Genomic DNA, 54,608 nt, shown 5'->3' on the forward strand with positions numbered 1-54,608 from the left:
GGCCGGTTATCTCCAAAGTGCCTAGTTCGTCGCCCTGGTGGAAGCTTCGACCAGCACCACGCCGTCCGGCGTCGAGCGCAGCGGCACCACCGTGCGGGCAAGGGCGCCGAGATATTTGGTGTATTCGGTGAACAGCACGCGCACAGCCTCAGGCTTGGTCATCCAGGTGCCATTGTCCAGCCGCGTGTTGACGACCGGATAGGGTTTCAGGTTAGCCTTGTCGATGAACCGCCCCATTTCGAGCAGGCTGCGCGGCATGTGGTAATTGTTGGTGACGAGGATGACGCTGCCATATTCATGGCTCTCGACCCATTTGGCGCTTTCCTCGGCATTGCCGATCGTGTCCATGGCCGCATAATCAATGTCGACGCAGCAGGAAAACAGCGTCTTGTCGCCACCTGTTGCCGCCTGGAGCGACTTGCGCCCCGCCGCCGGATTGACGCCGCTGATGAGCAGGCGCTGGCCCTTGCCCGACTTGAGCAGGTCGAGTGCTGCATCGATGCGCGACTGCCCGCCGGTGAGCACGATGATGGCGTCCGCGCTGGGTGGGTTCGCAGGCGTGCTCAGGCGGCTTACATAGTCGGCGAACCAGCCAAAACCGGCGGCAAAGACGACACCGGCGGCAACGGTTGCGAAGGCTGCGGCACGCAGAAATCTGGCAAAACGGCTCGACGGCTTGCGCCGGGGCGCAGGCATGAATGCCGGCGGAGTGCCGCCAACCGTCCGATCCGTTCCGAATCCGTCCATGCCGCTATGGTCAGCTTTCATTAGCGTCTGTGCAAATGCCGCATTTGCACATTGCGTTACATCGCGTTGCCAATCGTGATTGCCAGATCCGGAGGTCGCAATCGCTACGTTTCTGCGCATTCTAGCCTCCATCCGGATGGCTGACGTCGATGTCATTGAGATAGGCCACGACCGTCACATGTGAAGTGGCGGCGGTGAGCGCCCCGATGATGAGGACGACCAGCGCCACGCCGCCATAACCGGCGGCCCCTATGGAAAAATTGCCGAACAGGGCGGTCGCCTGGTCGGCCTGGGGGGTGGCCAGATTGCGCGACGACCAGAACCAGAAAAAGATGAAGACGATCATTGCCGCTATTCCTCCGGCAGCCGCCCCCTTCATGCCGGTCAGCAGGAAGTGCGTGCGGAACTGGCTGGCGATGAAGCCGGCCTCCGCGCCGACGAAATGAAGGACCTCGATGATGTGTCCGTTGCCGGCCATGGCGCCGCGCGTGGCGAAGACCACCGTCAGCACCGTCGCCGACAGCATCAGCACCAGCACGGCCATGCCGAGCGTCACCGTGGTGCGGGCCATGGCGACCAGCCGGTCGACCCAGGTGCGGTGATCGTCCAGCGTCGCGCTCGGCACGTCCGGCTGCAGCATCTGGCGCATGGCGGCGAAATCGGGCGGATTGTTCTCGTCGATGGTGACGATCACCAGCCGCGGGACCGGCAGTTCGTCGATGTTCAAGCCGGAGCCGAGCCACGGCTCGAGAAGCCGCGCGGTTGCCTCGCGGTCGACGATCTTGGTGCTGCGCACGCCGGCAAAGCCGCTGGCGATGCGGGCGGCGTTGGCAAGGGCGGCGTCCATGTCCAGCCCATCGACCGGCTTGATCTGGATCGTCGCTTCGCGCGCGATCTGGTTTTCCCAGATCGACGCCGTGTCGCGAACCAGCGTGACCGCACCGAGCGTCAGGCAGGACAGGAAGGTCATGATGGCGATGACGAAGACAAGCGCACGCCCGGCGATGTTCTGCGGCGGCACGATCGGCGCTGTCTTGCGCTGGGCGCGGACCGGGCGGGCGATCGTCTCCTCTTCGTAGTTGCCGTCGGTGGCCTGATGCAGCTCAGTCATAGATATCGAGCCTTCCATTGGCCAGAATCATGCGCCGCGCGTCGACCTGCTCCATCAGGCCGAGATCATGGGTTGCGATGACCACGGCCGTTCCCAGCCGGTTCAATTCGATGAAAAGCCGAAGCAGCCGCCGCGCCAGCGGCGGGTCGACATTGCCGGTCGGCTCGTCGGCCAGCAGGATTTCCGGCTGCTCGATCAGCGCGCGGGCAATCGCGGCGCGCTGTTTCTCGCCGCCCGACAGGACCGGCGGCAGCACATGCATGCGCTCGCCGAGCCCGACCCATTTCAACAGCTCGGTCACGTCGTTGCGGTAGCTTGCCTCCTCGCGGCCGCGCACGCGCAGGGGCAGGGCGACATTCTCATAGGTCGTCATGTGGTCGAGCAGGCGGAAATCCTGGAACACCACGCCGATGCGCCGGCGCAGCAGCGGCAGTTCCTGGCGCGAGATGCGCGAACGATCCTTGCCGAAGACCGAGATCAGCCCGCGCGTCGGCTTCAGCGACAGGAACAGCAGGCGAAGCAGCGTCGTCTTGCCGGCACCCGAAGGCCCGCTCAGGAACTGGAACGAGCGCTCCGGGAGCTGGAAGGTGATGTCGCGGAGAATCTCCGGACCCATCCCGTATCGCAGGCCGACATTCTCGAAGCGGATCAAGTGTAAAAACCTTGGGTGTTGCGGGCCGTCATCGCGGCCAGTTCATCAAAAAGACCATCGGCTTGTATGGTTAACCCTTGGTTAATTTTCACGTCAAATCCGGCCCTGATTCGCCCACGGTTGCGAAGCATTAACCAATTCCGTTTACCTCCGGAATCGGGGAAGTTCGAAAGGATAGCCCATCCGCTATGGCAGAGGGTCGCACCGCACGCCCGGTTTCCGGCGAAATCATGACGGGCGCCTCAGTCGAGGCAGCCATTGCATGGCCTGTGCAGGACGCTGCCGACGTGGTCGATGCCGACTACGAGCTTGTTTCACCACCACGCCACGCACCCGTTGCGCCTGAAGCCGAGCCTGCAGTCTTCGCGCCCGCATCTGCGCCGGTCGATGGCATGGGAATGCTGCTGCGCGATCCGGCGCAGCCGACAGCCGGCCGGCTGGCATCGCGCGGCGGACCGATCTTCTGGGTTTTTGGCCTCGGTCTCGCGGCTGGAGCCTTCTGGGTTTCCGGCGGGCATGAGCTGGTGCGGCAGGCATCGTTCCTCAGCACTGCGCAGGCTGCCCCCGGCTTCACCATTTCCGGCGTCACCTCGCGGATCGACACGATCGGCGCGCGGCCTGTTCTGTTCGTCGATGGCCAGGCCTCGAACAGCGGCAATATGGCAGCGCCCTTGCCGCCGCTGGAGATCCACGTCACCGGCACCGACGGCCAAATCGCGCGTTACAAGCTGGGGACAGCGGACAAGCCGTTGGCTCCCGGTGGCAGATTTACCTTTTCGAGCCGGCTCGAGGTGCCTAAGAACGGGGTAAGGACCGTTTCGGTCGCCTTCGGAGATTAAACATGCCGGTTGTCCGCGACAAGGAAATCGAAGTGCTGTTCAGCGCCTCGACCATCGCCCGACGCAATCTCGAACTTGCCAAGGAGATTGCCGCGCACGACTACACCGATCTGCTCGTCATTTCGGTGCTGAAGGGCTCGTTCATTTTCGCGGCGGACCTGATCCGCGCCATGCACGATGTCGGCCTGTCGCCGGAAGTCGAGTTCATTTTCATTTCCAGCTATGGCGCGGGCACGACCAGCGGCGAGGTGCGGGTGCTGCGCGACATCGACAATGAGGTGAAGGGCCGCGACGTTCTCCTCATCGACGATATTCTGGAATCGGGCAAGACGCTGTCCTTCACCCGCGAGCTGATGCTGTCGCGCGGCGCGAAAAGCTGCTCCATCGCCGTGCTGCTGGACAAGCGCATGCGCCGCAAGACTGCGCTCGATGCGGATTATGTCGGCTTCGACTGCCCCGATTACTTCGTCGTCGGCTATGGCATGGACGTCGCCCACGCCTTCCGCGAACTGCCCTTCGTCGGCGTCGTCAAGGGCGACGCCTGAGGCCGTGGCCTCCGTCACGCTCTACGGCTACCAGTACAGCGTCTACCTGCGCATCGTGCGCATGGCGCTCCTGGAGAAGGGCGTTTCCTGGACGCATGTCGAGATCGACCCCTTCGCCGAAACGATCGCGCCGGACTATCTCGCGCTGCATCCCTTCGGCCGTGTGCCAACGCTGAAGCATGGCGATTTCGTGCTCTACGAGACCACCGCGATTACCCGTTACGTCGACGAGGTCTTTGCCGGGAAGCCGCTTCAGCCTTCCGACGTCAGAGCCCGGGCGAGGATGAACCAGATCATCGCCATCGCCGATTCCTATGGCTACTGGCCGATGGTTCGGCAGGTGTTTTCGCAGCGGGTCTTCAACGCAGCGCTTGGCCGAACGCCGGACGAGACGGCGATTGCCGATGGGCTCGCCGCTTCGCGCAAGGTGCTGGCCGCGCTTGAACCGCTGGCCGAGTGCGAGCGTTTTCTGGTCGGTAGCGCCTTGAGCCTTGCCGACCTGCATCTTGGTGCGATGGTCGCCTATTTTGCCGCTGCGCCGGAAGGCGATGCCGCCTTGGCGGATTTCCCGCGGTTCAGCGCGTGGTGGGCCGTCATGAAGGACCGGCGTTCGATGGCCGAGACGGATCCCGGCCTTCCCCGAGCCTGACGCTTATTTCCGCTTCGGCACAAACACCGAGAGCGCCTTCGGCCTGATGCGGAAATGTGCCGGCGTGGTCGTGCACAATTCGCCGTCGGTGTTGACCGGGCGCGGGCTGCTGGTGAGGATCGTCACTTCCGTCGTCTGGAAGGCGCGCACATCGTCCCAGCGCCCTTGCGTGCCGCGCCTCAGGCTCGGCAGCAGCCTCAGCAGCCGCCACCAATGGTCGACTTCGAGGCTGTAGAAATCGAGCTTGCCGTCGTCGGCGGTCGCGGTTTCCTCCACCGTCATGCCGCCGCCATAGTGCTTTCCGTTGCCGACGGAAATCTGCAAGGTCCTGATCTTCTCGGTCGTGCCGTCATGGTCGAGATGGGCGCTGAACAGTCTCGACCGGGCGAGCAGCCGCGCCGCCACGATGCCGTAGCCGAGCTTGCCCCAGCGCTTCTTGGCCTCTTCGCTTAGATCGGCCGCAAGCTCGGCGCTGAAGCCGATGCTGGCGACATTGAAGAACAGGTGGCCATTGACCTCGCCGAGATCGATCGGCGCGAGCAGGCCCTGCGCGATCACTTCGGCCGCCTTGACCGGATCGGGCGGAATGCCGACGGTGCGCGCAAAATCGTTCGCGGTGCCGAGCGGCAGCACGCCAAGCGGCAGCTTGAGGTCGACCAGGGCGGGGGCTGCGGCGTTCAGCGTGCCGTCGCCGCCACCGACGATGACCAGGTCGCATCCCGGTGCCTGCTTGCGGATGAGTTCGTCTATCGGCTGGCCCTTGCCGGCGGTCATGTCGACGACCTCGATGCCGGACGCCTTGAACACGTCGAGCGCGGGCGCGATGGTTTCCCCGCCGCGCCTGGCCTTGGGATTGACGACAAGCAGGGCGCGCTTCGTCGCTTTGGTTTTTTTCGGCAAGGGGTTCGGCCTCATCTGGTCGAGTGCGGTTCACGCCAGATAGGGCGGCGACAAGGCTAATTAAAGTCTCGACCCCGCGCGATGGCCGCTTTTCCTGTGCCGAGCCATCCGGCGATCAGGCGGGTGCCCGCGCTCCCAGTCGTGCATTGAGCGCGAAAAGACCGGCGCCGATGATCAATGCCGCGCCCATTATGGTCGCAGCCTGCGGCACCTCGGCGAAGAAGACAAAACCCCACAAGGGCGCCCAGAGGATGCCGGTATATTCGAAGGTCGCGACGATGTTGGCCGGCGCCAGCCTGTAGGCCTGCGACAGCAGGATCATGCCAGCCGAAGCAATGAAGCCGCAGGATGCCATCAGCAGGAAATCACTGAGCGTCGGCCATATCCAAGGGCGCACGAGAAACTTGAGGCTCGGATGGGTGACGTTTTCCACGCCGATGGTCTGGAACAGGAAACCGAGGACGGCGGCGCCGATGAGGTAGGCGCCATTCTGGTAAAAGCTCATGACGGTCGAGGATTCCGCCGAGCCGAGCTTTCGCGCCATCAGCTGCGAAAAACCGTAGAGCCCGGCCGAAAGCAGCGAAAGCATCGCCGCCCATTCGAACACGCCCTGTCCGGGGCGGACCATTACCAGCACGCCGATCAGTCCGACGACGGCAGTAACCGCGCTCGGCCACGAAATGTGCTCGCCGAGATAGGGGCGGGCCAGCATGATGATGAACAGCGGTGCCATGAAATAGAGCGCGACCGCGTCGGCCAGCGGCAGCGCCGCCAGTGCCAGATAATAGGCGGTGTAGGAGGTGAACAGGATCGCCGCGCGCAGGCCGAGCAGACGATAGTTCGGCGAGATCAGCGCCCTCAGCCCGACATCCTTGTGGACGATGATGAGCAGGATCGGCAGCGAGACGATGGACCGGATCGCCATCACTTCCATCAGCGGATAGCGGCCGGAAACGGCCTTGATGACCGGGTCCTGCAGCGAAAACACCATTACGCCGAGGCAGAGTGAGATGATGCCGAGTAGGATACGGTTCTGCATGGCGTTCACGGCTTTCGATGCGACGTTAAAACCGTTCGGCATCCGGACAAAAAGAACCCGCGGCCCCTGTTTTGGGACTACGGGTGAGTGAGGACTTTTTGCCCGGCCGGGTCGATTGTTGCCGACTCGGCTCATGCATTTCGGTTTCGTCTGTGATTATCGCCGTCCGATTGACATGTTTCAAACGAATTGGAATGATGCCAGCCATGAGAAATGCTTATGGCTGGCAGTCATGACGATCCATCTTGACAGTGACCTTCTGCGCACCTTCGTCGCGGTGGCCGAAACCGGCAATTTCACCAAGGCCGCCGACACCGTCAGCCGCACGCAGTCGGCCGTGTCGATGCAGATCAAGAAGCTTGAAGCGATGATCGGCGAGGTGCTGTTCGAGCGCGGCTCGCGTGGCGTGGCGCTGACGCGCAAGGGCCAGGACCTGATCGTCAACGCCCGCCGCATCGTCTCGCTGCTCGATGAGACGGCAGCGTCGATGCGGTCGGAAGCGCTCGACGGTCCGGTCCGCATCGGCATCCCCGAGGAATACAGCTATTCGATCCTGTCGCGGGCGCTGAGCGCGTTTGCCAAGATGCATCCCAAGGTCGAGATTACGGTCAAATATGCGCATTCCGCCTCGCAGATGGTGGCGCTCGAAGCGGGCGAACTCGACCTTGCCGTCGTGTTCGAATGGCAGGATTTTTCCGACGGCGAGGTGCTGATGCGCGACCCGACGGTGTGGGTGACGTCGAACCTGCATCTGCTGCACGAGGAAACGCCGCTGCCGGTAGCACTCTACAGCCGCGCCGGGTGGTGCAAGGATTTCGCGCTCAGGTCGCTGGAGGATCGCGGGCTGCCCTACCGCGTCGCCTATACCAGCGACACGACAAGCGGGTTGAAGCTCGCCGTGGCGTCCGGGCTGGCGATTGCACCGGTGTCGCGTTCCAACATTCCGCCTGATTGCCGCGAACTGACGGCTGCCGACGGTTTCGGCGATATCGATGCCTCGAACGTGGTGCTCCACCGCGCACCGGGAGCAACCAGCGAGGCGATAAACGGCATGGCCGACGCCATTCGCGAGGCGTTCTTCTCGCAACTGACGATCACCGTGCCGCCGCCCGGCGCGTGATATGCTGACATGGCTCCTGACAAGAAGCTGTCAGGAGAGGGATGCTAGAAACCCCTCATTCAACGAGATGAGGAGGAAACGATGCTGAAATTCTACCACGCGCCCTGGTCGCGCTCCTCGGGCGTTCATTGGCTTCTAGAGGAACTCGGCGTGCCCTACGAGACGGAGATCATCGATATCCGCGCTCCCGGCGGCGTGCCCGAAAGTTACCGCGCCATACAGCCCAACAAGAAGGTGCCGGCGATCGATCATGACGGCACGATCGTCACCGAGCGTGCTGCCATCTGCATCTATCTCAGCGATACCTTTCCGCAGGCCGGGCTCGCGCCCGCGATTGGTGACAAGGCGCGGGCGACGTGGCTGACCTGGCTTGTCTATTCCGATTCGGTTTTCGACCCGGCAATCGCCGCGAAGGCACAAGGATGGACATATAACAGCAACAGCTTCTCCTTCGGGGCCTATGACGACATGGTCCGGCATCTGGAAAAGACGCTGTCGTCGCGGCCTTACATTGCCGGAGACAGGTTCACGGCTGCCGACACCCAGATCGGCAGCGGAATCTATTTCGTCACGAACATTCTCAAGGCTTTTCCCGACAAGCCGGTTTTCCGCGACTATCTGGCGAGGCTGCAGGAAAGGCCGGCCTATCAGCGCTACCTCGCGAAGGATGCTGCGGCTACGCCACGCGGCGCATCTTGAAGCGCTCGGTTTAAGGGATGCGGACCGCGTCTCAGCGCATTTCGAGCAGGCGCTCGAGATAGTTCCGTTCCAGCTCGGGGCTGAGCGCGTTGCCGAGCCGCTTGCGGATGGCATCGAGAATCTGGCGCGCGCGCTGCACGTCGATCTCGTCCGGCACCTTGACCGAATTGCCGAAATCCGGGCCGGTGGTGGCGCGCGGCCGGCCGAGCGGGTCGCGGTCGGCATTCTGCTGGCGCCCGCCTTCCTCGCTGCCGCCTTCGTCGCCCTGCATGGCCTGCTGCATCTGCTGCATCATGTCCTGCGCGCCCTTGCGCAGCGCTTCGAGCGCACGGCCCTGTTCGCCGACGGCGCGTTCGCCTTCGCCCTTGCCAAGCGCGCCTTCGGCCTCGCCCATAGCATCGCCGGCCTCGCCAAAACCTTCGCCCGGCTGGATACCGAGGCCTTCGAGCCCCTTGGTCAGACCCTGAAGGTCCTTCTGCAACTGGCCTTGGCCTTCCTGCAACTGCTTCAGCGCATCGGCAAATTCTTCCGGCGTCATCGGACGGCCCTGATTGCCTTGACCCTGCCCCTGCTGGCCCTGACCTTGCTGGCCCGGTTCGCCCTGCTGGCCTTGCTGACCCTGTCCCTGTTGACCTTGCTGGCCCTGCTGCTCGCCGGATTGCTCTCCGCGCTGCATCTGGTCCATGCGGAAGGTCTCGTTCATCATCTCTTGCTGGCGCCGCATGATCTCGCCCAGCTTGTCCATCTGCTGGCGCATCTCGCTCTGGTCGCCTTGCTGGCCGGGCTGCTGCTGGCGGCCCGCCTGCAGGTTGTTCATCATGTTCTCAAGCTGGGACAGAAGCTCCTGCGCCTGATCGCGGTTGCCTGATTTGGCCAGATTCTCGATCTGGTCCATCATGCGCTCCAGGTCGCTCTGGCGCAGTTCCTGCCCGTTCTGCGGCATCTGCTGCTGGGCCATGTTCGGATCGCGCTTGGCCCGCTCAGCGAATTCGCGCAGGAAGTCGTTCATCGCCTGGCGCAGCTCTTTCATGAGCTTGTCGATCTCTTCGTCGCTGGCGCCGTTCTGAAGCGCCTGCTTCAAGGCCTCCTGCGCCTGGCGCAGGCGTTTTTCAGCCGACGAAAGCGCGCCGTCCTCGATCGCCAGCGCCATCTCCCAGAAATAGTCGGCGGCTGCGCGCAGCTGGTCGTCGTTCTCTGCCAGCTTCAACTGCGTGCTGCCGACCATCAGGCCGAGGAAGTTGGCCATGTTCCGGATCGTGTCTTCGGGCCGCAGCGTAATGGCGTCGATCAGCTCCAGCACATAGGGCTTCTTGTTCGTGTCGAGCGAGAAGATGCGCCGCTGTTCGACAACGGCCTTGGCGAGCGGGTTGGAGAAGGGCCGCTCCGGCAGCACCAGCGTCTTGGTTTCGCTGACGGCTTCCTGCCCGGCGTCGTCCGTCGCCTTCAGCGTCAGCTTGACCGTGCTGCCGGCCCAGACATGGTCGGTCAGGTCGCGCGATACCTTGGCGGCAGCCGTGCCGCTGCCGCGGCGAGGCACCGTCAGCGGCATTTCGGGGGCCTTGTAGAGCGGATGCGCATCCTTGGCCTGCTCGTCGGCCAGCGCGAATTCGGCCTTGGCGGAGGCCGCGCCATAGTCGTCGACGATCTCGTAATTGAGTTCCAGCGCGCCATTGACCGCGCGCTTGGGCTCGCCGACGAAACGGATCACCGGCGGCTTGTCGGGGATGACGGCGAAGGTCCAGCTTTGCAGCTCCTTCTCGCCCGATTTCAGGCTGAGCACGCCGTCCTGGTCGAGCTTGCCGGCAAATTGGCGTGCCACTGCCGGCGCGCCGGCGGCAATCGGCTTGGCCGGCGCGGGTGCTGCACCGGCCTTCGGCTCGATGTCGCGGGTGGTACCGCCGGAATCGGCGTAGGAAAGCGCCTCGTCGCCGGCACCGCCGGTCACGCGCAGCGAAACTTCACTGCCCTGCGGCACGGTGAAGGTGGGGTTCTGCCGGTTTGCGTCGGCGGTCAGGAACACCGGCGCCTTGCCGGTGTAGGCAGGCGGCGTCACCCAGGCATCGACGCGTGGCGGGATGGTCTCGGCTATCGCGCCGGCTTGAAAGGCATCGCCCAGGTGTCCGCCGAGCGGGCCATAGGAGAAGGCGAAGGCGGTGACGAACAGCAGCGCGGCTGCCGCGCGCAGGCCCCACGGGTCGCGCTCCGGCACGCGGGTGCGCGGCAGGTCGCTGCCAACATCGCCAAGGCTTTCGGCCATGCGCTTCTGGTGCTCGCGCCACAGCGCCTGCGAAAACTCGCTGACCTTGCCGCTCGGCCGGTCGGTCTGCACCAGCACCGGCGTATGCGGCAGCTCATTCGCCGCTTCGATGCGACGGTCGATCTCGGCGGCGGAAGGACGGCGGAAGAAGCGCAGCGGATAGAGCGCTGCCACGCCTGCAATGGCGAACAAAGCCAGCAGGCCGAAGCGCGGCACATCAGGCAGGAGACGGAAGACGCCGAACCAGGAAAGGCTGAGGAACAGGCTGACGACGACAAGCAGCGGCAATGCCAGGGGCCAGCCGCGTTCCACCATCATCGCGGCCAGCGTGGTGAACCGGGCGCGGCCAAGGCGCCGGGCGAAACTCTGTGCGCTGTTCGTTGCCGGTGTTTCCGCCATCAACCTTTCCAAACGAGACTCGCGCCGCATGCGCGATCTCCATGAAAAGAATAGCAGCAAACACGGCAAAGACGAGGCATGGTACGAAATCGTGATCGGCGGGCTTTTCCGCGCCGATCACAGCGCGATCGCGTCAGAGCCAGTCCGGCACCGAATCGAGGCCGATCAGCTCGTCATAGCTCTGGCGCGGGCGGATGACATGGAAAGCATCGCCATTGACCAGCACTTCCGGCACCAGAAGCCTGGTGTTGTAGGTGCCTGCCTGCACCGCGCCATAGGCGCCGGCCGTGCCGACGGCGATCAGGTCGCCGGCCTTCATGCGCGGCAGATCGCGGTCGAGGCCGAGAAAATCGCCGGTTTCGCAGACCGGGCCGACGATATCGACGTTCATGCGCGGCGTGTCTGCGGGTGGCTGCACCACCGGGCGGATGTCGTGGAAGGCATCGTAGAGTGTGGGGCGAATCAGGTCGTTCATCGCCGCATCGACGATCAGGAAGTTCTTGGCGTCGCCTTCCTTCACGTAGATCACTTCGGAGACGAGGATGCCGGCATTGCCGACGATCAGCCGTCCCGGCTCGAACATCACCTTCAGCCCGAGCTTGGTGACGTGCTTCTTGACGATCGCCGCATAGGCGTCCGGAAGCGGCGGCGGTGAGTTGTCGGTCTTGTAGGGAATGCCGAGGCCGCCGCCGAGATCGACATGCTCGATGGCGTGGCCGTCGGCCTTCAGCATGCCGACCAGCTCGACCAGCAGCGCGAAGGCATCGTCGAAAGGCTGCAGCTCGGTGATCTGGCTGCCGATATGCATATCGATGCCGACGACCTTCAAGCCGGGCAGTTGGGCGGCGCGGGCATAGACCTCGCGCGCCCGCTGGCGCGGTATGCCGAACTTGTTTTCGGCCAGGCCGGTCGAGATCTTCTTGTGGGTCTTGGCATCGACGTCCGGGTTGATGCGCAGCGAGATCGGCGCGACCTTGCCGGCAGCGACGGCGCGCGCCGAAAGCAGCTCCAGTTCCGGCTCGGACTCGACGTTGAAGCAGAGGATGTCGGCTGCCAGCGCGAAATCCATTTCCCGCGCCGTCTTGCCGACGCCGGAGAACAGGATCTTCCTGCCGGGAATGCCCGCAGCCAAGGCGCGGCGCAACTCGCCTTCCGAAACCACGTCGGCTCCTGCGCCAAGCTTCGCCAGCGTCGTCAGTACGGCCTGGTTGGAATTGGCCTTCAGCGCGTAGCAGACGAGGCTGTCGAGGCTGGCAAAGGCCTCGCTGAACACGCGGTAGTGACGGGTCAGCGTCGCGGTGGAATAGCAATAGAACGGCGTACCAACGGCAGCGGCGATAGCAGGCAGGGACACGTCCTCGGCATGGAGCACGCCGTCGCGATAGTCGAAATGGTTCACTGGTTTGGTCCGGTCAGAGCAGCTTGTCGAGGAGGAAGGGCTTGTCCGCCACCGGTTTCTGCGGCTCCGGCGGCAGCGGCTGCTCATTGGCCTTCTGCGCGTCCTTGCGGGCCTGCACGGCAGCTTCATAAGGCGTGTCGAGCCCCGACTTGCGCCCGCAGGCCGAAACTGCGCCGATCGCGGCCAGAAGCACGAGCGTGGTGAGAAGTCTGCTGCCGGTCATCCTGTCATCCGTCCGTGAGAAATACGTTGCCTGCTTCTAGCGAAATTCTTTGGGCTTTGCACCCCGGCAAATCAAGCGGCTAAAAGTTCACCAGGGCTGAAACAGGATATTCTAGACCTGGGCCACAGCCACGATTACGTGAGCCTGAATTTTGGCGGCAACCGCGCCGCTGCCATGCCTGTCGGCAATCGCGGATGCGGCGTAGTCGGTTGCAGCTTCCAGTTTTCCCGCGTCCCTGGCCTCGATTTCGCTGCGAAGGACAGTTCCCTGGCAATAGGCAACGGCCGGAATGCGTGGTGAGGATGCACGGCTTAGTTCGGCTCTCGTCTCGATCACCACGTTGGAGAAACCTGCGTCCTCCAGTTCGCTGCGGATGAGTGCCGTATCGTGGTAGCCATGCGGCGTGCGTGCCAGAAAGCGCGGCGGATCGTTCGGAAAAATCTCTGCCAGAGCATTGGTCACCTCATCGGCAAATACATTCTCCTCGATGCGATCCCATACGTTGAACAGGAAATGTCCGCCGGGCTTTAGGACGCGCCTGGCTTCGCGGTAGGCAGATGCGCGGTCGGGAAAGAACATCGCGCCGAACTGGCAACAAACGAGATCGAAGGCCGCATTTTCAAACGGCAGCGCCAAGGCATCCGCCTGGCGCCATTCGATGCGGCTGTCGGGGCCTTGTCGCGAAGCGGCGTGGTCGAGCATCGGCTGATTGAGGTCGGTAACGACATAGCTTGCCCCGGGCGACAGTTTTGGCGCCAATGCGCGGGTGACGACCCCGGTGCCCGCAGCGGTTTCCAGAACCGCGCTCGGCGACAAGGACGCTGCCCGCCGTGCAAGATCTGCGGCGAACGGCTCGAAAATCAACGGCACCATATAGCGGTCGTAGTTTTCCGGAATCGAGCCGGCGAATACCTTGTCGGTTTCCAACATAGCTATCACCCGCCGTCCGTTTGATGGCTCGCGAGACCAGCTTGAAATCCATCATACCAGTCGTGGCGGGTTGATAATAGCGCCCGGGCGCATGATCGAAGCTCCCAAACGGGAGCCTCGAACCACGCGCTACGTCCTCACGCCTTGGCGATGCGCTTCTTCCAGTAGCGGATCTGGCGGCGCACCTCGGCGGGCGCGGTGCCGCCGAAGGAGGTGCGGCTCTTCACCGAGTTCTGCACCGAAAGCACCGAGAAGATATCGTCGGTGATGCCGTCGTGGATCGACTGAAGGTCTTCCAGCGTCAGCTTCTCCAACCCGACCTTCTTGCCTTCCGCCAGCGCCACGGCGCGGCCGGTCACGTGATGGGCCTCGCGGAAGGGCAGGTTAAGCGTGCGCACCAACCAGTCGGCAAGGTCGGTCGCGGTCGAATAGCCGGAACCGGCGGCCTTCTTCATCGCGGCCTCGTTCACCTGCATGTCGCCGACCATGCCGGTCATCGCAGCCAGCATCAGGTCGAGCGTTTCGGCGGCGTCGAAGACGGCTTCCTTGTCTTCCTGCATGTCCTTCGAATAGGTCAGCGGCAGGCCCTTCATCACCGTCAGAAGGCCGATCAGGTGGCCGTTGACGCGGCCGGTCTTGGCCCGCACCAGTTCGGCGGCATCGGGGTTCTTCTTCTGCGGCATGATCGAGGAGCCGGTCGAAAAGCTGTCGGACAGCCGAACGAAGCCGAATTGCGGCGTCGACCAGATGACGATCTCTTCGGCCAGACGCGACAGATGGGTCGCCGAGATCGCGGCGATGGCCAAAAACTCCAGCGCGTAGTCGCGGTCGGAAACGCTATCCAGCGAGTTCCGTGTCGGCTCGCGGAAGCCGAGCGCCTTTGCGGTGCGGAAGCGGTCGATCGGGAAGCCTGTGCCAGCAAGGGCTGCTGCACCGAGCGGGCTCTCGTCCATGCGCTCGATGGCATCGCGAACGCGCGACAGATCGCGGGCAAACATCTCGACATAGGCCATGCAGTGATGGCCGAAGGTCACCGGCTGCGCCGTCTGCAGGTGGGTGAAGCCGGGCATGACGGTGGCTGCATGTTCCTCGGCGCGCTTGAGGAAAGCTTCGATCAGCCCCTTCAGCGCTTCGGCTACACGATGGAACTCGTCCTTGACCCACAGCCGGAAGTCCACCGCCACCTGATCGTTGCGCGAACGCGCCGTATGCAGGCGGCCGGCGGCAGGGCCGATCAGCTCGGAAAGACGCGCCTCGACATTCATGTGAATGTCTTCCAGACGGGTCGAGAACTCGAACTTGCCGCTCTCGATTTCTTTCAAAATCGTGTTCAGGCCGTGAGCGATTTTTTCTTGATCTTTCTCCTCAATGATGCCCGTTTCCGCGAGCATTTCGGAGTGGGCGATCGAGCCGCGGATGTCCTGCGCGTAGAGCTTTTTGTCGAAGCCGATGGAGGCGTTGATCGCCTCCATGATCGCCGCGGGCCCCGAGGCAAATCGTCCGCCCCACATCGCGTTGCTGGCCTTCTTGTCGCTCATCGTGATAACCGGGCTCCGGAGAAAAAAGTGAATGGCTGACGGAAAGAAACTCATACCGACTGCGCGCCTGCTGGTCATGGCAGCGATTGCAGGCGCATTTGCCGGCGCGGTGGTGGTATATGCCAGCGTTACCTTGTCTGGCAACAAGGCTCCGGCATCAGCGCCTCAGCAGGTGGCCGTTACCCCTGCCGCTCCCGAAAACACCGCCGACAACGCCGTCTGCGCGGCAAAGTCTGACAAGGTCAAGGCGGTCGGTGCGGCAGCGAAAGGCGAGGTCGCAGCCATGCTGCCGGCCGATCCGCCGCAATCACTGAAGGGCCTCGCCTTCAAGTCTCCGGACGGCAAGCCGATGACGCTGGCCGATCATGCCGGCAAGACGCTGCTCATCAATCTGTGGGCGACATGGTGCGCGCCCTGCCGCGCTGAAATGCCGGCGCTCAATGCGCTGCAAAAGGAAAAAGGCAGCGAGAAGTTCGAGGTCGTCGCCATCAATGTCGATACCGGCGATGACGAGAAGCCGAAGAAGTTCCTCTCCGAGATCGGCGTCGATACGCTCGCGCTCTACCGCGACAACACGCTCGACCTGTTCAACGATCTCAAGAAGCGCGGCCTGGCGCTCGGCCTGCCGGTGACGCTGCTGGTCGATGGCGAAGGCTGCCTGCTCGCCAACATGAACGGCCCGGCCGAATGGTCGAGCCCGGATGCGGCAGCGCTGATCGAGGCCGCCGCGAGCGGATCAGACTGACCGCAACACGATCGGCTGAAGGACGGGGACACGGGCCTTGCGGCTGGCCGTGGCGGTTTGGCCCGGGGCTGTGACCGATACGCCGGTCAGCTCGCTGAACATTTCGATCGGCCCCGGCTTGCCGAGATAGTAGCCCTGGCCGATCTGGCAGTCCTCGTCATCCAGGAATTTCAGTTCGCCGAGCGTTTCGACGCCTTCAGCCAGCACCGGCAGGCCGAGGCCTCGCCCAAGGCCGAGAACGGCGCGCACGATCGCTGCGACCTGGCCGTTGGTGTCCACCGACTTGATGAAGGAGCCGTCGATCTTGATCTTGTCGAAGGGGAAGGCGCGCAGGTTCGAAAGCGAGGAATAGCCCGTTCCGAAATCGTCCATGGCCACCCGCACGCCCAGCGCCTTGATCTTTCTAAGGGTCGCCAGCGCGCGCGGCATGTCCTTCACGAGGGCCGTTTCGGTGATCTCCAGTTCCAGCCTGCCCGGCGCGAGGCCTGTGTGAACGAGCACCTCGTGAACCTTGCGGCTGAAATGCGGATTGTGAAGCTGCACCGCCGAGACATTGACCGCAACCGAAAGCGGGTTCTTCCAGCTGGCAGCCTCCTGGCAAGCCGTCGCCAGCACCCATTCGCCGATCTGGACGATGACGCCGCTGTCTTCCGCAACGGGGATGAACATTGCTGGCGAAACCTCGCCCCGTTCCGGGTGCTGCCAGCGGATAAGGGCTTCGAAACCGAGCATCTTGCCGCCGCTGATTTCCTTCTGGGGCTGGTAGACCAGATAGAATTCGTCGCGGGCGATTGCCTGGCGCAGTTCGTGTTCCATCACGCGCTTGTCGCGCGCTTCGGCACCCATCGACGCCTCGAAATAGCGATACGTATCCTTGCCTTCGGCTTTGGCACGGTAGAGCGCGGTGTCGGCATGGCTGATAAGGGCGGTCTGGTCGTCGGCATCCCGGGGATAAAGCGCAATGCCGATGCTGGTCGAAACCAGCCCGCCACCGATGGAGCGCCTGTTTTCCTCGCGCATCGCTGCCAGCACGTCGTCGGCAATGCGGCCGGCGGCGAGAGGGTCCGAGAGGTTGGGCGCTATAATGGCGAACTCGTCGCCGCCGAGGCGCGCCAGCATCTGCCCGCTACGCAGAACGCCTGAGACACAGCGAGCGACAGTCTGCAGCATTGCGTCACCCGCGCCATGCCCGAACAGGTCGTTCACTTCCTTGAACCGGTCGAGATCGAGCAGCAGAAGCGCCAGATAGTCGCCTTTCCCGCTCAGTTTCATCGCTGCAATCTCGGCATCGAGCCGGCCGGAAAAATTCCGGCGATTGGCAAGTCCGGTGAGCGGATCGAAATGGGCGAGGCGCAGGATTTCCTGCTCAGCCGTCTTGCGTTCGCGGATGTCGCGGACGGCGACCACGGTATGTGGCTTGCCGCAATAATCGATGCTCCGGGCGATGAGTTCGACCGGGATGCTTTCGCCGTCGCGGCTTTTCAGTTCGGCTTCCTGCGCCTGCTCGCCGAATTCCGGCAGGTTGGAGGCGGTGCGCTCGCCGAAGAGGTTGGAGAGCTGCATGGCGTTGAGCGTTTCGACCGGCTGACCGGTCAGCGTCGCAATGCTGTTATTGGCGCTGACGATGCGCGCGCCGTCACAGACGATCAACCCCTCGACCGCGGCATTGGCCAGCCCGTGCATGCGCTCCGCTTCGATTTTCTGGCGGCGAAAGCGCAGGTCGATCGACAGCGCGATGCCGGAGAGAATGAGGATCACCAGGCTTGCGGCGGCAACCGCGAATGCCTGGGACAGGGGCTCGATCGTGGATTCGGAAATCTCGACCGAAGAATCCGGAATGATCGAGACTGCGGCCATCGCGACGAAATGCAGGGTGCAGATGGCAAGCGTCAGAAGCACGGCGCCGCCGAGTGTCGCCAGCGTGGACGGCCGACGGAGCACGACAAGGAGCGACAGCGCTGCCAGCGTTATTCCGCCCAGCAATGAAATGGCAACAAGAAGCTGATCCCAGACGATCCGCCCCTGCACCTCGAACGCGGCCATGCCGACAAAATGCATCGACGCGATGCCCGCACCAAGCAGGGCGCCGCCAACGAGATAATAATCGATACCGCCCCGCAGCGTGGCCACCCACATGCCGGCAGCCGTCAGGAATACGGCGGCGGCAAGCGAAAGGGCGGAAAGCTCGACATTGTAGGCGTTCGGGATGCCGGGCGAAAAAGCAAGCATTGCGATGAAATGGGTCGCCCAGATGCCGAAGCCGGTCGCTGTCGCGGAAATCATTAGCCAGGCAAGCCGGTTGCCATTTCTGGACTGACCTACGTGATGGAGCAACTTGACTGCAGAAAACGAAGATATGGCGCAAATGAGCGCGGCGAGCGCGACAAGTCTCAGATCGTGCTCGTTCACGATACAGTTGTAGACGGTCAGCATTTCCAATTCCACCCAATCTATTGGAAATAAACAAGCTAATGTTGAATATTAGCCGTATATAATTGAAGGATCGGTTAAATTTGCTTTCAACCTGTGGGCGTTACTTTTGCCGAATTCAAGCGTTTTCTGGCGAGGTGCGGATCAATTCGAAAGCCGGCTTACGAAAACGTCCGGAGCGAACAACGCTGGGAAACGAAATCCACACGAAACTGAGGCGAAATTCATCGGAGTGTAACAAAACGGTTGTCGCACTGTCACAATCGACCGATACTCCCCGTTGCGAGACTAACCCTTTCGCCAAGTAAAAACGGGAGAGAAACATGAAATTTCAAGGCGTTGCGGCCGGTATAGCCGCGTCTTTCACCCTGCTTTCGACATCGTCCGCATTCGCCGTGACCGAGATTTCCTGGTGGCATGCCATGACCGGCGCCAACAATGAGGTCGTTGAGACGCTGTCCAAGGAATTCAACGAGAGCCAGAGCGAGTACAAGGTTGTTCCCGTCTTCAAGGGAACCTATCCGGAGACGCTGAACGCCGGCATCGCCGCCTACCGCGCCAAGCAGCCGCCGGCGATCATGCAGGTGTTCGACGCCGGCACGGGCGTGATGATGGCCGCCGAAGGCGCGATCAAGCCGGTCGCCGACATCCTCTCCATGGGCGGCAAGCCTTTCGACAAGAGCCAGTATCTTCCGGGCATCGTCGCCTATTATTCGAAGCCCGACGGCACCATGCTGTCCTTCCCATACAACTCTTCCTCGCCGATCCTCTACTACAACAAGGATATCTTCCAGAAGGCCGGTCTCGACGTCGATAATCCGCCCAAGACCTGGCCGGAAGTCTGGGATGCGGCCAAGAAGATCAAGACCAGCGGTGCCGCACCCTGCGGCTACACCTCGACCTGGCTGACCTGGATTCACACCGAGAATTTCGCTGCCTGGAACAATCTGTCCTTCGGCACCAATGAGAACGGCATCGCCGGTCCGGACGTCCAGCTGAAGATCAACGCGCCGCTGTTCGTGAAGCATTTCCAGGAACTGGCCGATCTCGCCAAGGACGGCACGTTCAAATATGGCGGCCGCACATCGGAAGCCAAGCAGATCTTCCTCGCCGGCGAATGCGGCATCTTCACCGAATCCTCGGGCGGGCTCGGCGACATCGCCAAATCCGGCATGAACTACGGCACCGGCCAGCTTCCTTACGAGCCGGAAGCGCAGGGCGCACCGCAGAACACCACGCCCGGCGGCGCCAGCCTCTGGGTCTTCGCCGGCAAGTCAGACGATGAATACAAGGGCGTTGCCGCCTTCTTCAACTTCCTGTCCACGACCGAAATCCAGGCCCGCCTGCATCAGGTTTCCGGCTATTTGCCGGTAACGCTCGCCGCTTATGAGAAGACCAAGGCAGACGGTTTCTATGACAAGAACCCGGCCCGCGAAATCCCGATCAAGCAGATGATGGGCAAGGCACCGACCGAAAACTCGAAGGGCGTGCGCCTGGCCAACCTTCCGCAGGTTCGCGATATCGAGAACGAGGAGTTCGAGAAGATGCTGGCCGGCGACCAGACCGCCCAGCAGGCGCTCGACAAGGCCGTCGAACGCGGCAACGCCGCGATCCAGCAGGCCATCGGCAACTAACGACAAGACCTCGACGAAAGCCATCCGCGCGATATCTCGTGCGGATGGCTTGACTATCAAGCGGAGGAAGCCCTGTCCCCACGCGTCACTTTCCCCAACAAGTTCCTGCCCTATCTCCTGGTCGCGCCACAACTCGCCATCACGGCGATCTTCTTCTATTGGCCGGCCGGGCAGGCGCTCTATCAGTCGATGCTGCGCGAGGACCCGTTCGGGCTGAATTCGAAATTCGTCTGGTTCGACAATTTTGCGCGCGTTCTTTCCGATCCCAACTACGTCAATTCGCTCAAAGTCACGGTGGTCTTCTCGCTGGCCACGGCCTTCGTTTCCATGGCGGTGGCGCTGCTGCTTGCGGTGATGGCCGACAAGGTGATCCGCGGGCGCGGCATCTACCGCACGCTGATGATCTGGCCCTATGCGGTGGCACCGGCGATTGCCGGCATGCTGTGGCTGTTCCTGTTCAACCCGTCGATCGGCACGCTTGCCTACGGACTGCGCTGGCTGGGTTTCGACTGGAACCCGTTGCTCGACGGCACTGACGCCATGGTGCTTGTCGTGACGGCCGCTTCGTGGAAGCAGATCAGCTACAATTTCCTGTTCTTCGTCGCCGGTCTTCAGGCCATACCGAAAACCCTGATCGAGGCGGCGGCCATCGACGGCGCCGGCGAGACGAAACGCTTCTGGACGATCGTCTTTCCGCTGCTGGCGCCGACGACCTTCTTCCTCCTCGTCGTCAACACCGTCTACGCCTTCTTCGACACCTTCGGCATCATCCACGCCGTAACCGGCGGCGGGCCGGGCAAGGCCACCGAGACGTTGGTCTACAAGGTCTACAATGACGGCTTCGTCAATCTGATCCTCGGCGATTCAGCGGCGCAATCGGTGATCCTGATGGTCATCGTGATCGCGCTCACCGCCTTCCAGTTCCGCTTCGTGGAGAAGAAGGTGCATTATGGTTGATCCTTCGAGGCTCTCCTTCGACAAGCTCAGGATCGCACCTCAGGATGAGGGAAGTTTGCGCGACGTTTCCCTCCCCCTTGAGGGGAGGGTGGCCGCGAAGCGGTCGGGTGGGGTCGTTGCGGCAGGGCGCCATCGCTTTGCCTGCTCGACCGTATGGGCGGTGCCTTCTGTGGTGACCCTCTCCGCCCCCTTCGGCGGCACCTCCCCCTCAAGGGGGGAGGAGGGCGCATGATCGGCTCATCCCCCATCCGCACCTTCATCGCCCATGCCGTGCTGATCCTCGGCATCCTGATCGTCGCATTCCCGATCTACTACACATTCGTCGCGTCGACCCATTCGCTGCAGACGATCCTGCGCCCGCCGCTGCCGCTGCTGCCCGGCGACCGTTTCTGGGAGAATTATTCGACGGCATTGTTCGGCGGCATCGGCCGTATCGGCGGTGTGTCGGTCGGCACGCTGCTGTTCAACACGACGGTGGTGGCGCTGGCGATCGCCATCGGCAAGATCGTCATCTCGATCCTGTCGGCCTATGCGATCGTGTTCTTCCGCTTTCCCTTCCGCATGACCTTCTTCTGGCTGATCTTCATCACGCTGATGCTGCCGGTCGAAGTGCGCATCCTGCCGACCTACAAGGTGATGGTCGATTTCGGCCTGATCGACACCTATACCGGCCTGACGCTGCCGCTGATGGCCTCGGCCACCGCGACTTTGCTGTTCCGCCAGTTCTTCCTGACAATCCCGGGCGAACTGGTCGAGGCCGCGCGCGTCGATGGTGCGGGACCGTGGCGCTTCTTCAAGGATATCCTGCTGCCGCTGTCGAAGACCAATATCGCGGCGCTGTTCGTCATCCTCTTCATCTACGGCTGGACGCAGTATCTGTGGCCGCTGCTCGTCACCAACCGCAACGATATGAACACGATCGTCATTGCGCTTCGCAAGATGATTTCCTTTGCCGACGCCGACACGGAATGGCACCTCGTCATGGTCACCTGCATGCTGGCCATCGCCCCGCCGATCCTCGTCGTCGTCCTGATGCAGCGCTGGTTCGTGCGCGGCCTCGTCGATACGGAGAAATAATGGCAACCGTCGATCTGAACGATGTGAAGAAGGTCTATGCCGGTGGCGTGGAAGCGGTGAAGGGCGTCTCCATCGCCATTCCCGACAAGGCGCTGTGCGTGCTGGTCGGCCCGTCGGGTTGCGGCAAGTCCACGCTTTTGCGCATGATTGCCGGGCTGGAGACGATCTCGTCGGGCGACGTCTCGATAGACGGCAAGGTGGTCAACACGATCGGCCCCGCCGAGCGCGACATCGCCATGGTGTTCCAGAACTACGCGCTCTATCCGCATATGAAGGTCTACGACAACATGGCCTACGGCCTGCGCAACCGCGGCATGCCGAAGGACGAGATCGACCGGCGCGTGCGCGAGACGGCCAAGACGCTCGAACTCGCCGCCCTGCTCGACCGTCGCCCGCGCGAGCTTTCCGGGGGCCAGCGCCAGCGCGTCGCCATGGGCCGCGCCATCGTGCGCAGCCCGAAGGTGTTCCTGTTCGACGAGCCGTTGTCGAACCTTGATGCCAAGCTGCGCGGCCAGATGCGGGTCGAGATCAAGAACCTGCAACGCTCTCTCGGTGTCACCTCGGTCTATGTCACGCATGACCAGCTCGAGGCGATGACGCTGGCGGACGTGCTGGTGGTCATGAATGGCGGTCTGGTCGAACAGTCCGGCAATCCGCTCGACATCTACGAGAAGCCGGCCTCGACCTTCGTCGCGAGCTTCATCGGCGCGCCGCCGATGAACCTGCTTGCGGTGCAGGCAGGCGGCAAGGGGCTTTCCTTTGGCGACGGTTCGCCTGTCGGCATCTCAGGCCCGGCCGGTGCCGTCACGCTCGGCGTTCGCCCGGAAGATGCCGACGTCGCCTTCGGACCGGACGTGCCGAAAGGTGCGGTCGTGCTCCCGGCAAAGGTCGAAGCCGTCGAGCCGGTCGGTTCGGAAAGTTTTCTATACTGCGCCGCCGGCGGTCAGCGGATCGTGGTGCGTGTTTCAGGCCGCGCCACCGCCAAGCCGGGCGACGAATTGCGTGTCGTCGCCAAGGCCGAAAAGCTGCACTGGTTCGATGGAGTGGGCAAGCGGGTGGAGTAGATCGCCCCTCACCCTCCGCGTGAAGGACGGGGAGAGGGAGGCGTCAGCGTTGGAGCTTCGTCCTTCTCCCCGTTTACGGGAGAAGTGCCGGCAGGCGGATGAGGGGCAGCTACAATAGGGATCGTATTACCGCGTCGGCACCGGGTGTTCGCCGCGATAATCGTAGAACCCGCGTCCGGTCTTGCGGCCGAGCCAGCCGGCCTCGACATATTTCACCAGCAGCGGGCAGGGGCGGTACTTCGAGTCCGACAGCCCGTCATGCAGCACCTGCATGATCGACAGGCAGGTGTCCAGGCCGATGAAATCGGCAAGCTGCAGCGGGCCCATCGGATGGTTGGCGCCGAGCTTCATCGCCGTGTCGATCGCGTCGACCGAACCGACGCCTTCGTACAGCGTGTAGATCGCCTCGTTGATCATCGGCAGCAGGATGCGGTTGACGATGAAGGCCGGGAAATCCTCCGAGACCGTGGTCGTCTTGTCGAGCTTGTGGACGAATTCCTTGGCGGCTTCGAACGTCTCGTTCTCGGTGGCGATGCCGCGCACCAGTTCCACCAGCTTCATCACCGGCACCGGGTTCATGAAGTGGATGCCGATGAAGCGTTCCGGCCGGTCGGTCTGGGCGGCCAGCCTCGTGATCGAGATCGAGGAGGTGTTGGTGGCGAGGATCGCTTCCGGGTTCAGCTGCGGGCAAAGCTGCGCATAGATCTTGCGCTTGACGGTCTCGTCCTCGGTCGCCGCCTCGATGACGAGGTCTGCGCCTGCGAGGTCGGCCATGGTGGGGGCTGCTTCGATGCGCCCCAGCGCTTCCTGCCGGGCCTTGTCCTCGAGCTTTCCGCCGGCGACCTGACGGGCCAGGTTACCGCTGATCGTGGCGATGCCCTTCTGGATGTTGTCGCCGGAAATATCGTAGAGCAGCACCTTGTAGCCCGAAAGGGCCGAGACATGGGCTATGCCGCTGCCCATCTGGCCTGCGCCGATGATGCCGATCGTCTCGATGGTAGCACTCATTACACTGATCCCGTCATGGAGCCTTTTTGGCTCGTCTTTTGTGCAGTGCAAACTAAAAGAGCGGGGAGACTTCGTCTACCCCGCTCCCATGATTTTGTGCGCTACCTGTTCTAAAGTCAAAGCGCCTTTTCAAGCTCCGGCAGGATGGTGAAGAGGTCGCCGACGAGGCCGTAGTCTGCGACCTGGAAGATCGGTGCTTCCTCGTCCTTGTTGATGGCGACGATGACCTTCGAGTCCTTCATGCCGGCCAGATGCTGGATCGCGCCGGAGATGCCGACCGCGATGTAGAGGTCGGGGGCGACCACCTTGCCGGTCTGGCCGACCTGCCAGTCGTTGGGGGCGTAGCCGGCATCGACGGCAGCGCGCGAAGCGCCGACGGCAGCACCGAGCTTGTCGGCAACAGGCAGGATCACTTCCTGGAACTTCTCCGAGGAGCCGAGCGCGCGGCCGCCCGAGATGATGATCTTGGCAGAGGTCAGTTCCGGGCGGTCATTGTCGGACAGCCTGTTCTCGATGAAGGTCGACAGGCCCGGATTGGCCGCTGCATTTGCCGTCTCCACCGCAGCCGAGCCGCCTTCGCCCGCTGCCTGGAACGAGGCCGTGCGCACGGTGATGACCTTCTTGGCGTCGGTCGACTGCACCGTCTGGATGGCGTTGCCGGCATAGATCGGACGCTTGAAGGTGTCGGCCGAGACGACCTCGATGATTTCCGAGATCTGGGCGACGTCGAGGAGTGCGGCGATGCGCGGCGACACGTTCTTGCCCGAGGCGGTGGCCGGGGCGATGATCGTGTCATAAGAGCCTGCGAGCGCAACGACGGTCGCCGCCAGCGGCTCGGCGAGGCGCTGCTCGAGTTCGTCGGCCTCGACCAGCAGGACCTTGCGCACGCCCTTCAGCTTGGCGGCGGCATCTGCCGCTGCCTTGGCGCCCTTGCCGGCGACCAGGACGTCGACATCCGAGCCGATCTTCAGGGCTGCCGACAGCGCCTTGGCCGTCTGGTCCGACAGCGATGCATTGTCATGTTCGGCGATGAGGAGAATTGCCATTTTTGTTTCCCTTTCCTTCCGAACTCAGATCACGCCGGCGGACTTGAGGCTGGAAACGAGTTCCGCCACGTCCTTGACCTTGACGCCCGCCTTGCGGCCACCTGGCTCCTCGGTCTTGACGACCTTGAGGCGCGGCGTGACATCGGCGCCGAAATCGGCAGCGGTCTTTTCGTCCAGCGGCTTCTTCTTGGCCTTCATGATGTTGGGCAGCGAGGCATAGCGCGGCTGGTTGAGGCGCAGGTCCGTCGTCACGATCGCCGGAAGCTTGAGCTCCACCGTCTGCAAGCCGCCATCGACTTCGCGCGTCACCTTGGCCTTGTCGCCGGCAATCTCGACCTTGGAAGCGAACGTGCCCTGGCTCCAGCCGAGCAGTGCCGAAAGCATCTGGCCGGTCTGGTTGGCGTCGTCATCGATCGCCTGCTTGCCGAGAATGACCAGACCCGGCTGTTCCGCCTCGACAACACCCTTCAGCACCTTGGCAACGCCCAGCGGCTCGACTTCGCCGTCGACCTTGACCAGGATGGCGCGGTCGGCTCCCATGGCGAGTGCGGTGCGCAGCGTTTCCTGGGCCTGCTGGGGTCCAATCGAGACCACGATGATCTCCTCGACCTTGCCGGCTTCCTTCAGGCGGATCGCCTCTTCAACCGCGATCTCGTCGAACGGGTTCATCGACATCTTCACATTCGCAAGCTCGACACCCGAGCCGTCCGACTTCACACGGATCTTCACGTTGTAGTCGACAACCCGCTTAACGGGCACGAGAACTTTCATGTGCTTCTCACCTCTCTGATGACTTTGGAGCGCTCACTAGCAGAGCGAGGCCCCGTCCATTTGTCGAATGGCGACATATTGGACCAGAAAACGGAAATCCCTATGCGCACTTCCGGTGGCAACTAGGCTTCCGCAAGCGGGCGGACCCTAGTTAGCCGCCGAATGCACGTCAATATCCGCAACGAACCCAAATCGGTTGAATTCGAGCGATTACTGTCTTCCCCAACGCGTCGTCGGCTGTGCCTCTACGGGGGCGACCGCGCTTGGCTGTTCGACCTTGACCGCACGCGGCGTCACGATCTCCCGGTCGAGGATCGGCACGTCGCGCCGGCGCAGGATCAGAACCAGGATCGCGCCGGCGATGATGCCGCCGGCATGGCAGGCCCAGGAAATCTGGTCTTCTCCGCCGAGCGCCAGCATCGAGAACTGGAAAATGATCCACAGTCCAAGGGTGATATAAGCCGGAATGCGCAGCGGTATGCGGGCGAAGGCCAGGATCCACACCTTCACGCGCGGGTGCAGAATGAGATAGGCGGCGACGATGCCGGCAATCGCGCCCGACGCGCCGATCAGCGGCATCTGAGACTCCGGCGCTATCAAGCCATGCACAACGGCACCCGAGATTGCGCACAGCAGATAGAAGATCAGATATTTGATGTGGCCGAGCGCATCCTCGACATTGTCGCCGAACACCCAGAGGAACAGCATATTGCCGCCGAGGTGGAAGATGTCGCCATGCAGGAAGGCATAGGTGACATAGGTCAGCGGCTCGGGCACCAGCGCATAGCCCGGCGGCAGTTCGGCCAGGCCGAAGGACACGGAGGGAATGTAGCCGAGGCCAAGCACCGTGGCCTGCGCTGCCTGCTCGCTTTCAAAGGCAGTGAACAGGTAGATGATGACGTTGGCTGCGATCAGCCCGATCGTCACATATTGATGCTTGATGTATTTGAGGCTGTTGGCGTCGTGCAGCGGAATGAACATCGCGGTTTCTTCCGCCCCCTCAGCGCAGCTTTCCGCTCATGATCCTATCCGAAAACCGGTTCCCACTTTTCGGGATCATGAGTTACCTGTTCTTGCCCGGCACCCATAGCACATCGGCATTTCCGTTGTCATTGACGACACGGGCGGCAACGAACAGGAAATCCGAGACGCGGTTGATGTATTTGATGCCGTCGCGGTTGACGTGCTCGGCCGGATCCTGCGCCAGCGCCACCATGATGCGCTCGGCCCGCCGCGCCACGGTGCGGGCAAGGTGAAGTGCGGCAGCCGCCGGCGATCCGCCGGAGAGCACGAAGGAGCGCAGCGGCTGCAGATCCTTGTTCAGGAGGTCGATGTCGGCCTCCACCCGTTCCACTTGCGTGGGGATGATGCGCAGCGGCTCATAGCCGAGCGGCTTGCCGTCGTCGGGCGTTGCGAGATCGGCACCAAGATCGAACAGGTCGTTCTGGATGCGGGCGAGCATGGCGTCGATTTCGGGGTGCCCGGTGCCTGTGTGCACGCGCGCCAGTCCGATGCAGGCATTGGCCTCGTCGACCGTGCCATAGGCGTCGACACGCGTGTCCGATTTCAGCCGGCGCTCGCCGGTGCCGAGGCCGGTGGTGCCGTCATCGCCGGTGCGGGTGTAGATCTTGTTGAGCTTGACCATCTGGCTCCCCCCGTCGGTCGAAAAATCAGCTGCGGTTGAAGTAGACCGCCAGCAGGATGAGAACCAGCGCAATGAACTGCAGGAGAACGCGCGCCTGCATCAGCTTGTTCGAGGTGGTGCTGGAGCCGCCGCGCATCATGTTGGCGAGGCCGCGGATCAGCACGATCACCACGATGACCATGACCATGACGGCAAGGATGTTGAAGACGGTTGCCATTGGATTTCCAGCTTCGTTTTTCAGGCCTGCGACGCGAGCACGCGGTAAAACAGCGAAGCGGGCAGGATACGTTTCAGGATAACGCCGATTTTAGCCGGCGTCGTCACCACATAATGCGGTCTCGGTTTGGGCGATAGGAGGGCGTGGCGCAATACCGCATAAACCGCGTCCGGCTTGAGCTTCAGCCGCGACTTCGATCCACCCGCCCGCAGGCGCGCCAGCTGGCCCTCATAATCCTTCCGGTGCACCGAGTTCTCGTGATCGATGTTCTTCACGAACCATGCCAGCCCATTCGAGGCGATCTTCGATTCGATCGGGCCGGGTTCGATCAGCGACACTTCGATGCCGGAGCCCTGCAGTTCGGCCCGCATGCACAGCATCAGGCCTTCGAGCGCATGCTTCGATGCCGCATAGGCGCCGCGCCATTTGACGGGCGTCAGGCCGAGGATCGACGAGCAATGGACGATGCGGCCGTGACCTTGCGCTCGCATGACCGGCACGATGCGCCGGGTCAGATCGTGCCAGCCGAAGAAATTCGCCTCGAACTGCTCGCGCAGCGCCTCCACCGGCAAATCCTCGACGGCACCTGCCTGAGCATGGGCGCCGTTGTTGAAAAGCGCGTCTAGCGTGCCACCGGTGCGCGCCATGACTGCCTCGACGAGTGCGGCGATCGAATCAGCTTCGCGATAGTCGAGATAGAAGGTCTCGAAACCTTCCGCGGTCAGTGTCGCGATGTCTTCGGGTTTTCGCGCCGTGGCGAAAACCCGCCACCCGTCGGCCTTCAAGGCGCGTGCGCAATGAGCGCCGATGCCCGAGGAGGCGCCGGTCACGATAATCGTGCGCAACTTTTGCGTTGGCGCGGTCGTTGTTCCACCATCACTTGCCATTTGCGGCAAACCCTTCCCATATTCGCGGCCGGGACACAATCGAGGGAAAAGCGCGGATGCAGGCACGTTGAGGAAGATCGTTGCGATCAAGCGCGTGCTTTATGACGCGCTCGGCCATTTCAACTATGACGACGGCTGGTCTATGGCCAGTCATCTGGCGATCTCGGCGCTGATGGCGCTGTTTCCTTTCCTCATCTTCGCCACCACGCTGGCAAGCTTTCTCGGCGCGCAGGCGTTTTCGGAAACCGCCGTGCATCTGGTCTTCGACACCTGGCCGGAACAGATCGCAGCCCCTATCGCCCGCGAGGTGGTCAACGTGCTGACAGTCCAGCGCACCGACCTTCTCACCTACGGTGTGGTGCTGGCCGCCTTCTTCGCTTCCAACGGCATCGAGGCGCTGCGCACCTCGCTCAACCGCGCCTATCGCGTCACCGAAACGCGCACCTTCATCTATCGCCGTCTCCAGAGCCTGCTCTTCGTACTCATCGCCACGATCGGCTTTGTTGCCATCAGCGTGCTGCTCGTCTTTGCACCGTTGCTGGCGCGGCTGGCAGAGGCCAATTTCGAGTGGATCAAGCCCTATATGGGCACGATCACGCTGTGGCGTTTCGTGATTGCTTCAACGGTGATCGTGCTTGGCCTTGTGGCGGTGCATTTCTGGCTGCCGGCGGGCAAACGCCGCTTCGTCACCATCGTGCCGGGCATCATCTTCACGCTCGTGGCCTGGCTGGTCGGCTCGACGGTTTTCGCGACCTATCTCGACAATTTCTCGTCCTATGTGACGACCTACGCCGGCCTCGCCTCGATCATGATCGCGGTGGTGTTCCTCTATATCGTCTCGGCGATTTTTATCCTTGGCGGCGAACTCAACGCGTCGATCACACGCTATTTGGAAGCGCGGGCCCGCGTTGGAGCCTGAGCCTTCGGGTTCGCCGCCGTGGCCAGCCCCACACCAAAAGTCGCCAGCGCCATGCCTGCGAGTTGCACCAGCGTCAGTTGCTCGCCGAACAGCGCCCAGGCCATGATCGCGGTGACCGCGGGCACAAGATAGAACAGCGATGAGACCTTCGACATCTCGCCGTCGCGGATCATCGCCATCAGCAGGAACACCGCGCCTATCGACAGCACCAGCACCAGCCATGCCATGGCGAAGATCAGTTCGCCGTTTATCGTCACCGTGTGCGTCTCGAAGGCGAGCGAGGCGAGCAGCATCACGGCTGCGCCGCCGACATATTGATAGAACGTACCCGTCACCAGATCACCGCCGGTGACGAAGCGCTTCTGCCAGATGGTGCCGGCAGTGATTGCGGCCATGCCGATGGTGGCGGCCGTCAGCGTCTGCCAGGTCACGCCGCCGCCAAGCGTGCCGAGTTTCGGCGACAGCACGACGATCACACCGACAAAGCCGACCGCCAGGCCGATCCAGTGGCGCGGGCGGATTTCCTCGCCGAGAAGCTTTCCGGCAAACAGCGCGGTGACCAGCGGCTGCAGGCTGGCGATGAGGGCGGCAAGCCCCGCCGGCAGGCCCTGGTGGATGGCCCAGAAGACGCCGCCGAGATAGACGCCATGTATCAGCGCGCCGGCGGTTGCCGCATGCAGCGCTGCGCGGCGGTCCATTCCGCGCGCACCAAGGATTGCCATCAGGGCGCCGAGGATGACGAAGGCGATCACGAAGCGCGCAGCCAGGAACGTGAAAGGCTCCGCCCAGGGCATGGCATAGCGCGCGCCGATGAAACCGGTCGACCAAAGCAGGACGAAAGTGGCGGGTATGAACCGCTTGAGCAGAGGCATTTCGTCGGGCTGGGTCCGTTTGTCGGTGAGATCGCTCTAATGCGAATCATTCGGGCAAGCAAAGTTAAACGGTTGATCCATAGTTTCAGGAGCGTTGAACCGGGTGGGGTTCAAGGGACATGCACGGTCGCCTTCGGGAGGGGCGCTGCATGCTTTGGAATCTCGAGTCGGGCTGGCTGATGATGGCCGTTGCCGCCGTTACCGTCATGGCCCTTTTCTTTGGAAGCGCCCTTCACGCCATCATGCGCGATGACGGCTTTGGCCCTGTCGGTAACATGGTTATCTTCACCGCCGGTTTCTTCGCAGCGATCGTGCTGGTCAATTCCTGGGGCGTCAGGCTGGGCGACCTGACGCAGGCCATGGCGACGGGCCTGGGCGGCGCCTTCATCGGGATTGCCGTGCTGGCGCTGCTGAAGGCCGGCATTTCCCGCATCTGACCGCTTCAGTCAAAGCTCGACGAGACGCCTCACCTCGGCGGGCGTCGCGCCGCTTTCGCGTAACGCCGCCAGCCCGGTGTCGCCAAAACTCTTCGATAGCTTTCGCCCGTCCGGCCCGGCGATCAGGCGGTGATGGAAATAGACGGGCGCGGGCAGGCCAAGCAGGTGCTGCAACAACCGCTGGATGCCGGTCGCGGCATAGAGGTCACAGCCGCGCACGACGTGGCTGACGCCCTGCAGCGCGTCGTCCGCCACGACCGACAGATGATAGCTGGTCGGTATTTCCTTGCGTGCGACGATGACGTCGCCCCAGTCCTGAGGACGGGCTTCGATGTCGTTCGTGGCGCTCAGCGTCTCGTCGGTGAATTCGGTCCACGACAGGGGTTTGGCCAGACGGGCGATTGCCGCCTCGGTGTCGAGCCGCCAGGCGAAAGGCGCGCCATCGTCGATGCGTCGCCTGCGCTCGGATGGCGAAAGGGCCTTGTCGGTGGCCGGATAGAGCGGCGCGCCGTCCGGGTCGCGTGGCCAGTCGCGTCCGCGCTTCTCGCTCTCGGCGATATGGGCGCGGATTTCGCCCCGGCTCATGAAAGCCGGATAGACGAGTTCCTCGCGGATCAGCCTTTGCAGCATGGCCTCGTATTCCGCGAAATGGTCTGACTGGCGGCGAACGGGTTCCTCCCATGTCAGACCAAGCCACGCCAGATCGCGAAAAATGCCGGCCTCGAATTCCGGCGTGCAGCGGATCGTGTCGATGTCCTCTATGCGCAACAGCAGGCGCCCGCCTTGGGCCCGGGCGAGCTTCGCATTGAGCAGTGCCGAATAGGCATGGCCGAGATGAAGCTCGCCATTCGGGCTCGGCGCAAAGCGAAAGACCGGTATGGCAGGAGTGTTGGTCACGGCAGCCGAATTCGGATTGAACGGTTCATCGCCCGATTGCTACTTTGCCGCGCCATAAGGAACAAGAAAAACCATGCGCCGCATCACCTCGCTTGACGACATTGCCGACGGGCTCGACGCGCTTTGCATCATCGACCCACGTCTGACGGCGGTGCGCGCGATGGCCGGAGAGGTGCCGTTGCGGCTGTCGGAGCCGGGCTTCGTCAGCCTCGCGTCGATCATCGTTTCGCAGCAGGTGTCCCGGGCAAGCGCCGACGCCATCTTCGGGCGGCTGGTGAAGCTGGTCGATCCGCTGACGCCGCAGGCGCTGCTCGATGCCGGCGAGGACATGTTTCGCGAGGCCGGCCTGTCGCGGCCAAAGCAGCGCACGCTGCTCGCGGTCTCGCAGGCCGTGCGCGACGGGCTCGACCTGCACCACCTCTGCGGGCTCGACGCAGAGGTGGCGATCGGCCACATGACGGCAGTGTCCGGCATCGGCCCCTGGACGGCGGAAGTCTATCTCCTGTTCTCGGCCGGGCACCCCGACATCTTCCCGGCGCGCGACGTCGCGCTGCAGACGGCAGTGGGGCAGGCGCTAGGCGTCGACCCCCGTCCGGGCGAGAAAGCGCTCATCGCGCTGGCCGAATCATGGGCGCCCTGGAGAGGGGTCGCGGCACGGCTTTTTTGGTCCTACTACCGCGAAACACGAGGTCGTGACGCCGCACCGCCGGTCGATATGCCAAAAAAAGCCTGAAATATATGGTTTTTTGGCCCCTCGGATGATGGTGAAACCGCTTCACATCCCTGTCATCTCGGGCTTACAGTATCCGCGCCGAACGGTTCGATGAGCAAGGAGGTTTAGAAGTGACGGTTGCCGTATCTCCGGATGGGCTTCCAGCGCTGGTGCTGAACGCGGATTACCGCCCGCTCAGCTATTACCCCCTGTCGCTCTGGTCGTGGCAGGACGCCATCAAGGCCGTCTTCCTCGACCGGGTGAACATCGTTGCCGAATACGAACATTCGGTGTCCTCGCCATCCTTCTCGATGAAACTGCCGAGCGTCGTCAGCCTAAAAAGCTACGTCAAGCCGTCGCGCCACCCGGCGTTCACGCGCTTCAACGTTTTCCTGCGCGACCGCTTCCAGTGCCAGTATTGCGGCACGCCCGAGGACCTGACCTTCGACCACGTCATCCCCCGCCATCGCGGCGGCGCCACGACCTGGGAGAACGTCGTTGCGGCCTGCTCGCCCTGCAATCTGCGCAAGGGCGGCATGATGCCGGCCCACGCCAAGATGTGGCCGATGCAGAAGCCATACCACCCGACCGTGCACGACCTGCACAACAATGGCCGGATGTTCCCACCCAACTATCTGCACGAAAGCTGGATGGATTATCTGTACTGGGATGTCGAGCTGGAGCCGTAAGAGGTCGCTCGCTAACTCACCCTGCCGGCCATCTGACGCGGTTTTCTGCGCTTCCGGCGATCTCACGCTTTCCCGGTCGCGCCGCGAAACGCGATGATCGTCAGGATCAGGCTGGCGATGGCGTTCCAGCCGGCGAGCGACAGGCCGAGGATGCGCAGCGCAGCCTTGTCGCAGGATGGCGGGATGACGGTGTTGAGCGAATCGAGCACGCCGCCGGTTCCTCCGGTAGCGGGCGCCGAAACCGCGCCGCAATCGGTCGGGCCGGCCCACCAGGCCCATTCGACGCCGGAATGAAACACGCCGAGGTAGAGCCCATAGGCCATCAGCAAGCCGCCGATGAGCAGCAGGCCGCGCGTGATCACCGCCGGCAGATGCAGCGCGGAAGACAGCGCCGCAATCGCCATCAGCGGCACGCCGACATAATAGGGCGTGCGCTGTTCGAGGCAGAGCTTGCAGGGCATGTAGCCGCCGAGATGCTCGAAGCCGAGTGCCGAGCCGACAACCGCAGCCATGCCGACGAGAAGGATGAGCGCGGTCGCTGTCTGGACGCTGCTGGTTGGCTGGGTGAGGGTGCGCGACATGAGGGTCTGTGTCCGTTTCGGCGTCAGAGAACGTATTTGATCACGATATAGAGCAGGATGACGGCGCCGGCACCAGCACCGGCGATGAGCCCCAGCCGCTTTTCGATGAACTCGCGGATCGGCTCGCCATAGCGGCGCAGCAGCCAAGCGAGGAAGAAGAAGCGCGCGCCGCGCGCGATGATCGCCGAGACGATGAACAGCCAGATGTCGACATGCATCACGCCGGCGAGGATCGTAACCACCTTGATCGGCGGCAGGTGGGCCAATCCCGAAGTGACCAGCATGAGCAGGATGAAGCCCATGCCCGAACCGGTGCGCAGCGCCTCGAACTCATCGAACTTGCCGTAGAATTCCAGCACCGGCTTGGCGATGCTTTCATAGGCGAAGTAGCCGATGAACCATCCAGCGATACCGCCAAGCACCGATGCGACGGTGGCGATCATGGCATAGCGGTAGGCGCGTTCGGGCCGCGAAAGCGCCATCGGCAAATAAAGCACGTCTGCCGGAACCAGGAAGATCGAGCTTTCGACGAAGGCGATGAAGGCGAGCCACCATTCGGCGGATTTGCGCGCGGCCAGCGACAGGGTCCAGTCGTAGAGTCTGCGAAGCATGAAAAATTCCGTTGGTGGGTGGCTCTGTCTAGAAAGATTTGTATGGCCGCACAATGGCGGTTCCTTCACGAAATCGACAGGGGGCAGTTGACGACACGGGGTCGCACCGTATAGTCCGCAGCCGTCCGCCCGAAAGGGCCGGGCCCCCTTGGCGGAATTGGTAGACGCGCCTGACTCAAAATCAGGTTCCGAGAGGAGTGCTGGTTCGATCCCGGCAGGGGGCACCAAATTTATTGGCCGACGCCGCTCGCCAACCCATCACGCAGCTTTGACTTCGCTCCGCTGCCGTCGCCGCATCCTCCTAAAGCGGTAGTCTTTCATACTCCGATTTCAACCTGAGCTGGTGCCGGCGTCCACCCCATTTGGGAGTATCGGGCACCTGCGCCTTGCGGCATTCTCGGCATATGCAAGCGCGGGGAGCGTCTGCCTGAAACACTGAGAAGGATTGCGACGTCGTTCGCCGGCGGCGCCTTCCCTCGCGGCCTTACTGGCGGAATGGACTTCCCACGTTGGTGGCACAGCGCGGGAGATTTTTATGGCGACGTTGACGGTGAGTTTTCCAGGCGGGATCTATCCGCTGGGCCTCGACTACAATCCCAGCATAGGCGAGCTGGTCAATCTGAATAACGCCACGGTCGTGTCATCATCGGCCACGCAGCGCGTGCTGCAAATGGAAAACGGCCTCAAGCTGAAGCTCATCGGCACCGGCTTCACTTACGATGCCAAGGGCTATGTCACCGGCGGCACGCTGGCTTCGGTGCAGTTGCTGCAGAGCAATGGCACGACGGTCCTCCAGACACTGGCCGGGATCAACCGTCCATTTACGGACGTCTCGGACGCCGCCGACACTTTCAGCGGCTGGGATCTCAATGCCTGGTTGATGAGCGGCAACGACACGATCAACGGCTCGTCCGGGGCCGACGATCTTTACGGTCATGCCGGAAACGACACGCTGAATGGCGGCGATGGCGACGACTTTCTCGTTGGCGGTGCCGGCAAGGATACGTACAACGGCGGCAACGGCTACGATCAGATCAGCTTCGCCGAATACGAGCCGACGGCACTGCGTGGGGTCAATATCAACGCGGTGACGCGTATTGCGATTGACCAATGGGGCAATAGCGAGAGCTTCACCAGCATCGAGTCCTTCCGCGGAAGCCAGTTCGCCGACGTCATGCTCGGCTCGGCGGCCAATGAACAGTTCATGGGCATGAACGGGCGCGACCGCATCGATGGCGGCGCTGGCATCGATGAGGTCCGTTACCATCGCGACGCCAATTGGGGCGGCAATGCCGGCGTGAATGTCAATCTGACGACCGGCGTTGCCATCGATGGCTTCGGCAAGCAGGACACGCTTCTCAACATCGAGAACGTTCGGGGTACCGCCTCCAACGACGTGCTCGTTGGCAGTGCGGTCAGCAATGTGCTTCGGGGCGAGGCCGGCAACGATTCGCTCAACGGCATGGCGGGTGCCGACACGATGAAGGGCGGAACGGGCAACGACACCTATTATGTCGACAATGCCGGCGATATCGTCGACGAACTTTCCGACGGCGGCAGCGGCACCGATACGGTGGTGTCGGCGATCAGTTTCAACCTCGCGAACACTACACAGGTGAAAGGCACTGTCGAAAACCTGAACTTGTCGGGGACGGGTGCGATCTCCGGCACCGGCAACGCCGGCAACAACACCATCAACGGCAATGGCGGCAACAACGCGCTGAACGGCGCTGCCGGCAACGACCTGATCAATGGCGGCCTCGGCAACGACACGCTGACCGGCGGTGCCGGCAACGATACATTCTTCTTCAACACTGCGCTGAACGCGTCGACCAACAAGGACACGATCACCGACTTCAACGTGGTGGCAGACACGATCCGGCTGGAAAATGCTATCTTCACCGGCCTGGCTGCCGGTACGCTGACGGCTGCTGCCTTCCATACCGGTTCTGCGGCGGCCGATGCCAGTGACCGGATCATCTACAACAAGACGACCGGCGCCTTGCTGTTCGACAAGGATGGGCTGGGCGGTGCCGCTGCGGTTCAGTTCGCGACCGTCTCTGCCAACCTTACGCTCACGAACGCCGACTTCTTCATCGTCTGATGCGGGCGGGGGCCTGCCGGAGCCGTTGTTGCAGTTCCTGCAGCGGCGGCTCCGCGTCCGCCCCGCGCGACGCATTGGTTCGATCACTGCAAGGGGCGCCAATGCCCGAGAGCCGTTGCGGATTGCGGCGGCAATCACCCTATGTTAGGCGACACGCGTTGAACGAGATAACGAGCTGCCACATATTGCAGCAATTCGCGTCGTTAACCCAACATCTGGCTGATTTCTGTGGCGAAGAAGAAACTCTTTATTGTCGGTAATGGTCCACTGCTCTCCGACATGTCGGAGCAGGTCGATGCGGCGGATCATGTGATCCGCTTCAACGAGCCGAAAGCATCGATCGGCATGAGCGGCACGAAGACCAACTGGCTTTTCGTCTGCAATACGGGCAAGCCCATGGAGCGGCGGCTCAAGGATCCAAAGTATCCGACATCGCCGATCGTCCAGGCTGCGGAGTTCGTGTTTCTCGTCTCGCATCCGACGGCCGTTCAGAAATATTCCCTGAAACCGAGCCTTTGGGCCCGGATCAAAGGACGGCGAGCGGAGTGGACTTGGGCTTCGCTGACGATGTATGGCGATGCCGGCAAGACCGTCGCGATCCTGCCCCCCGACAATTACGAGGCCGGTTGCCTTGAACTGGGGCTGGACCTTTCAGTCCTGCTCGACGATCGCACCTTCCCCACGACCGGATATTTCGGGATCCGCTACGCGCTGGAGCGCATGCCTGCGGAGACATGGGATGTGGAAATAGCCGGGTTCGGCTGGCAGGGCTGGAAAAACCACACCTGGGACCAGGAGCGGGAATGGGTTCAGCGCAAGGCTAGGGAACGCAACATCAAGATCTGGCCGGCCGGGGAAGACTGGAAACCGAAATACGCGAAAAAAGACAGGTACAGTCGAAAGAAATAACGTGATTTCGACGAACGGCAGCAGGCGCGGCAGATACATGAAATCGTTCGTTATCAATCTGGATCGCAGGCCGGACCGGCTGGCTCGCATGTCGGCGATTTTCGACAAACTGGGGCTCCAGTTCGATCGCGTCAGCGCCGTGGATGGCACGCAATTGTCGCGTGACGACCTGATCAGGCTGCGCGGCAACGACCAGGCGCGTGCCGGCGAAACGGCCTGTTTCCTCAGCCATCGGGAATGCTGGCGCCGCATTGTCGAAGACGATCTGCCCTGTGCAGCGATTTTTGAGGACGACCTGCACATAGCCGATGACGCCGCCAGGCTTCTCAGCAGCAGCGACTGGATACCTGCTGACGCGGATATCATCAAAGTTGAAACGATGAACCGCCCGACGAAGATCGACAAGTCGATGGCTGCGCTTGTCGGCGGCCGCAAGCTTCATCGGTTGAGGGACACTCATATGGGTGCCGGAGGTTATATCCTGACCCGGAAGGGCGCGGAAAAACTCCTCGAGAAAAGCAAGAGCTTTGACAATCCCGTGGATCATTTCCTGTTCAATTTTCAGCTGCCCTGGGCCGGTTCCTTCGTAACGTATCAGCTTTCCCCGGCCATCTGCGTCCAGGACTTTTTCCTCGACAGGCGAGCAACTTCCCCCATCGGCCTTGGCAGCGACCTGCATGATGAGCGGGTCGTGAAGCCCACCGGGCTGCGCAAGGCCTGGCGCGAGATCAAGCGGCCCGTCCTGCAACTCGCCAATTCCGCGCGAAGAACAGCCTCGAATGTTCTGACCGACAAGCGGTGGATTACCGTTCCCTTCCGGTAATTCGGTCGCACAGGGAGCGATGCATTTCCTGATACCGACCGCCAGCGTAAGGCTCGTCGCCGTTCCAATGGAACAATCCTGATCGCATCGTCGTTTCTGACCTGCTCGCCGGCAACAGACTAGCCGGTCGGAGCTTCATGATCAGGACGTTCAAGCCATGTCGTTCAACAAGATGTTCACCAGCGTTGCCAACAAGGTTGCGCATGCAGCGGGCATGCCAGCGACCTTTGTCGGCTGTTGCGCCATCATCGTCGTCTGGGCGGCCAGTGGCCCGTTTCTCGGCTTCTCCGACACATGGCAGCTGGTCATCAACACCGGAACGACCATCGTGACGTTCCTGATGGTGTTCCTCATCCAGAACACGCAGAACCGTGACGGCGCTGCGATCCAGGCCAAGCTCGACGAACTCATCCGCGTCAGCGAAGGCGAAAACAAGTTCATCGGCATCGAGCATCTTACCGAGGAAGAGGTCGAGGACTTTCGGCTGAAATGCGAGCAGGCCGCCAAGCGCGCGGACCGTGCCGCCGACCGGGCAAATCGCGCGGCGGCCAAGCAGACCGCCAGGCAAGCAGCAAAGTAAGAAGCGGTTCAGGCTGCGGCCGGTCAGGCCTTCTTGAGAAAAGCCGTCTTCAGCACCAGTCCCTTGACCTTCTCGGCGTTGCATTCGATTTCTTCGGCATCGTCCGTCAGCCGGATGTTGCGGACCATCGTCCCGCGCTTCAGCGTCACCGACGTGCCTTTGACCTTCAGGTCCTTGATCAGCGTAACCGAATCGCCATCCTTCAGCACATTGCCGTTGCTGTCCTTCACCACGTCGGCCATGAAATTTCCCTTCCGCGCTTTATATGTCAGCGTCCCAGTAATGGGCACAGGCACCGCGCGCAACATGGCATGATCGCCGGCGTCGATTGACGGCGCTGCTCCCGGCGCGGTATCTGCCACCAGTCGCTCCCTCCGGCGATGATTTCAGGGTTCAATCCACGGTCCATGCTCGAACGGCGCGACGACTATCAAAGTCTCTACCGCGATTTTCGCTGGCGGATTCCGCAACACTTCAACATCGGCACCGCCGTCTCCGATCATTGGGCGGCGCGCGAGCCTGATCGCGTGGCACTTCTCGATTATCGCGCCGAGGGCGAAGCCGAAAAGCTCACCTATGGTGAACTCGCCGCGAGATCCAACAGCTTCGCCAACGGCCTGCGCGCGCTGGGCGTCAGGCGCGGCGACCGGGTGGCGCTGCTTCTGCCGCAGTCTTTCGAGACGGTGATTGCCCATGTCGCCATCTACAAGCTCGGCGCCATCGCCGTGCCGCTGGCGCTGCTGTTCGGCGTCGAGGCGCTGGAATACCGCCTGCAGACCGCCGGCGTGAAGGCCGTGGTGACCAATTCGAGCGGCGCTGCAAAACTCGCAAGGATCGGCAGCCGCCTGACCGATCTGGAGGCGATCGTCTCCATCGACGGTGCGGAAAGCGGCGTTCGCGACTTTCACCGCATCGTTGCCGGCCACCCGTCGTCCTTCGTTGCCGAAGACACCACGCCGGACGATCCGGCGATGATGATCTTTACCTCCGGCACGACCGGACCGCCAAAAGGCGCGTTGCACGGGCACCGCGTGCTGCTCGGCCATCTGCCGGGCGTGCAAACGGCCTATGAATTCCTGCCGCAGCCCGGCGACCTGATGTGGACCCCGGCGGACTGGGCCTGGGCCGGTGGCCTGCTCAACGCGCTCTTGCCTTCGCTCTATTTCGGCGTGCCCGTTGTTTCCGCCCGCTTTGAAAAGTTCGATCCCGAAGCCGCCCTCGGCCTCGTCGAGAAGATGGGCGTGCGCACCGCATTCATACCGCCAACGGCACTTCGCATGCTGAAGAGCGTGGAGGATATCCGCAAACGCTTCCATCTGAAGCTTCGCAGCGTCGGTTCGGCGGGAGAATCGCTCGGCCGCGAGACCTATGACTGGGCGCGGGCGGAATTCGGGCTGACCGTTAATGAATTCTACGGCCAGACCGAGTGCAATCTTGTGCTCTCCTCCTGCGCGGCACTTGGCGTCAGCCGGGGCGGGGCGATCGGCAGGCCGGTTCCGGGGCATGAGGTCGCGATCATCGACGCCGAGGGGCAGCGCATGAAGCCCGGTGAGGTCGGCCAGATCGCGATCCGGCGCCCCGACCCGGTGATGTTCCTCGAATATTGGCGCAGCCCGGAGGCGACCGCGAAGAAATTCATCGGTGACTGGATGACCACCGGCGACCAGGGTATCGAGGACGAAGACGGCTATTTCCAGTTCTTCGGCCGCGACGACGACGTCATCACGTCTGCCGGCTTCCGCATCGGCCCTGGCGAGATCGAGGACTGCCTGACCGGCCATCCGGCCGTTGCGCTGGCGGCTGCCGTCGGCAAGCCGGACGCGCTGCGCACCGAGATCGTCAAGGCCTATGTCGTCCTGAAGGACGGCTTCGTTGGCGATGCAGCACTTGGTGACGAGATCAAGCTGTGGGTGCGCGAAAGGCTCTCCGCGCATGAATATCCGCGCGAGGTGGAATTCGTCGATTCCATGCCGCTGACCACCACCGGCAAGGTCATCCGCCGCATCTTCCGCGACAGGGCCAAGCGCGAAACGGGAGGCTGAACGGGCAGGCCGGAATCTCCGGCCCGCCAGCTTGCGAACCTTCATTCCACCGTGCAGGCCACTTCGTAGAGGCCGGGATGCGCCTCCCCGAGCGCCTTGTTGCGCTCGAGGAAGCCGTTCGACTGCAGATGCTCGAAGACGCGCCGCATCGCGGTCTGGTCACGGGCCTGGGCATAATTGACCACGCGCCGGCCATCGAGACCGCGGTGAAGGCTGGCCGAGAGCCAGCCGGGGACGGTCCGGCAACTCATGGCTGCTTCCTGCAGTAGGTCGATCAGCGCCTGCTGGCCGCCTTCCGGTACGGTGAAGACATTGATCTGGGTGATGATGCCGCTGTCGGTGCGAATGATGGGCATTGGTTTCTCCTTCGGTAACGCCCGGCGCGAAGGAGTGCTGTTCGAGCAGAGCCCCTGACACGCCAAGCCGGGGCGCAAAAGCGCGCCTCTGCTTGCCGTGGGTTCCGCATGGGGCGGAAACGGAGCTTCCGGGGTTGCGGAAGGGAGCGGACTTACCTCTGCCGCTCCAGGTCCTTTTCGACGGCGATTTTGTATCACCGGCAATTGTCTGCGGCAATCACCGCCGCTTGAGCAGGCTGCGCACCCGGTTGCGCAGGATGCGGGCTATGTTGCGCGTCTCGCGGTAGAGGTGAAGCTGCGAGGCCGCCTGCCGCGCGGCGCGGTCGGCGTCGGGTGTCAGGCCGATCACGATCGTGCCCGTCTTCTTGCGCTCCGACCACAGCCGGCTCATCACCGGATGGTCGGGCACGGCGCAGGAATCGGTCATCATGATGTTGGGGTCGTCGAGATGCTGCCTCGTCACCTCGATCATCAGCAGCGTGCCGGGCGAATAGGCGGCATATTTCTCGTCATAGGCCGTCTTCCACGTGTAAGCGACGCCGGCCTCGACGAAGACGATCAGCGAGGCGATCACCTCGCCGTTGAGCAGCAGCGAATGCACCCTGCACATATCCTGCTCGGACAGCCGGTGCACGGCTTCGCGGGCGAAGGCGGCGCGGTAGCGGTCGATCGCCATTGCCGTGCGCTGGCGGCCCTTCCAGCCGGCGGCCTCGAGCGTCAGGAAGGCTTCGAGGCCGTGGCGAATGTCGTCCTGGCCGCGTGCCACGACATGCTCCAGCTTGCCGTGCTCGGCCAGCCGGCGCTTGAGCCGGCGGAATTCGCGATAGTGATGCGAGCGCAGCGACGCCTTCAGATAGTCGTCGCCTTCAAGCTCGCTCTCGAGCACGGGCCGTTCGGCTTCGCTGGTGATGACCAGCGGCAGGCCGCGCGCCTCCGAAACCGAGCGCAGGACGCCGGCCGCGGCCCCTTCCAGCCGCATGTCGGGCAGCACGAAGACCTTGGGCAGCTTCAGGTGCGGACGCGCCAGGATGGCGAAGAAATCCTCCAGCACGCCCTGCGGATCGTCGCGGTCGACGAGCGGCATGCCGAGCGGGCCAAACGGGCTCGACCATGTCCGCATGACAGGAATGCCGAGCGGCACGCCGGGCCTTTCCACCGAGAACGGCACCAGCAGGCGCAATCGGTTGCGGTATTCGTCGCCGTCGCGGATGACGGCGAGCCGCACCTCCCGGTCCTCGAGGCGCGGCATGGCCGGCGCCAGAAAGCGCGGATTGAAGAAGACATTCGGCTCGATCGTGCGGCTGCACAGATGGTCGAGTTCCTCGATCAGGTCGAAGCCGGCGGAAGCGGGGTAGATCGCCAGCCGGCGCGGTGGCCGCGTGCTTGCCAGAAGCTCGACATGCGCCGGGTCGACGGCCTTGGCCGGCAGCCCGGCGAAGCCGGAAATCATCGTGCCGGCGGGTCCGCCGCTGGTTTCCTCGAGAAGGGGGATTGCTGCCATCAGCGGCCTCCCTGCATGGCCGTTGCCGGAATGAAGATTGCCATGACGATGCCGAGCTTTCGCCAGACGGTGAAGGAAAGGGCGCCGGCTTCGAATATCATCGCCACAGCCGTCGCGATCGCTGCGCCCCACAGCCCGAATTGCGGGATGAACACGACGTTGAGGCCGATGTTGATTGCCAGCGTCAGCGCGTAGACGAGGGCGCAGATGTTCTGGTTGCCGCTCATGGTGAGCAGGCTTTCGCAGGGGCCGACCGCCGCGCGCGCCACCACGCCGAACACCAGCACGAACAGCAGCGGATAGCCGGCATCGAAGCCGGGGCCGAACAGTTTCAGCATGGGCTCGCCGAGCGCAAGCACGGCCAGCGCCATGGCGACCGAAGGCCAGAAGGTCCATGACACCGTCTCGCGGGCGAAGGCTGCCAGCCGGCTGGGATCGCCATGGGTGAACTGCGCGTAGCGCTGCGCTACGCCGGCCTTGACCGCGAAATAGACGAAGTGCACCAGCGCCAGCGTCTTCACCGTGGCAAAATAGACGGCGACGTCTTCCGGGTTCATGTAGGCGCCGACCATCAGAACGTCGGCATTGGTCAGGATGAAGAAGAAGCTCTCGACCAGGAAGATCGGCACCGAAACCATGAACCACTCACGGAAATGCACCTTTTTCGGGCCGGCTGGCACCTTGGCGTCGACGCGGCGCGTGACGCTGACCAGTTGCAGGATGGTCGTCGCATAGGTCGCCATGATCGCGGCGATCACCGCCGTTGTCGCCGTCGGCGGATAGCCGAGCAGAAGCGCCCCGACCATGAAGACGAGGATCAGCACCGGCCGGGTCAGATAGGTTGGCGACAGCGCTGAAATCGCCCAGGAATGCGCCCGCGAAATGCCCTGCAGCACATCCGACAGCGCGATCATCGGCATGCAGATGACGCCGAGCAGGAAGGGCACGACGTAGTAGTTCTCGATATGCGCCTCGAACAGCCAGATGGCGAGTGCGCCGAGGCCGGCCATCACCGTGGAGGCGACCAGCGAAAAGACGCGGCTGGTGACCAGCACGCCGCGCAGTTCGGCCATGCGGCCCTTTTCGCGGTATTCGGGGATAAAGCGGATGACGGAGGTGTGGAAGCCGAAGCAGGACAGATTGCCGACGATGATCATCGTCACCCAGACCAGCACGAAGATGCCGTATTCGAAACTGCCCATCCAGCGCGCCAGAAGCACCTGGCTGACGAAGGCGATAAGGGCGCTGACGATGCGGATGGAAAAGGCGATCAGCGACATGCGGCCGGCTTCGCCGCGCTCGTCGGCGGAGAAAAGTGCTGCATCGATCTGGTCAAGCAGCGGCTTCGCGCGCAGCGCAAGGCGCGCGGGCAGCAGTCGCTCGGCAGTCGTTGCCGCGGAAAAACGCACCCCAAACACTCCGATTTCCAAAAAGACGCTTACGCAAAAGTCTTTAAGAAACGGTTCGGCTTTGGGGTTTTAGCCGAAGCGTCTAGCGCTGAGCGGCCACCAGCAGCATCATCGGCCGTTCCATTTCATCAGTCAGATCTGGATTGGCGGCAAGCTGCCCGGAGGCCGGGCTCCACTCCTCGACATGCCGGATCGCGAAACCTGCGCCGATCAGCGTGTTGAGCGTCGTGCCGATGGTGCGGTGCTGCTTGATGACGCCCTTGGCGAACCAGTCCGTTTCACGCGGTCCCTCCACGGCATAGCGGTTGACCGGCCACGTCCTGTTGCCGTCGTCGTCCAGCGACCAGCCGGGATGCGCCGGGGCCATGAAGATCGGATGCTCGATGGTGAAGACGAAATGCGAGCCCGGCACAAGCGCGCGGTGCACCGTCTGCACCAGCCTGCCGAAATCCTCGATGTAGTGGAAGGCGAGCGAACTGTAGGCGAAATCGAAGGACGCCTGCGGCAGTTCGAGTTTTTCCAGATCGGCGATCGCGTATTCGATGTTCGGGTCGGCGGTATCGGCCCTGGCGCGGGCGATCATGTTCTCTGACAGGTCAAGCCCGAGGACATGAGCGGCTCCATGTTCGCGTGCCCAGCGGGAGAACCAGCCGAAACCGCAGCCGAGATCGACAACGCGCTTGCCCAAAAGGTCCGGAAGCACGGCGCGGATCGACGGCCATTCCGGCGCGCCGTCAAGCCCGTGGACCGAACGATTGAGCTGGCTGTAGCCGGCAAAGAACTCGGACTTGTCGTAGATATTCTGCGCCATTGTGAGCCTGATCGGTCAGCCACATCGCGCCACCGGACGGCCAGCCAACCGGCAAGCCGCCTGAACAGTCAGGCGGCTTCGTTTGCTGGCTTCACGTCAGGCGAAAGCACCGTGGCAGTGCTTGTATTTCTTGCCCGAACCGCAAGGGCAGGCCTCGTTGCGGCCGACTTTGCCCCAGGTGCGCTGGTCGGTCGGGTCGCGGTCTTCGGCGGCGACGACGCGGCTGTCTTCCATGACCGCGGTCATGGTGTCGCCGAAATCGTCCTCGCCGGTTGAGGCGTCGATGTGCTGGCCGAAGGTCTGCGGCGCCTGCGGGGGCGGGGCGTCTGCCGCCTCGCGCACCAGCTCGACGCGCATCAGCTGTGCCGTCACCGCCTGGCGCAGATTGCCGAGCATGGCCTGGAACAGCTCGAAACCTTCCGACTTGTATTCGTTCAGCGGATCGCGCTGGGCGTAGCCGCGGAAGCCGACGACCGAGCGCAGATGGTCGAGATTGACCAGATGCTCTCGCCACAGGTGGTCCAGCGTCTGCAACACGACCGAGCGCTCGACATAGGCCATGACCTCGGGGCCGAAGCGGTCGGCGCGGTCCTTGGCAACGGCGTTGGCCTGCTCGGTGATGCGCTGGCGGATGTCTTCCTCGGCGATGCCCTCTTCCTGCACCCAGTCCTCGATCGGCAGATCGAGGTTGAGATACTGGATGACGCCTTCCTTCAGGCCGGCCGCATCCCATTGTTCGGAATAGGCATTTTCGGGAATGTGCTTGGCGACGAGATCGTCGATCACGTCCTGGCGCATCTCGGCGACCGTCTCGGTCAGGCTCTCACCGTCCATCAGATCGATGCGCTGGCCGAAGACGACCTTGCGCTGATCGTTCATGACATCGTCGTATTTCAGCAGGTTCTTGCGGATGTCGAAGTTGCGCGCCTCGACCTTCTTCTGCGCCTTTTCCAGAGCCTTGTTGATCCAGGGATGGATGATGGCTTCATCTTCCTTGAGGCCGAGCTTCTGGAGCATGCCGTCCATGCGCTCGGAGCCGAAGATGCGCATCAAATCGTCCTGCAGCGACAGGAAGAATTTCGAGCGACCGGGGTCGCCCTGACGGCCTGAACGGCCGCGAAGCTGGTTGTCGATGCGGCGGCTTTCGTGGCGTTCGGTGGCCAGAACGTAGAGGCCGCCGGCGGCGAGCGCCTTTTCCTTCAGCACGGCGATGTCGTCGCGGATCGCCTTTTCCTTGGCCTCGCGCTCCGGACCTTCCGGCATGTCGCCGAGCTCTTCCTCGATGCGCATCTCGGCGTTGCCGCCGAGCTGGATGTCGGTGCCGCGGCCGGCCATGTTGGTGGCGATGGTGATGGCGCCCGGCTTGCCGGCCTGGGCGACGATCGAGGCTTCGCGCTCATGGTGGCGGGCGTTCAGGACCTGGAAGTCCTTGAACCCGTCCTTGCGCAGGCGCTCGGCGAGCTGCTCGGACTTTTCGATGGAGGTCGTGCCGACCAGCGTCGGCTGGCCCTTGGAGCTTGCTTCCCGGATTTCCTTGACGATCGCCTTGTATTTTTCCTCGACCGTCCGGTAGACCTCGTCGTCCTCGTCGATGCGGAGCACGGCCTGGTTCGTCGGCACTTCGGTCACTTCGAGACCGTAGATATTGCCGAATTCTTCCGCTTCCGTCGAAGCCGTGCCAGTCATGCCGGCGAGCTTGGAGTACATGCGGAAATAGTTCTGGAAGGTGACGGAGGCCAGCGTCTGGTTTTCCGGCTGGATGGCCACGTGTTCCTTGGCTTCCAGCGCCTGGTGCAGGCCTTCCGAGAAGCGGCGGCCCGGCATCATGCGGCCGGTGAACTCGTCGATGATGACGATTTCGCCGTCCTTGACGATGTAATCCTTGTCGCGCTGGAACAGGCGGTGGGCCTTCAGAGCGTTGTTGACGTGGTGAACGATGGCGACGTTCTCGACGTCATAGAGCGACTCGCCCTTCAGATGGCCGGCGTCGCGCAGCAGGTTCTCCAGCTTCTCGGTGCCGTCCTCGGTGAAGATCGCGGTCTTCTGCTTCTCGTCGACCTCATAGTCTTCAGGCGTCAGCTGCAGCATGAAGGCGTCGACGGTGTTGTACATCTCCGAACGGTCCTCGAGCGGACCGGAGATGATCAGCGGCGTGCGCGCCTCGTCGACCAGGATGGAGTCGACCTCGTCGACGATCGCGTAATTGTGATTGCGCTGCACCATCTGGGCGCGCTCATATTTCATGTTGTCGCGCAGATAGTCGAAGCCGAGCTCGTTGTTCGTGGCGTAGGTCACGTCGCAGGCATAGGCCTCGCGGCGCTCCTCGTCGCTCATGCCGTGGACGATGACGCCGACGGTGAGGCCGAGGAACTTGTAGATGCGGCCCATCCATTCGGAGTCGCGCTTGGCGAGATAGTCGTTGACGGTGACGACATGGACGCCCTTGCCGGTCAGCGCGTTCAGGTAGACGGGCAGGGTGGCGACCAGCGTCTTGCCTTCGCCGGTGCGCATCTCGGCAATGCCGCCGCCATGCAGCACCATGCCGCCGATGAGCTGGACGTCGAAGGGACGCAGGCCGAGCACGCGCCGTGCGCCTTCGCGCGCCGTCGCAAATGCCGGGACCAGCAGGTCGTCGATGTCGGCGCCATTGGCCAGATCCTGGCGGAACTGGTCGGTGCGGGCGCGCAGCTCGTCATCGCTGAGCGCGCGCAGTTCATTTTCCATCGCATTGATCGCCTCCACCCTGGGGCGCGTCGACTTGACGCGGCGATCATTGGAGGAGCCGAAAATCTTACGGGCGATGCCGCCGAGACTGACCATCAAAGGGCCTTTCAATTCGAATCTTGCCGGCGGTGTGCCGACTTAACCCGCTATCCTACTAACCGGATCAGGTTGAAACAACGAAAAGCGCCCGGGAAAACGGTTCTGGACGCAAAGTCGAAGGACAGATAAGAGGGGGCCGAAGCGATGTCAACGTGGCAGCGTTGCTGTCTGCCGCGCCAAATTCGGCCACAATTGTGCTGATTTGAAAGTTCTTCCAATCCCCACCGGAGTGTTTCTGATGCCCTTTTCGTTCCGACGCGCCTCTTATGCCGGCCTGGGCGCCCTTATCGCGCTTGCAGTTCCGGCGGCCACGCAGGCCGTCGCGCAGGAAACCAAGCCGGCCGCAGCCGCGCCAGCACCAGAGGCTGCAAAGCCAGTCGATCCCAAGACGGTCATCGCCACCGTCAACGGCCAGCCGATCACCGAGGCCGATCTCGAACTGGCCCTGGGCGATCTCGACCAGCAGTTCGCCCGGCTTCCGGCCGAGCAGCGCCGCGCTGCAGCGCTTTCCGCGACGATCGAAATCCAGTTGCTGGCAGCCGAAGCCCAGGCCAAGGGTCTCGACAAGGATCCCGAATTCCAGCGCCGCATGAAGTTCCTGCAGGAACGCGCACTGCACAGCGCCGTGGTGGAATCGGAAGTGTCGAAGAAGATCACCGATGAGCAGATCCGCGCCCGCTACGACAAGGAAATGGCCGATACCCCGCCGGTCAACGAGGTTCATGCCCGTCACATCCTCGTGAAGACCAAGGAAGAGGCCGAAGCCGTCATCAAGCAGCTCGACGGCGGCGCCAAGTTCGAAGATATCGCGAAGGAAAAGTCCACGGATGCCGGCTCCGGCACCAATGGCGGCGATCTCGGCTTCTTCGGCCCCGGCCAGATGGTGCCGGAATTCGAGAAGGCGGCCTTCGCGCTCGACGTCGGCAAATATACCGAGCAGCCGGTGCAGAGCCAGTTCGGCTGGCACGTCATCAAGGTAGAGGACAAGCGCACCCAGCAGCCGCCGGCTTTCGAGCAGGTCAAGGATCAGGTCCGCTCGCTTCTCGTGCGCGACAATTATTTTGCCCTGGTCAAGTCGCTGCGCGGCGCGGCCAAGGTCGACGTTGCCGATCCCGAGCTGAAGAAGGCCGTCGATGCGATGGAACAGCAGAAGTAATTTTTATCCCGCGCCTGACTAATGTTGGGCGGCAGGACGTTATCAGGGCAGGGGCCGCGAGTTTTCGCGGCCCCTGTTTTTATGTGGGTAACCGGCCGTTCAAGCCTTTACCGCCGAGCCGCTTAGCCGCCAGGCTGCCAGAAAACCGGCCAGTGCCATCGGCAGCGCGGTTATGAATACCCAGAATGCGGTCGCCTGCGCCGTCTCGACCGTCACGCCGGCGCCGAACCCGACGAGATTTGCCGTTGCGCCGGCGATTGCCGCACCGACCGCGCCGCCCGTCTGGCGCACGGCGATGAAGGCCGAAGCGCCGATGGCGCGATCCTCGTTCGAGAGCGCGCCCAGAATCCGCCGGTTCATCAAGCTCGATGAGAAGCCGAAGCCTGCCCCTAAAGTGGCTGCGGCGAGGATTACGAACACTAGCGGCGGCTGATGCAGCACCACCGCCAGCAGCGCCACGCCGGCCAGGATGCAGCCGCCTCCGATGCGTATCCAACGCCGCTCGCCGGCTATGCCGGTGACGCCTGCCACCGCAACGGCGGCAAAAGTCCAGGAAAGCGCCTGCACGCCCACCACATAACCGGCGAACAGCGGCGAAAGGCCATGCAGGGTCTGGAGGATGGCCGGGCCGTAGACGGTCAGCCCCATGGATGACGCCATCAGCGCGAACATGGCGGCATATCCGGCGCCGCTGATGGTTCGAAGGTCGCCGGCGCGATGCGGCAGCAGGCGCACCTTGGCTTTGGCGTCGATCCGCAGCACAAGGGCGAGGATCGCCAGCCCGACTGCTACGAGGCCGAGCGCGGCCAATGGTTGGCCCATCGTGTCGGCCAGCGAAATGGCGGCCACACCCAGCCCCAGCGTGCCGAGCTGCAGCCAGGGAATGCCGCTTTCCTCCTGGGAACGGACGGTGCCCATGAGCAGGAAGGGTGTCGCGGCGCTGAAGATCACCGCCTGGATGGCGAACATCCAGAACACCGATCGCCAGTTGCCGGTCTCGGCAAACAGCCCGCCGACCAGCGGCCCGAGTATGGTGGCGACGCCCCATACGCCGGAAACCGCTGCGAACACCCGCGCCAGATGCCGCTCCGGAAAGAGCACCGCGATGGCGACCATGGCAAAGCCGGCGGTCCAGCCGCAGCCTATGCCTTGCAGAAGCCGCCCGGCAAGGAAGACGCCGATGGTCGGCGCTGCAGCGCTGAGCACGCAGCCCGCCGCCAGCACAAGGCCGGCAATGGCGGTCGCAAGGCGCAGGCCGAAGATCTCGGAAAGCCGCCCGGCGCTCGCGCCCGCCAGGATGGCGCCGACGAGAAAGCCGGCGACCGCCCAGCTGAAATAGGCGTAGCCGCCGAGTTCGGCGCCGACGCTTGGCATGATCGTGGCGGTGACAAGCGCGTCGGCGGCATTCAGCCAGACGCCGAGGCAGATCAGCGCGAAGCGCGGCAGCCTGCCTTCAGCGAACAGGTCAGCCCAGCCGGTATTTGCCGGTGCCGGTGCTTCCATCGTTTTGTAGCCTCCACTTATGGAGACCGGCCTATCCCGGCATTGCCGGCGTCACAATGACTCAAGCTGGCCAAAACGGGTCGTCCAGCCGCGCGAACCGGGCAAGCGTCTTAGCCGACAAAGCCTTGCGCGGCGTCAGGAGGGGGCTTTCCCGCCTTGGGCTAGGTTCCTCACCCCACGCAAAATGACCCCGACAGCCTTGCGGATCGTCGCCTCGTCCTCGTCGGTTCGCCCCGTCAACAGGTGCACCCAGGCATAGGAAGCAACGAGATCGGCAACCAGCGTCGGCTCGACATCGGCGGCGACTTCACCCCGTTCCCTTGCGCGCTCGATCATCAGCCCGGTGTGCTCGCGACGGCTGCGGCTGTAGTCGGCAAGGGCCGCCGCTGCGGCTTCGTCCGATTGCGCCTCGGCGATGATGGAGCGGAAAATGCTGCCCGACGGCGTTTCGCGCCAGTGCCGAAAGAGCGACTTCAGAAACAGCACGAGGTCTTCCTCGATGCTGCCCGTGTCCGGATTGTCGACGCGCTTCTGGCGCTGGTAGACGTCAATCAGCAGGGCAGCCTTGCTTGGCCACCAGCGATAGATCGTCGGCTTGCCGGCCCGCGCCCGGCGCGCAACCGCCTCGATGGAAAAGCCGGCATAGCCTGCTTCCAGCAATACCGCCTGCGCCGCCTCGCGAATCGCGTCCGCGCTTGCCGGGTTGCGCTTGGCGCCGATCGAACGGCGCGCTTCTTCGGGGCTGTCTGACATCGTTTCCACCTCGCTCCTCATATTTCCTTAGCATGAGGTCTTGACGAAACGAAACGGTCCGTTTTATATAACGGAACGTTCCGTTTCGATTATATAGGAGAGGCGCATGTCCGCCACCACCAGTCCCAACCGCTTTTCCCGTCCGCGCTTTGCGCTGCTCGTCCTGCTCGGCGCCTATCCGCTGCTCACCACGCTGCTCTATGTCGTCTTCCCGCTGACCGATGGCTGGACCATCTGGCAACGCACGCTCATCGTCGTGCCGGTGATGGTCTCGACCATGATCTGGGTGCTCATTCCCGGCGTGCAGAAACTGTTTCGCGGCTTCATAAATCCTGCCGGTCGGTAAGGCTTCTCTGTGCGGTGTCGTTGTCACCGTGCAAAATGCCGGGAAAGCGATTCGAGCTCAGCCGGCGATGACGATACCCGAGGTGTTGACCCACAATTACGATCCCGAAGGGGTTTTTCTCTCGAATTTGTGCGACTTGTCTTCCGCCGAAGCCGAAAACGTTCTTCAACGTATCCATCAGTCCGGAAAGCGGGCCGTCAAAGCAAATTACCTCCGCAGGCGGTTCGAAACGGAGGCATGGCTGATTGGCGAGCGGCAAAGGCTTTTGGGTCAAACGCCGCGGGAAAGGCCGATCTATTTCTTCCTCGGCAACTTCGCGGACGGAAAGGACCCTTCGCGGCCTTGTTCGCTTGTCATGCCACTGGCCGATTTCCCGCCGGGCATTCTTACATTCACCTACCCTGACAGCATGGCCAGTTTCGCCATCGGGACGCGTAAGGATCACGAAGCTGAGCGAATGCCCTACCATGGGCAGGTGTTCATGCTTCCGGAAATAAGGTCTGTGGTGGCGGAATTCGGAATGCCAGAGGATCAGTGGAAAGCCGACGGGCCACGGCGCTTTGATCGCTTCATCGAGGTTCAGGTTTGGGATGAGAGGCCGATCTTGAGGTTCCTGGATGATGCCATCAGGCGGCATCAGTATCGCTTGGGCCAGTGAAAACGCCTTGCGTCGGCACGCACTATCGGGCAAACGGGCACACGTTTTCTTGCGCTTTTGCCGGCAGAGGTGCCCATGTCGACCGCCATTTCCCCTCTCGCGCCCAAAAAATACCCGAAGATGCCAGCCATCGAGGGCGTGCGTATCGCCACTGCCGAGGCGGGCATCAAATACAAGGGCCGCACCGATCTTCTGGCCATGGTGTTCGATGCCGGGACGGCCGTTGCCGGTGTCTTCACCCGCTCGAAATGCCCTTCGGCGCCAGTCGATTTTTGTCGCGACAACCTTGCCGGCGGCAAGGCGCGCATTCTCGTGGTCAATTCGGGCAACGCCAACGCCTTCACCGGCAAGAAGGGCCGCGAATCGACGGCGCTGACCGGCAAGGCTGCCGCCACTGCTGCCGGCTGCACGCCGGGCGAAGTGTTCCAGGCGTCCACCGGCGTCATCGGCGAGCCGCTCGATTCCGGCCGTTTCAGCCATCTGCTCGCCGGTCTGGTCAAGGACGGCAAGCCTGATCTGTGGACCGAAGCCGCCAAGGCGATCATGACCACGGACACCTATCCCAAGGTCGCCACCGCCACGGTCAAGCTCGGCGACACCGACGTCACCATCAACGGCATCGCCAAGGGCGCCGGCATGATCGCGCCCGATATGGCGACGATGCTGTCCTTCGTTGCCACCGACGCGCCGATCGCAGCCCCCGTGCTGCAGGCGCTGCTGTCGAAGGGCGTGGCGCCGACTTTCAACGCCGTCACGGTCGACAGCGATACCTCGACCAGCGACACGCTGCTGCTGTTTGCCACCGGAGCCGCTGCCAAGCGTGGCGCGCCCGCTATCACCGACATCAAGGATGCGCGGCTCGGCCAGTTCAAGCGGGCGCTGAACAAGATCCTGAAGAACCTCGCGCTGCAGGTGGTTCGCGACGGCGAGGGTGCGCGCAAGCAGGTGGAAGTCACCGTCACCGGCGCCAAGTCTGCACGTTCGGCCAAGCGCATCGCGCTTTCCATCGCCAATTCGCCGCTGGTCAAGACGGCCGTTGCCGGCGAGGACGCCAATTGGGGCCGTGTCGTCATGGCCGTCGGCAAGTCCGGCGAGCCCGCAGACCGCGACCTGCTGTCGATCTGGTTCGGCGACAATCGGCTTGCTCACAATGGCGAGCGCGACCCGGATTATTCCGAGGAAGCGACCTCGGCCTATATGAAGCGCGACGAGGTTCGCATCCGCGCCGATATCGGTATCGGCCGCGGCAAGGCGACGGTGTGGACCTGCGACCTCACCAAGGAATATGTCGCCATCAACGGCGATTACCGGAGCTGATGGCGGGCGTGGACGACCAACGGCCGACACCCGAACTGGCGAAAGTTCGCCGCTACGAGGCGGCGGGTTTTCGTGCCTGGCCGGCGGCGACCGTTCACTATGACGGCACATGGGTGGTGCGGCTCACAGCCGGCCACCCGGCCAAGCGGCTGAATTCGGTCAACCCGCTCGATCCGGGCGATGTCGGCAATCTTACGGAGCGCATCGCGCGTGCTGCCCGCCGCTTCGATTCCTACGGCCGTCCGCTCACTTTCCGCATGTCGCCGCTGTCCGGGCCGGTGCTGTCCAGCCATCTCGACGATCTGGGCTGGGATGTTTTCTCCGAATCGCTGGTCATGCGCCTGCCGCTGGAAGGTGCAGGCGTGGAGAGCGCGCTGGACCAGATCCCGCTGAAGGATATCGGCCGCTTCATCGGCGCTGCCCTCAAGGTCCACGGCCTGCCTTCCTCGCTGCGGCCCGGCCTTTCCGAAATCATCGGCTCGATCCAGCCGGAGGCCGGCCTGTTCGTGCTGGAAAACGACAAGCCGCTGGCCACCGCCATCTGCGTGCAGGAGGGCGATCTTGCCGGCCTGTTCGAGATCGCGACGGATGCCGCCGAGCGCGGCAAGGGCCATGGCCGCCGCATCGTTCTTTCGGCGCTGAAATGGGCGCGCTCGCGCGGCGCACGCGAAGCATGGTTGCAGGTCGAGGCCGACAACGAAGCCGCCCGCCATGTCTATGAGACGCTCGGCTTCAGGGAAGTCTACCGCTACCACTACCGCCGCCCGCCGGAAGCCTGAGTATGAGCAGCGAGGCGGGAAAGCGCATTCTTCTGGTTGCGGCCTGCGCGCTGGTCGACACCGATGGCCGCGTGCTTCTGGCGCAGCGCCCGGAGGGCAAGACGCTGGCCGGCCTTTGGGAGTTTCCCGGCGGCAAGGTCGAGCCCGGCGAAACGCCGGAGGAAACGCTGATCCGCGAATTGCGCGAGGAGATCGGCATCGAGACCAAGGTTGCGTGCCTTGCGCCGCTCACCTTCGCCAGCCATTCTTACGAGACTTTTCATCTCCTGATGCCGCTCTATATCTGCCGGCGGTTCGAAGGCACCCCGCACCCGCGCGAGGGGCAGGTGCTGAAATGGGTGCGGCCCAAGCAGATGCGCGACTATCCCATGCCGCCGGCCGACGAGCCGCTGATCCCGTTCCTGATCGATCTTTTGTAAGCGGCTGAGCCGGTTCACGCCGGTTCGGGCAATCTTGCGCCCATCGCACCGGCGATCAGGTCGAAATCATGTT

Annotated in this window: 57 protein-coding genes and 1 tRNA gene (1 of these 58 cut by a window edge); 26 read left to right on the forward strand and 32 right to left on the reverse strand. The window is 63.0% G+C overall.

Going from position 1 to position 54,608, the window contains the following annotated elements:
- Positions 1-21: 21 nt before the first annotated feature.
- The 4 genes from BM413_RS02560 to BM413_RS33990 form a co-directional block, all read right to left on the reverse strand.
- The gene (locus BM413_RS02560) at positions 22-696 is read right to left on the reverse strand and encodes a YdcF family protein (RefSeq protein ID WP_244537719.1); all 675 of its coding nucleotides are present in this window, start codon (positions 694-696) and stop codon (positions 22-24) included.
- Between the two features lie 172 nt (positions 697-868).
- Positions 869-1,858, reverse strand: coding sequence for a cell division protein FtsX (locus BM413_RS02565; protein WP_091909960.1), 990 nt, complete (start codon positions 1,856-1,858; stop codon positions 869-871).
- Positions 1,851-2,510, reverse strand: a complete 660-nt coding sequence (ftsE, locus tag BM413_RS02570; RefSeq protein WP_091909963.1) for a cell division ATP-binding protein FtsE — start codon at positions 2,508-2,510, stop codon at positions 1,851-1,853. Before ftsE ends, BM413_RS02565 begins: the two co-directional genes overlap by 8 nt.
- Positions 2,507-2,641 carry a hypothetical protein gene (locus tag BM413_RS33990; protein ID WP_280141809.1) on the reverse strand — a complete coding sequence of 45 codons (135 nt, stop codon included), beginning with the start codon at positions 2,639-2,641 and terminating at the stop codon, positions 2,507-2,509. Before BM413_RS33990 ends, ftsE begins: the two co-directional genes overlap by 4 nt.
- A gap of 57 nt (positions 2,642-2,698) precedes the next feature.
- Here BM413_RS33990 and BM413_RS02575 point away from each other — a divergent pair, with 57 nt between their 5' ends.
- The 3 genes from BM413_RS02575 to BM413_RS02585 are packed head-to-tail and all read left to right on the forward strand — an operon-like array spanning position 2,699 to position 4,543.
- Positions 2,699-3,349: a hypothetical protein gene (locus BM413_RS02575; RefSeq protein WP_091909965.1), complete on the forward strand. Its 651-nt coding sequence runs from the start codon at positions 2,699-2,701 to the stop codon at positions 3,347-3,349.
- A gap of 2 nt (positions 3,350-3,351) precedes the next feature.
- A complete protein-coding gene (hpt, locus tag BM413_RS02580; protein ID WP_091909967.1) occupies positions 3,352-3,894 on the forward strand; it encodes a hypoxanthine phosphoribosyltransferase in 543 nt (180 codons plus the stop codon).
- 4 nt (positions 3,895-3,898) lie between these two features.
- On the forward strand, positions 3,899-4,543 hold the full coding sequence (locus BM413_RS02585) for a glutathione S-transferase family protein (protein WP_244537720.1): 645 nt from the start codon (positions 3,899-3,901) through the stop codon (positions 4,541-4,543).
- 3 nt (positions 4,544-4,546) lie between these two features.
- Here BM413_RS02585 and BM413_RS02590 read toward each other — a convergent pair whose 3' ends face one another.
- Together BM413_RS02590 and BM413_RS02595 are read right to left on the reverse strand one after the other, a co-directional pair.
- Positions 4,547-5,443 carry a lipid kinase gene (locus BM413_RS02590; RefSeq protein ID WP_244537721.1) on the reverse strand — a complete coding sequence of 299 codons (897 nt, stop codon included), beginning with the start codon at positions 5,441-5,443 and terminating at the stop codon, positions 4,547-4,549.
- A gap of 115 nt (positions 5,444-5,558) precedes the next feature.
- Positions 5,559-6,482 (reverse strand): DMT family transporter, encoded by a 924-nt coding sequence (locus BM413_RS02595; protein ID WP_091910326.1) that lies wholly within the window; start codon positions 6,480-6,482, stop codon positions 5,559-5,561.
- Between the two features lie 232 nt (positions 6,483-6,714).
- On the opposite strand from BM413_RS02595, the gene BM413_RS02600 reads away from it, so the two are divergent.
- Together BM413_RS02600 and BM413_RS02605 are read left to right on the forward strand one after the other, a co-directional pair.
- Positions 6,715-7,602, forward strand: a complete 888-nt coding sequence (locus BM413_RS02600; protein WP_091910327.1) for a LysR substrate-binding domain-containing protein — start codon at positions 6,715-6,717, stop codon at positions 7,600-7,602.
- A gap of 81 nt (positions 7,603-7,683) precedes the next feature.
- Positions 7,684-8,301, forward strand: a complete 618-nt coding sequence (locus tag BM413_RS02605; protein ID WP_091909970.1) for a glutathione S-transferase family protein — start codon at positions 7,684-7,686, stop codon at positions 8,299-8,301.
- Positions 8,302-8,332: 31 nt separating this feature from the next.
- Here BM413_RS02605 and BM413_RS02610 read toward each other — a convergent pair whose 3' ends face one another.
- From BM413_RS02610 to argH, 5 genes are all read right to left on the reverse strand, one after another.
- On the reverse strand, positions 8,333-10,957 hold the full coding sequence (locus BM413_RS02610) for a TIGR02302 family protein (protein WP_091909971.1): 2,625 nt from the start codon (positions 10,955-10,957) through the stop codon (positions 8,333-8,335).
- 133 nt (positions 10,958-11,090) lie between these two features.
- Positions 11,091-12,356 (reverse strand): diaminopimelate decarboxylase, encoded by a 1,266-nt coding sequence (lysA, locus tag BM413_RS02615; RefSeq protein WP_091909975.1) that lies wholly within the window; start codon positions 12,354-12,356, stop codon positions 11,091-11,093.
- Positions 12,357-12,369: 13 nt separating this feature from the next.
- Positions 12,370-12,579, reverse strand: coding sequence for a lipoprotein (locus tag BM413_RS02620; protein ID WP_091909978.1), 210 nt, complete (start codon positions 12,577-12,579; stop codon positions 12,370-12,372).
- 111 nt (positions 12,580-12,690) lie between these two features.
- Positions 12,691-13,509 (reverse strand): class I SAM-dependent methyltransferase, encoded by an 819-nt coding sequence (locus BM413_RS02625; protein ID WP_091909981.1) that lies wholly within the window; start codon positions 13,507-13,509, stop codon positions 12,691-12,693.
- 137 nt (positions 13,510-13,646) lie between these two features.
- Positions 13,647-15,047 (reverse strand): argininosuccinate lyase, encoded by a 1,401-nt coding sequence (gene argH / locus BM413_RS02630; RefSeq protein ID WP_091909984.1) that lies wholly within the window; start codon positions 15,045-15,047, stop codon positions 13,647-13,649.
- 31 nt (positions 15,048-15,078) lie between these two features.
- Here argH and BM413_RS02635 point away from each other — a divergent pair, with 31 nt between their 5' ends.
- A complete protein-coding gene (locus BM413_RS02635) occupies positions 15,079-15,792 on the forward strand; it encodes a thiol:disulfide interchange protein TlpA (protein WP_091909988.1) in 714 nt (237 codons plus the stop codon).
- Here BM413_RS02635 and BM413_RS02640 read toward each other — a convergent pair.
- Positions 15,784-18,225, reverse strand: coding sequence for a sensor domain-containing diguanylate cyclase (locus tag BM413_RS02640; protein WP_091909991.1), 2,442 nt, complete (start codon positions 18,223-18,225; stop codon positions 15,784-15,786). The two genes, BM413_RS02635 and BM413_RS02640, sit on opposite strands and share 9 nt — an antisense overlap.
- 320 nt (positions 18,226-18,545) lie before the next feature.
- Here BM413_RS02640 and ugpB point away from each other — a divergent pair, with 320 nt between their 5' ends.
- The 4 genes from ugpB (at position 18,546) to BM413_RS02665 (ending at position 22,954) form a co-directional block, all read left to right on the forward strand.
- A complete protein-coding gene (ugpB, locus tag BM413_RS02645; protein ID WP_091909994.1) occupies positions 18,546-19,856 on the forward strand; it encodes a sn-glycerol-3-phosphate ABC transporter substrate-binding protein UgpB in 1,311 nt (436 codons plus the stop codon).
- Between the two features lie 72 nt (positions 19,857-19,928).
- A complete protein-coding gene (ugpA, locus tag BM413_RS02650) occupies positions 19,929-20,813 on the forward strand; it encodes a sn-glycerol-3-phosphate ABC transporter permease UgpA (RefSeq protein WP_091909997.1) in 885 nt (294 codons plus the stop codon).
- Between the two features lie 228 nt (positions 20,814-21,041).
- Positions 21,042-21,890, forward strand: a complete 849-nt coding sequence (gene ugpE, locus BM413_RS02660; RefSeq protein WP_091910003.1) for a sn-glycerol-3-phosphate ABC transporter permease UgpE — start codon at positions 21,042-21,044, stop codon at positions 21,888-21,890.
- Positions 21,890-22,954 (forward strand): sn-glycerol-3-phosphate import ATP-binding protein UgpC, encoded by a 1,065-nt coding sequence (locus tag BM413_RS02665; RefSeq protein ID WP_091910006.1) that lies wholly within the window; start codon positions 21,890-21,892, stop codon positions 22,952-22,954. The genes ugpE and BM413_RS02665 overlap by 1 nt, the downstream gene beginning before the upstream one ends.
- Before the next feature lie 126 nt (positions 22,955-23,080).
- On the opposite strand, the gene BM413_RS02670 is transcribed toward BM413_RS02665, so the two are convergent.
- From BM413_RS02670 to BM413_RS02700, 7 genes are all read right to left on the reverse strand, one after another.
- The gene (locus BM413_RS02670) at positions 23,081-23,962 is read right to left on the reverse strand and encodes a 3-hydroxybutyryl-CoA dehydrogenase (protein WP_091910008.1); all 882 of its coding nucleotides are present in this window, start codon (positions 23,960-23,962) and stop codon (positions 23,081-23,083) included.
- A gap of 116 nt (positions 23,963-24,078) precedes the next feature.
- Positions 24,079-25,008 carry an electron transfer flavoprotein subunit alpha/FixB family protein gene (locus BM413_RS02675; RefSeq protein WP_091910011.1) on the reverse strand — a complete coding sequence of 310 codons (930 nt, stop codon included), beginning with the start codon at positions 25,006-25,008 and terminating at the stop codon, positions 24,079-24,081.
- Positions 25,009-25,032: 24 nt separating this feature from the next.
- Entirely contained in the window at positions 25,033-25,779 is a 747-nt protein-coding gene (locus BM413_RS02680; RefSeq protein ID WP_091910014.1) for an electron transfer flavoprotein subunit beta/FixA family protein, read from the reverse strand.
- Between the two features lie 210 nt (positions 25,780-25,989).
- Positions 25,990-26,760 (reverse strand): rhomboid family intramembrane serine protease, encoded by a 771-nt coding sequence (locus BM413_RS02685; protein ID WP_091910017.1) that lies wholly within the window; start codon positions 26,758-26,760, stop codon positions 25,990-25,992.
- Between the two features lie 82 nt (positions 26,761-26,842).
- Positions 26,843-27,424 (reverse strand): cob(I)yrinic acid a,c-diamide adenosyltransferase, encoded by a 582-nt coding sequence (locus tag BM413_RS02690; RefSeq protein WP_091910020.1) that lies wholly within the window; start codon positions 27,422-27,424, stop codon positions 26,843-26,845.
- Positions 27,425-27,449: 25 nt separating this feature from the next.
- Positions 27,450-27,641, reverse strand: coding sequence for a twin transmembrane helix small protein (locus BM413_RS02695; protein WP_091910023.1), 192 nt, complete (start codon positions 27,639-27,641; stop codon positions 27,450-27,452).
- 20 nt (positions 27,642-27,661) lie between these two features.
- A complete protein-coding gene (locus BM413_RS02700; protein WP_091910330.1) occupies positions 27,662-28,528 on the reverse strand; it encodes an SDR family oxidoreductase in 867 nt (288 codons plus the stop codon).
- A 67-nt stretch (positions 28,529-28,595) separates the two neighbouring features.
- Between BM413_RS02700 and BM413_RS02705 the strand changes: the two genes are divergently transcribed.
- Positions 28,596-29,447 carry a YihY/virulence factor BrkB family protein gene (locus BM413_RS02705; RefSeq protein WP_244537722.1) on the forward strand — a complete coding sequence of 284 codons (852 nt, stop codon included), beginning with the start codon at positions 28,596-28,598 and terminating at the stop codon, positions 29,445-29,447.
- On the opposite strand, the gene BM413_RS02710 is transcribed toward BM413_RS02705, so the two are convergent.
- Positions 29,414-30,319, reverse strand: coding sequence for a DMT family transporter (locus BM413_RS02710; protein ID WP_091910030.1), 906 nt, complete (start codon positions 30,317-30,319; stop codon positions 29,414-29,416). The two genes, BM413_RS02705 and BM413_RS02710, sit on opposite strands and share 34 nt — an antisense overlap.
- 149 nt (positions 30,320-30,468) lie before the next feature.
- Here BM413_RS02710 and BM413_RS02715 point away from each other — a divergent pair, with 149 nt between their 5' ends.
- Complete coding sequence (locus tag BM413_RS02715) at positions 30,469-30,756, forward strand: hypothetical protein (protein ID WP_091910035.1); 288 nt, start codon at positions 30,469-30,471, stop codon at positions 30,754-30,756.
- Between the two features lie 9 nt (positions 30,757-30,765).
- Here BM413_RS02715 and gluQRS read toward each other — a convergent pair whose 3' ends face one another.
- Positions 30,766-31,653 carry a tRNA glutamyl-Q(34) synthetase GluQRS gene (gluQRS, locus tag BM413_RS02720; protein ID WP_244537723.1) on the reverse strand — a complete coding sequence of 296 codons (888 nt, stop codon included), beginning with the start codon at positions 31,651-31,653 and terminating at the stop codon, positions 30,766-30,768.
- Positions 31,654-31,726: 73 nt separating this feature from the next.
- On the opposite strand from gluQRS, the gene BM413_RS02725 reads away from it, so the two are divergent.
- Positions 31,727-32,386, forward strand: coding sequence for a DNA-3-methyladenine glycosylase family protein (locus BM413_RS02725; protein WP_091910038.1), 660 nt, complete (start codon positions 31,727-31,729; stop codon positions 32,384-32,386).
- 110 nt (positions 32,387-32,496) lie between these two features.
- Positions 32,497-33,054 (forward strand): HNH endonuclease, encoded by a 558-nt coding sequence (locus tag BM413_RS02730; RefSeq protein ID WP_091910042.1) that lies wholly within the window; start codon positions 32,497-32,499, stop codon positions 33,052-33,054.
- A gap of 62 nt (positions 33,055-33,116) precedes the next feature.
- Here the strand turns inward: BM413_RS02730 and BM413_RS02735 are convergent, their stop codons facing one another.
- Complete coding sequence (locus BM413_RS02735; protein WP_091910045.1) at positions 33,117-33,635, reverse strand: disulfide bond formation protein B; 519 nt, start codon at positions 33,633-33,635, stop codon at positions 33,117-33,119.
- 23 nt (positions 33,636-33,658) lie between these two features.
- Positions 33,659-34,246: a YqaA family protein gene (locus BM413_RS02740; RefSeq protein WP_091910048.1), complete on the reverse strand. Its 588-nt coding sequence runs from the start codon at positions 34,244-34,246 to the stop codon at positions 33,659-33,661.
- A 142-nt stretch (positions 34,247-34,388) separates the two neighbouring features.
- Here BM413_RS02740 and BM413_RS02745 point away from each other — a divergent pair.
- The 5 genes from BM413_RS02745 (at position 34,389) to BM413_RS02765 (ending at position 38,662) form a co-directional block, all read left to right on the forward strand.
- Positions 34,389-34,473, forward strand: a tRNA-Leu gene (locus BM413_RS02745).
- 308 nt (positions 34,474-34,781) lie between these two features.
- Positions 34,782-36,350, forward strand: coding sequence for a calcium-binding protein (locus BM413_RS02750; protein WP_091910051.1), 1,569 nt, complete (start codon positions 34,782-34,784; stop codon positions 36,348-36,350).
- A gap of 228 nt (positions 36,351-36,578) precedes the next feature.
- Complete coding sequence (locus BM413_RS02755; RefSeq protein WP_244537724.1) at positions 36,579-37,259, forward strand: glycosyltransferase family 29 protein; 681 nt, start codon at positions 36,579-36,581, stop codon at positions 37,257-37,259.
- A gap of 37 nt (positions 37,260-37,296) precedes the next feature.
- Complete coding sequence (locus BM413_RS02760; RefSeq protein ID WP_091910338.1) at positions 37,297-38,082, forward strand: glycosyltransferase family 25 protein; 786 nt, start codon at positions 37,297-37,299, stop codon at positions 38,080-38,082.
- Between the two features lie 157 nt (positions 38,083-38,239).
- The gene (locus BM413_RS02765) at positions 38,240-38,662 is read left to right on the forward strand and encodes a low affinity iron permease family protein (protein ID WP_091910054.1); all 423 of its coding nucleotides are present in this window, start codon (positions 38,240-38,242) and stop codon (positions 38,660-38,662) included.
- 23 nt (positions 38,663-38,685) lie between these two features.
- Here the strand turns inward: BM413_RS02765 and BM413_RS02770 are convergent, their stop codons facing one another.
- Positions 38,686-38,904 carry an alkylphosphonate utilization protein gene (locus BM413_RS02770; protein WP_091910057.1) on the reverse strand — a complete coding sequence of 73 codons (219 nt, stop codon included), beginning with the start codon at positions 38,902-38,904 and terminating at the stop codon, positions 38,686-38,688.
- Between the two features lie 165 nt (positions 38,905-39,069).
- Here BM413_RS02770 and BM413_RS02775 point away from each other — a divergent pair, with 165 nt between their 5' ends.
- A complete protein-coding gene (locus BM413_RS02775; RefSeq protein ID WP_091910060.1) occupies positions 39,070-40,704 on the forward strand; it encodes an acyl-CoA synthetase in 1,635 nt (544 codons plus the stop codon).
- Positions 40,705-40,745: 41 nt separating this feature from the next.
- Here the strand turns inward: BM413_RS02775 and BM413_RS02780 are convergent, their stop codons facing one another.
- The 5 genes from BM413_RS02780 to secA all read right to left on the reverse strand — a co-directional run bounded on the left by BM413_RS02780 (position 40,746) and on the right by secA (position 47,601).
- Positions 40,746-41,060 (reverse strand): antibiotic biosynthesis monooxygenase family protein, encoded by a 315-nt coding sequence (locus tag BM413_RS02780; protein ID WP_091910063.1) that lies wholly within the window; start codon positions 41,058-41,060, stop codon positions 40,746-40,748.
- Between the two features lie 217 nt (positions 41,061-41,277).
- Positions 41,278-42,561 (reverse strand): GNAT family N-acetyltransferase, encoded by a 1,284-nt coding sequence (locus BM413_RS02785; protein ID WP_091910066.1) that lies wholly within the window; start codon positions 42,559-42,561, stop codon positions 41,278-41,280.
- Positions 42,561-43,970 (reverse strand): flippase, encoded by a 1,410-nt coding sequence (locus BM413_RS02790; RefSeq protein ID WP_091910341.1) that lies wholly within the window; start codon positions 43,968-43,970, stop codon positions 42,561-42,563. Before BM413_RS02790 ends, BM413_RS02785 begins: the two co-directional genes overlap by 1 nt.
- Before the next feature lie 82 nt (positions 43,971-44,052).
- Positions 44,053-44,781, reverse strand: a complete 729-nt coding sequence (locus BM413_RS02795; RefSeq protein WP_091910068.1) for a class I SAM-dependent methyltransferase — start codon at positions 44,779-44,781, stop codon at positions 44,053-44,055.
- Between the two features lie 96 nt (positions 44,782-44,877).
- Complete coding sequence (gene secA, locus BM413_RS02800) at positions 44,878-47,601, reverse strand: preprotein translocase subunit SecA (protein ID WP_091910071.1); 2,724 nt, start codon at positions 47,599-47,601, stop codon at positions 44,878-44,880.
- A gap of 241 nt (positions 47,602-47,842) precedes the next feature.
- Here secA and BM413_RS02805 point away from each other — a divergent pair, with 241 nt between their 5' ends.
- Positions 47,843-48,760, forward strand: coding sequence for a peptidylprolyl isomerase (locus tag BM413_RS02805; protein ID WP_091910074.1), 918 nt, complete (start codon positions 47,843-47,845; stop codon positions 48,758-48,760).
- A gap of 99 nt (positions 48,761-48,859) precedes the next feature.
- Here BM413_RS02805 and BM413_RS02810 read toward each other — a convergent pair whose 3' ends face one another.
- Together BM413_RS02810 and BM413_RS02815 are read right to left on the reverse strand one after the other, a co-directional pair.
- Positions 48,860-50,263, reverse strand: coding sequence for an MFS transporter (locus tag BM413_RS02810; protein ID WP_091910077.1), 1,404 nt, complete (start codon positions 50,261-50,263; stop codon positions 48,860-48,862).
- 135 nt (positions 50,264-50,398) lie between these two features.
- Positions 50,399-51,016 (reverse strand): TetR/AcrR family transcriptional regulator, encoded by a 618-nt coding sequence (locus tag BM413_RS02815; RefSeq protein WP_091910344.1) that lies wholly within the window; start codon positions 51,014-51,016, stop codon positions 50,399-50,401.
- A gap of 106 nt (positions 51,017-51,122) precedes the next feature.
- On the opposite strand from BM413_RS02815, the gene BM413_RS02820 reads away from it, so the two are divergent.
- The 5 genes from BM413_RS02820 to mutT all read left to right on the forward strand — a co-directional run bounded on the left by BM413_RS02820 (position 51,123) and on the right by mutT (position 54,535).
- The gene (locus BM413_RS02820) at positions 51,123-51,362 is read left to right on the forward strand and encodes a putative antibiotic biosynthesis monooxygenase (protein WP_091910081.1); all 240 of its coding nucleotides are present in this window, start codon (positions 51,123-51,125) and stop codon (positions 51,360-51,362) included.
- A 67-nt stretch (positions 51,363-51,429) separates the two neighbouring features.
- Positions 51,430-52,020 (forward strand): hypothetical protein, encoded by a 591-nt coding sequence (locus BM413_RS02825; RefSeq protein ID WP_091910085.1) that lies wholly within the window; start codon positions 51,430-51,432, stop codon positions 52,018-52,020.
- Positions 52,021-52,095: 75 nt separating this feature from the next.
- Entirely contained in the window at positions 52,096-53,337 is a 1,242-nt protein-coding gene (gene argJ, locus BM413_RS02830) for a bifunctional glutamate N-acetyltransferase/amino-acid acetyltransferase ArgJ (RefSeq protein WP_091910089.1), read from the forward strand.
- Positions 53,337-54,116: a GNAT family N-acetyltransferase gene (locus tag BM413_RS02835; RefSeq protein WP_091910092.1), complete on the forward strand. Its 780-nt coding sequence runs from the start codon at positions 53,337-53,339 to the stop codon at positions 54,114-54,116. Before argJ ends, BM413_RS02835 begins: the two co-directional genes overlap by 1 nt.
- A gap of 2 nt (positions 54,117-54,118) precedes the next feature.
- Positions 54,119-54,535: an 8-oxo-dGTP diphosphatase MutT gene (gene mutT, locus BM413_RS02840; protein ID WP_091910095.1), complete on the forward strand. Its 417-nt coding sequence runs from the start codon at positions 54,119-54,121 to the stop codon at positions 54,533-54,535.
- A 14-nt stretch (positions 54,536-54,549) separates the two neighbouring features.
- Here the strand turns inward: mutT and BM413_RS02845 are convergent, their stop codons facing one another.
- Positions 54,550-54,608: the 3' end of an EVE domain-containing protein gene (locus tag BM413_RS02845; protein ID WP_091910098.1), read on the reverse strand. Its footprint extends 376 nt past the window's final position; only the last 59 of its 435 coding nucleotides appear in the window; the start codon falls outside the window, past its right edge; its stop codon occupies positions 54,550-54,552.

The sequence above is a fragment of the Mesorhizobium sp. YR577 genome (assembly GCF_900116595.1).
In the GTDB taxonomy this organism is placed as follows: Bacteria; Pseudomonadota; Alphaproteobacteria; order Rhizobiales; family Rhizobiaceae; genus Mesorhizobium_M.

What these genes read in the sequence shown, in the direction of transcription:
- BM413_RS02700 (WP_091910330.1), bottom strand. Translation starts at nt 28,528, where the DNA reads ATGGCAAGTGATGGTGGAACAACGACCGCGCCAACGCAAAAGTTGCGC.
- BM413_RS02795 (WP_091910068.1), bottom strand. Translation starts at nt 44,781, where the DNA reads ATGGCGCAGAATATCTACGACAAGTCCGAGTTCTTTGCCGGCTACAGC.
- BM413_RS02765 (WP_091910054.1), top strand. Translation starts at nt 38,240, where the DNA reads ATGTCGTTCAACAAGATGTTCACCAGCGTTGCCAACAAGGTTGCGCAT.
- BM413_RS02625 (WP_091909981.1), bottom strand. Translation starts at nt 13,509, where the DNA reads ATGTTGGAAACCGACAAGGTATTCGCCGGCTCGATTCCGGAAAACTAC.
- BM413_RS33990 (WP_280141809.1), bottom strand. Translation starts at nt 2,641, where the DNA reads ATGCTTCGCAACCGTGGGCGAATCAGGGCCGGATTTGACGTGAAAATT.
- BM413_RS02690 (WP_091910020.1), bottom strand. Translation starts at nt 27,424, where the DNA reads ATGGTCAAGCTCAACAAGATCTACACCCGCACCGGCGATGACGGCACC.
- BM413_RS02610 (WP_091909971.1), bottom strand. Translation starts at nt 10,957, where the DNA reads ATGGCGGAAACACCGGCAACGAACAGCGCACAGAGTTTCGCCCGGCGC.
- BM413_RS02595 (WP_091910326.1), bottom strand. Translation starts at nt 6,482, where the DNA reads ATGCAGAACCGTATCCTACTCGGCATCATCTCACTCTGCCTCGGCGTA.
- BM413_RS02640 (WP_091909991.1), bottom strand. Translation starts at nt 18,225, where the DNA reads ATGCTGACCGTCTACAACTGTATCGTGAACGAGCACGATCTGAGACTT.
- BM413_RS02715 (WP_091910035.1), top strand. Translation starts at nt 30,469, where the DNA reads ATGCTTTGGAATCTCGAGTCGGGCTGGCTGATGATGGCCGTTGCCGCC.
- argJ (WP_091910089.1), top strand. Translation starts at nt 52,096, where the DNA reads ATGTCGACCGCCATTTCCCCTCTCGCGCCCAAAAAATACCCGAAGATG.
- BM413_RS02600 (WP_091910327.1), top strand. Translation starts at nt 6,715, where the DNA reads ATGACGATCCATCTTGACAGTGACCTTCTGCGCACCTTCGTCGCGGTG.
- BM413_RS02680 (WP_091910014.1), bottom strand. Translation starts at nt 25,779, where the DNA reads ATGAAAGTTCTCGTGCCCGTTAAGCGGGTTGTCGACTACAACGTGAAG.
- BM413_RS02740 (WP_091910048.1), bottom strand. Translation starts at nt 34,246, where the DNA reads ATGCTTCGCAGACTCTACGACTGGACCCTGTCGCTGGCCGCGCGCAAA.
- BM413_RS02750 (WP_091910051.1), top strand. Translation starts at nt 34,782, where the DNA reads ATGGCGACGTTGACGGTGAGTTTTCCAGGCGGGATCTATCCGCTGGGC.
- BM413_RS02725 (WP_091910038.1), top strand. Translation starts at nt 31,727, where the DNA reads ATGCGCCGCATCACCTCGCTTGACGACATTGCCGACGGGCTCGACGCG.
- BM413_RS02770 (WP_091910057.1), bottom strand. Translation starts at nt 38,904, where the DNA reads ATGGCCGACGTGGTGAAGGACAGCAACGGCAATGTGCTGAAGGATGGC.
- argH (WP_091909984.1), bottom strand. Translation starts at nt 15,047, where the DNA reads ATGAGCGACAAGAAGGCCAGCAACGCGATGTGGGGCGGACGATTTGCC.
- BM413_RS02775 (WP_091910060.1), top strand. Translation starts at nt 39,070, where the DNA reads ATGCTCGAACGGCGCGACGACTATCAAAGTCTCTACCGCGATTTTCGC.
- BM413_RS02675 (WP_091910011.1), bottom strand. Translation starts at nt 25,008, where the DNA reads ATGGCAATTCTCCTCATCGCCGAACATGACAATGCATCGCTGTCGGAC.
- BM413_RS02635 (WP_091909988.1), top strand. Translation starts at nt 15,079, where the DNA reads ATGGCTGACGGAAAGAAACTCATACCGACTGCGCGCCTGCTGGTCATG.
- hpt (WP_091909967.1), top strand. Translation starts at nt 3,352, where the DNA reads ATGCCGGTTGTCCGCGACAAGGAAATCGAAGTGCTGTTCAGCGCCTCG.
- BM413_RS02810 (WP_091910077.1), bottom strand. Translation starts at nt 50,263, where the DNA reads ATGGAAGCACCGGCACCGGCAAATACCGGCTGGGCTGACCTGTTCGCT.
- BM413_RS02805 (WP_091910074.1), top strand. Translation starts at nt 47,843, where the DNA reads ATGCCCTTTTCGTTCCGACGCGCCTCTTATGCCGGCCTGGGCGCCCTT.
- BM413_RS02560 (WP_244537719.1), bottom strand. Translation starts at nt 696, where the DNA reads ATGCCTGCGCCCCGGCGCAAGCCGTCGAGCCGTTTTGCCAGATTTCTG.
- BM413_RS02780 (WP_091910063.1), bottom strand. Translation starts at nt 41,060, where the DNA reads ATGCCCATCATTCGCACCGACAGCGGCATCATCACCCAGATCAATGTC.
- BM413_RS02695 (WP_091910023.1), bottom strand. Translation starts at nt 27,641, where the DNA reads ATGGCAACCGTCTTCAACATCCTTGCCGTCATGGTCATGGTCATCGTG.
- BM413_RS02835 (WP_091910092.1), top strand. Translation starts at nt 53,337, where the DNA reads ATGGCGGGCGTGGACGACCAACGGCCGACACCCGAACTGGCGAAAGTT.
- ugpE (WP_091910003.1), top strand. Translation starts at nt 21,042, where the DNA reads ATGATCGGCTCATCCCCCATCCGCACCTTCATCGCCCATGCCGTGCTG.
- secA (WP_091910071.1), bottom strand. Translation starts at nt 47,601, where the DNA reads ATGGTCAGTCTCGGCGGCATCGCCCGTAAGATTTTCGGCTCCTCCAAT.
- BM413_RS02665 (WP_091910006.1), top strand. Translation starts at nt 21,890, where the DNA reads ATGGCAACCGTCGATCTGAACGATGTGAAGAAGGTCTATGCCGGTGGC.
- ugpB (WP_091909994.1), top strand. Translation starts at nt 18,546, where the DNA reads ATGAAATTTCAAGGCGTTGCGGCCGGTATAGCCGCGTCTTTCACCCTG.
- BM413_RS02760 (WP_091910338.1), top strand. Translation starts at nt 37,297, where the DNA reads ATGAAATCGTTCGTTATCAATCTGGATCGCAGGCCGGACCGGCTGGCT.
- BM413_RS02820 (WP_091910081.1), top strand. Translation starts at nt 51,123, where the DNA reads ATGTCCGCCACCACCAGTCCCAACCGCTTTTCCCGTCCGCGCTTTGCG.
- BM413_RS02670 (WP_091910008.1), bottom strand. Translation starts at nt 23,962, where the DNA reads ATGAGTGCTACCATCGAGACGATCGGCATCATCGGCGCAGGCCAGATG.
- BM413_RS02565 (WP_091909960.1), bottom strand. Translation starts at nt 1,858, where the DNA reads ATGACTGAGCTGCATCAGGCCACCGACGGCAACTACGAAGAGGAGACG.
- BM413_RS02620 (WP_091909978.1), bottom strand. Translation starts at nt 12,579, where the DNA reads ATGACCGGCAGCAGACTTCTCACCACGCTCGTGCTTCTGGCCGCGATC.
- BM413_RS02575 (WP_091909965.1), top strand. Translation starts at nt 2,699, where the DNA reads ATGGCAGAGGGTCGCACCGCACGCCCGGTTTCCGGCGAAATCATGACG.
- BM413_RS02815 (WP_091910344.1), bottom strand. Translation starts at nt 51,016, where the DNA reads ATGTCAGACAGCCCCGAAGAAGCGCGCCGTTCGATCGGCGCCAAGCGC.
- BM413_RS02825 (WP_091910085.1), top strand. Translation starts at nt 51,430, where the DNA reads ATGACGATACCCGAGGTGTTGACCCACAATTACGATCCCGAAGGGGTT.
- BM413_RS02710 (WP_091910030.1), bottom strand. Translation starts at nt 30,319, where the DNA reads ATGCCTCTGCTCAAGCGGTTCATACCCGCCACTTTCGTCCTGCTTTGG.
- BM413_RS02785 (WP_091910066.1), bottom strand. Translation starts at nt 42,561, where the DNA reads ATGGCAGCAATCCCCCTTCTCGAGGAAACCAGCGGCGGACCCGCCGGC.
- BM413_RS02605 (WP_091909970.1), top strand. Translation starts at nt 7,684, where the DNA reads ATGCTGAAATTCTACCACGCGCCCTGGTCGCGCTCCTCGGGCGTTCAT.
- mutT (WP_091910095.1), top strand. Translation starts at nt 54,119, where the DNA reads ATGAGCAGCGAGGCGGGAAAGCGCATTCTTCTGGTTGCGGCCTGCGCG.
- BM413_RS02735 (WP_091910045.1), bottom strand. Translation starts at nt 33,635, where the DNA reads ATGTCGCGCACCCTCACCCAGCCAACCAGCAGCGTCCAGACAGCGACC.
- BM413_RS02685 (WP_091910017.1), bottom strand. Translation starts at nt 26,760, where the DNA reads ATGTTCATTCCGCTGCACGACGCCAACAGCCTCAAATACATCAAGCAT.